The sequence below is a fragment of the Bacillus cereus group sp. Bc031 genome, from assembly GCF_027716265.1.
GTDB classification, from domain to species: Bacteria; Bacillota; Bacilli; order Bacillales; family Bacillaceae_G; genus Bacillus_A; species Bacillus_A paranthracis.
Genome location: NZ_JAQFUL010000032.1, coordinates 1 through 52,513 on the forward strand (window position 1 = coordinate 1; position 52,513 = coordinate 52,513).

A 52,513-nucleotide genomic window follows, 5' to 3' on the forward strand; every position below is an offset into this window, starting at 1 on the left:
TCGAGCTCCGATAGAATATCGAATCTCGATGGCTGCTTAGTCTTTTTAATGCTGTCTACTTGACAGGGATAAGACCATTATATATAAAATATAATTGGGCTTTTAAAAGGTACTAAAAAATATATGATTTCTTTACAATGAATTAATGACTACTTTTACGATATCTATAAATTGTCCTGACCCTAATATAAAGCCAATTGCAAGTAACCCGCAAAGTGTCTTTAGGGAGAACTCGACAGCATCTACATTAGGCTTAGTTAAATTAATAAGTCCGCCTATTCCCATAAACAGTGTAATCAACCCAAGTATAAACTTTGTAATAGGATTTACTCCAGGTATTTCATTTCCTACAAATAGCTGAAAGCAGTAGTACATGCTCCAAATAAAAAATACTATTGTTGGAATTGTGGCTAGAATTTGAATACATCTGTCTTTTAAACTAATTTCAGTCATAAGTATCCTCCTTGAATCCTATATTTATACGTTTCTAATAGTTCTTCGGTAAATATCATAACTATTTTTAAAAATCTGCTTTCTTCTCATTTTTTTTATCGATTTCTTTAATTGCGTTTTCATTTTCTTTAATTAATTCATCAAAGTGTTCTTCCTTATTCTCTTCTATATACTTCATAAGTTTTTTAAATTCCATTAAAATCTCCTCTTGCCTTTGTAATATAGAAAGCACCTATTGAATAGGTACTCTCTAAATATATCTATTATTTATATATCACGCTATAAGAAATGTTTCGTTAGCCATTTCTTTAAGTATTTTTGCAAAGAGGTGATTAGTCTCCTCGGATAGCAACTCCTCTGTTTCTAGCAATCGAGAGAGCCTACTTATAAACTCTGTAGTATATAGGATCTTCGTATTTTCTAATTCATCCGGATTAAATAATTGTTCATTCTTCATAGAATGAATGAACAGCTGTACAAGCATCTTTTTATGTTGTGCTTCTGCCTTTTCATGGTACATCGTCATACCTAACCATTGACGTATAATGCGTTCAGCATCTCTTGCTTCTGTTATATCAAATCTAGATACAACAAAGGTTAGTTTGTTCCATGTAAGCTTTGTAGAATCATTAGAATAATTTGAAGGGAAAAAGAAAAAACTCTGCTGCGTAACTTTCTGTCGTTCCTTCATCCAACGAAATATCTCCTGCTTCCCTAAATGAACATCAATTTCCACGAAAAACACAGGGAATGGAGACGTCGTTTTTTCTTCATTTATTGTACAATCAGGTTTGAACACCAATTCACCAAGACATGCGTGATGTATTGGCTCCAATTCATCTCGATATACGCGAATACCATCTGTGTCATACCAGCCTTGTAGTACTGCCTCAATTTCTTCTTCAGATATAAGACTCGTATTCATTTCTTGTTGAATATAAAGTAGATACTCTAAAAGCATTCTTCTACCTTCTACTGTTAGTCCTCCTGGTGCATAGTCTCCCTTTTCTGTACGATCAAACATAATATAATCATATTCAACATGATTACATATGGAAAACAAGTCTGAATCCCTTTTATTTTCGTTTCTAAGGAGCGTTTGCAGGCTTCGTCTATTCATTACATTCCGATACCGAATATCGTTTCTAATCGAACGTAAGAAGCTTTTCCAGGATTGTAGATAAGCATAGTCCGTATACCCCTCACTTATTAGCTGGGTCAACATTTTATCCTCACCATTCATCATTAGGCAAGTCCAACATCCACTACGTGAGTTTGCAGCTCCACAAGCATTTCCCTGCTGCTTCCCACCTGTTTTTATGCCACATTCAAACATAGCTTGTCCATACTGTATGCTCATTTCTTCCACATCCACACCAAAAGGCAGTATCCCTCTATCTAAAAGTAACATCCATACTTCATCACCGGTTAAAAATTTAACTGGATTAAAGCAGAGGATATTCTTCATATCATTATGACGTGAAAATAAGGAATCATTACTTATCTCATGCTTTTGAATACTATGTCTTCTTCGAGCGCTCTCTTCATTACGAACGGCCAGCATAAGTACACCATCATATTCATCAAAGCATTCTACTGCAGTAGTAGTTTGAGAAGCTATTAAGATTTCTTTCATCTTTCGCTGCATCGGTTTGACCTTGAGAGAGTCAGTACACCATCTCAATCTACTGTTTCCGCTCGGTGGTAAAACGCCTCTGCCTATTACCTTATACCAATATGATTCTTTCATAAGTGGTTTCACACCATGAACGACAAATGGTAGGTTTTGCTCATTTGCATTCTCCTGGATCTTTTGTAATGTCCTTGAGATATAAGCCGTCATAGCAGGTGTTTCTACTCCAACTTCGGAAGTTAAGATATGAATTGGATTTGTACGTTGCTCTAGTGGTAGCTCAGCAATTGCATCCCATAGTAACGTCAACATGGCAGAACTATCTTTCCCCCCACTGTAACCTACAAAACAACAATCGCGAGATAAATAGACTTTTTTCATTTCCTCTTTAATTTCTTTATATATATCCATCATTATATTGTTATCCCCATAGCAAAGTATCATTTCATACTACTATGGAGCATGCCTCCTCTGTTTTTAGATAGAAAAAGAGAGTCCCTATTTAATAGGCACTCTCTTTTGTGTATATCCTCTATTTTTAATCAACTGTGATTTCATGTATATTCAACTTGTTTAACTTTTCCATATAAAAGCTCATTACTTTTTGAGCATGTTGTATAGCGATTAATCCATCTTGAACAGTAAGTGCTTCAAAATACGGATAACGAATGTCTGTAGCATAACCATTTAGCTGCACGCACTGTTCTAAAATCAATGAGAACTCCTCATCTAATTTCCGACACAATTTGTGCAGCATTAAAAGGTTATGAGTTTTAGGGACTGGTCTACCGTTTAGTGCAAGAAACCCTTTTAGAAGTTTTTCCACACATTGTTGACTATGATAACAAATAATTGCAGTAGGGAAAGGTTTCATGTGAGTTAAGTAACCAGCAGAATCTAAATCAGATTTTGCAATAAATACCCACTCTTTTAGATCCTCAGTATTTCTCATATAGGACCTTCCCTTCTAGTGCAATTTTGTGCTCCATGGTTACATTGCGATTAGCACGTTCTTGAAACTCTTCTGGTCCATACACTAAAATATCAACTGGTGTTTCCATTATATCGTAAATACCCCAATTAATACGGTTAATGACTTCCCTTTTTCTTGCTCCTACACCATCCACAACAATACAAAGATCAAAATCGCTATCTTCATTTGGTGTGCCATAAGCATGAGAGCCAAAAAGGATTATTTTTTGGACAGAAGACACGGTTTCACAAATTTTTTGTACTAATAGGTTTAATTCCCTTTGTACTTCTTCGTTAATCCGAATCACCTCTTGGATAATTGAATTATATTGACGTTTGATTATATTATACATACATTTCACTTCTCCCTGCTATTACATATTTATTTTTATATTTTTCTCTTGTTTCCCAACGTTCTGCAATGATTGATAACATTCGTATATCTGCTTGAAATCTTGTAAAAATCCATCGTCAGAGATACTATGAAATCCTTTAAAGTTCTTTCTACACCAATATAAAATGCTAGATTCATCCTTCGCTAAAAAAGAATCCGGATTGAAATGAATCAAAGCCTCTGCTAAACAAGCCAGAAGCAATGGTATCATTTCGGAATCTTGCTTTGATAAATCAAGTACAGATACAACGGTATACTGTTTATATTGGTAGTATTGTAGAACACCATTACACATGTTTGTTGGTGTTAAACTGTGTTGCAATTGAGTGGAATCTAATTGATACACTCTCATCTTGTCCCCTCCTATATCATTACCCCTCAATTGGTGCAGCTTTCATAAAAGCCTTTTGAGCCTGGAAAATGATATAGTGATTCGATACAGTACCTTCATCAAAGAGTTCGTTGACGAATTGAGCAACAGTCATGGCAGCGAACTTATTAGTAATAACGCGCTGTGGTTCTGAAGCAGCTAATTCGGAACAACTTAATTGACTTGGAGCCGTTTCTTTTTTCGTAAAAGCATCCGCAAATAAATCACCAAGCGGTGAAAGAATGACCTCGCCATTCAATTTAACTCCACATACTGCTTGTCCGTTATAACCACTGTTTTTATAATCAGCTATTTGTTGAGGTGTCCAATGTCTTTTATTTACTTCTCTCCAATTATCAGGAACGGTTACAGCTGTATTCCCTACATCGATGTAAAGAAGATTATCCGATTGATGGAAGAATTGATGAAAGACTTCACGAGAAAACATATTATCTACTGCCCCAATTACAATTGGCAGATACAAGTAGTCGTCTTTATGTTGTTTTTTTAATAAATCATATTTATTACCAAACAACTGCTGCATTGTTTCTATGTCTTCTATGTACTGTGACGTAAAGGAAGAGATAGGAACGTTATAGCCAGCTTTATATCGACGAGCGAGTACTTCTGCTTTGTATTTACCAACATCAGGTCGAATAAAGAGTTGATTTCCAAGGTTGTAGAGTAGGAAGCGAGCGCCTTGTCATATTGCTATGATAGGTTTCTCAAAACCCCTCACCGAACCGTACGTACTCCTCTCAGAGTATACGGCTCTCCATCAATTGCTTGTCAAAGTTATTTTTTTCTGTTTTTCGCTATAAGTTCTACTCTCATATCATAGTGAATTTCATTATGGCAATCCTCACATACGGCTAATGTTTTGCGTCTACGGGCAATCATTAATTTTTGCCATTTGGCTTTGCCTTTCTCAACATCTTTCATTTTTCGGACATGGTGCATTACTAAGTTAGAATCGGTTTTACCACAATGTTCACATTTGTTGGCTGACAACCTATCCATAAGACTAGTTGTTGACATATGAACTCTTGAGGCTAACAAGTTGTCGATGTTATTTTCTTGTGTTTTCATCTTAGTTATATCAACCGTTCTAAATCCTTCCCTGTAGAAAGAATGAGAGTGTTGTTTGCCTTTTTTATCTTTGTAATTGACTATGAATACACCGTTTTTGCAATATTTCCCCTTAATTTTTCCGATTGAGCTTTTATATTTATTGGCGAATGTTTTATACATGCTGTATTCTAGAACGTAACTGAATTTTTGGAGTACCGTTGAATTAACTGCATATTTGTAGTAGTTGTACATCCCTCTGATCTGTAATACATAATTATGTAGTATTTCCAAATCATCTAGGTGTGCCATTTCCGGTCTATGCTTTGGTTTCCAAGTTTCTTTCCCATTCACATACTTCATTTCTAAAACATTCAGGGCAAGTAATTTATTTCGCCATGCTTCATGGGGGATTTCAAGTCTTACTTTTAGATTGTGATGTCTTCTTTTTGCACCTTTCACCGAGTATTTGGTAAATAACTCGTTTCTAGTGATATTGACGTTGTATCCAAGAAATGTTGCTTTCTTGCTAGAGTGGGTGATAAGTGTTTTTTCTTCTGATAAAGTTAATTTTAATTCTTCATTGAGAAATTGAGCTATATCAGATTTAATGGCTTTGGCATCATCTTTACTGCCGATTATCATTACAATAAAGTCATCAGCATATCTAACATATTTTAGTGACTTAAATTTATCCGACATTGGATTGTAGTAGGGACGTTGTCCCCTTTCCTTAACCCATTCGTTGACTTGCTCGATTAATTCCTGAGCTTCATTGTGTTTACCTTGTTCTCTTAGTAAGTCTGCTTTCTTACGCCCTCTTTTTATTTTGAGGTGTAAGTATTGATATCTTTTATCAACTTCTCTGTCTTTTGGTTGACCTTTTCCGAACTTTTCAGCGTATTTTTCCATGTATATATCTAGTTCGTTTAGATATATGTTGGCAAGAAGAGGACTGAGAATCCCTCCTTGTGGTGTTCCACTGAATGTTTTGTGGAATTGCCAATCCTCCATGTACCCAGCTCTTAGGAACTTCCATATTAATCCGATGAGTGTTTCGTCATTGATACGTTTTCTTAGTAGGTCAATTAGGATATGGTGGTCGATATTGTCAAAGAAACCTTGAATATCACCTTCAATAAACCATTTAGTTCCATTACCACTCTTTTTAATTTGTTTCAAAGCTGTATGACAACCCCTATTTTTCCTGAATCCATGTGAGTTCTCAGAGAAGTTTGGTTCATAAATTGCTTCTAAGATATACTTTATTACTAATTGGACAAGTTTATCGTCAAATGTCGGTACCCCAAGAGGACGTTTTTTCTTACTCCCTTTTTTATCAATATATACTCGCTTAACAGGAGTAGGTTTATAGTTACCATTTTTAATGTTGTTGATGATTTTAGATACTCTATTTTTTGAGAAGCCATCAACAGTGTTATTTATGGTTCCTCTGGTCATATTACCTGGATTGGCATATATTTCTTGATAACCTTTATAGTAGAATTCTGGATTATAAAGATTTCTATATAATCTTTTGAACTTATAGTTTTCTTTAATAGTATTCTTCGACAAGGTGTTCAATACATAAACTGGATTTCTCATCAGCATCTCGCTTCCTTCCTGTTTATTATCATCATGAACTAATTGACTACCTTCCTTCGCCATCCTGATTTCACAACCATGACCTAACGTAATTTGTCATACGTTAGTGTGATAGGCTTTCCCTATCTCTGACTACTACGAAGGCTCCGTTACCATATGGAATATTCAAGAGCCACATTTCTTGGTTTTTACCTTGAAATCATCCTCTATAGCCATAAATGGCGCTTCCACTTAGGTAATCCCCATTTAGTACCTTGTAAATAGTTTGTAGTAATGTCGGTTGGGACTTTCAATCTTTACTAATGTACTTTAGTTGGTTCTCTAGTGTGAAACACACCTCTCTCCACAAAAAATAGATGAGCTGAACTAGAGACATATCGTTTCAATGTCTATTTCGATATGGTCGTCGATAAGACCCCTTGATTTATCCTTCACGCAGTTTAGCATTCAACCTTGTTTACCACGGTACACCTAGAAATTCAGTCGCACTCATGACATTAGAGTGACTTATCCCGTTGCAGCCATGCTACACTCCCCGTTCACTTTCGATTACGGATAAGGCTACCGGTGTCGGGTTGTTATCTTGTTTCACTTCACCCGCTGATTTACTAAATCAGAGTTTACAAGGCCCTTATGGGCGCACTTTTTCTTCAACCGTGTCTGGATCTGCAACTACAATTTCACCATCCAATTGAAAAATACTCATCATTTGAGCAATATGTTGTAAAATTAATCCTCCGTTTCCTCCAGCACCTACTAATACAATATGTGGTACAATCTTCTTTCCTTCTGCAATATCAATAACAATACTCATTTTTATAGCCCCCTATTTTTCTTTTGATAGTGTATTCTCTAAATTTCGTAGAAATGGAATCGATAAATTTGTAAGCCTATGCACGGTATACAAGTCAAATGAATGCATCACTAGTATCGATGCAGCATAAATGACTCCTACCTCTTGCACAATGCCTACAACATATTGAAGTAAATTCAACTGCACAACAAGCGTGTCTACATATTCTTGATGTGTGTCTAAATCAATATGAGTATTCTTCCTCTGTCCTTCTAATGCTTCATATATGTGATTCATCTCTAACTTGCACATAAATTGAAATAGCTTATAGTCATCATGCGATTCCTCTATTGCTTGTTTATTCTTTGTAAGAACTAACATGTATTGCTTTATCTTTGTAAACATTGAAACGTGAATTGTTTTTAATGTTGTCATAATAAAGAAAGAGACATAAAAATATGTCTCTTTTACGCCCCCTTGTGTATTTATTTTAAAAGTGTGATCCTACTTAAATCGTAATCTTGGCTTATCCCTTTTGTTGCATATTCTCCTGCAAATATAAAGTTAGGATTAATAGAATGAAATTTTCCATCTATACAAGTGCGTACTCGTAGTTCAGGGAAAACATCCTCTATTCTGCCAACAATTGCATAAAGAATAGGAGCCCGTTCACTTTGATCATCTAAATCACTTGGTTCAGCAGAGAAACGATGATGACTGTGTATCTCCATAACTTTCATAGCGATAGACTGCATCTCTATATTCGTTTCTGGGATTACAATTTCAGTTGCTATCTGCTGGCGTGGAAAGTCCATAAAATAACCACGCTCTTTATTGAAATAGACATCGGCATGCACTTCGCAATCACATTTACGAGAAATGGCCTGTGCAATAATAATAAAGTCCATTAATAAAGTTCTTGGAATAAAATCCCCAGGTAAAAAGTGATTCAGCCAAGTACTAAGAAAAGAAAAAGGACAATCTGAAATGGATTGTCCTTCTACAATACTTGCTCCTTTTGCGCCGACAGTTAAAATCGGAAGTAGTGCATTTGTATCCTCATCAAATTTAATGACAGTTAAGCCTTTTACAAATGAGGGATAGCGTTGCTCTAATTTTACGCGAATGTCCTCTGCTTCTATTTTTCTTACATCTGTGGAATCTCCATTTTGAACAGCAATTCCATGTGTAATTTCTTCTTCTGTAAACCAATCTACTAACGGTATATCTCCAAATACTACATGACGAACAACCGTTGTTGTATTGATTTTATCTAGACAATCTGTAGATTTTGAACCAGTAGCTTTCTTACTAGCCTTTGTCTTATTCTTTGCTTTTTCCTTTTTTTCTTCTTTTTTAGCAGCAGCTTGCTCTGAAGCAGCTTTTTTCACTGGTACTGTTGTTTCCTCTACTTGTGTTTCCATATCAAAAAAATCGAATAAGTTTGTCATAATAAAAAATCCTCCTAGTATCTTTGCTTATATATAGTTCTGCTATTTTCAGAAATTCGATGTACTCAATTACTGTCTGCCAGTAACTTATTTTCCATTAAAGTTAATGGCCAAAGTGGTAAATCATTGACTCTTTTGCCATCTGAATTTTGTGTAATACCCTTCTCGTTTAAAAACTTAATAATTCGTTGTCTTTCTCTCTCAATTCTCATTCGTGTTTCATAATCTAAATACACCGTATTTCCTCCTAAGCATGTTGGATCCAATGTTTATAATCTAAACTCCAACAAAATTATTATTCTTAATAAATACTCCCCTGCTTCTAATAAACAATCACTCTAAAGAGCGTGTATTAAAAAGTCATTTCCGATTCCATTAAAATAGAATCATCAAAACTTTGGTTTTCAAATCGTTTAAATAGCTCTCCAACTGGTTCCGTATGAGTATGTGTAAGGTCGTGATTAAAAGAACTTGCAAAAAATAAAACATGAAATGTTTCTAAATCTTTTAAAGTCCGGAATTCAGGTATCACAACTCTACCTGTACATACAGATCCACTAGGATGAACATTAGAATATGGAAATTGATATAATTTCATTCCTTCTTCTAACTCCATATCTTCTTTTACAGCAAAGACAGAGATATTCGTAACTCGTTTTTGGTACACCGTATAACGAAATAATAGACGTGGAAATCCTACTTGTTGAAACGGTCGTTCAAAAAAATGAATATCCCACTGAGCCTTTGGTACTTCAATCCAAACAGCTTGTTTATCTCCACTCTTAGATAACACCTCGTGTTTTATACAACCTTTTGGGAGTACGCCACTAGAGTAATGAGTATTATCTTGTGTACCCTGCTCCATAACTTCTTTTAAAGCTAAATAAAAGTCCTTAAAAGTAACGGCAGTTTCTCCACGTGATAATTCGTTGTTAAATTGCTGAATGGTTACAATTCCTTTTGGCTCTAAAGCATCAAATATTGCTACTGTCTTCATTTGTTATGTCCCCCTGCGTATAGATTGTTTCCACTAAATCTAGTAACATCTCAAATTTATATGGTCCGTATAATGGTTCCTGGCCATAATAGAGATACAGAGATTCTTCATCAATTTGATAAGAATGCTGCACTGGATAACAATCTAGTAATTTAGAAATTTTTTCTTTATGCTTCGGTGATATGCCGTCTATTGTTTCAGCTATAGCACCCCATGTGTCCTCTGCTGCTTCCTTTATTTCCTTTAATGGTATGTCGAATAGTGTAGAGAGCTTTTCATACTCTTCTTCATCAATTGGAAAAGCTTCTAAGCCCATATCTTCGATCATGTCCGTACCCAATTCTATAAATCCTTCTTCATGGTCTAATTCATAGATATTCTCTCGGTCTAAATACGAGGGAGAATACTGTGTTACATCAATCGAAAGCTCATGCATGCTTTTAAAGTAACGTAAGATATGAAATTGACATGAATAAAATTTAGATAGATTTATGTTTAATAGGTTCATGGAAAGTAAGAAGATGACAATCGTATCTGTTGATTCTATGTCCTCCCACCTTATTGTTTGGTTTTCATCTAGAAAGTCCACACAAGTTTGGATTTTACTAATTGTTCCATGAGAGATTTTGTTGAAATCTATTTCTATATCTTTAGAAAGGCTTTCTAATATATATATTTCCTCTTGATATCTTTGTTTAATTTGTTCCCAACTAACGATGCTATAAGTTTTGTTTAACTTAAGTGATAGTAAGTAGTTTGACATCGCTACATTAGATGAATAGCTAAATAATTTCTTCATTTTTTGGCCCTCTGTACTAATTTGCTATATTTTTTGTTAACTGTATCTCTTCAAAGATACGAAGTAACATCTCAATTCGTTTAATTGCTGGAAAATATGTATCATCATCATAGAAAAGGTAAAGTTTTTCCTCATCAGCTTGGTAAAGCATACGTATATCAAACTGATTCTGGATTGACTGAAAGAAACTTTGATTCTCTATCTTGATATTAGAGAGCATTTCACCAATTGGACTCCATGCATTCTCAACAATAAGGTTTATCTCATCCATAGATATATGAAATAAATTCGAATATTGGATTAAGGTATCTTTATCGTCGCTATCTACCTCTTCGTGATGTAATTTCATATCTTGAAGTAAGTCATCACCCCAGCTTTTAAATGAATCCTCACAATCGTATTCTTCGAAATTATCTTGTTCTAAATAAGTTGGGTAATAATCTTTTACAGGAATCCCCAATTTATACATACGTATAAATATCTCCATAAGATAGAATTGCGATGTATAGAAGCAGGAAAGATCAGTATCTAAAGATGTTTCCGCAATCATAATTATTTCAAGTAAGGTTTTCGAATCAATTAAACCAATTGGGAAATTCGAGTCTTCCTCTAAATAAGAAACAGTAGCCATTACTTGTTGAATGGATCGTTCTGAAATCTTACTGAAGTCTATTTCTCTTGAGTGCTCTAAACAATCTAATATATAGATTTCTTCTTCATGCTTCTTATCTGCAAGTAATTCATGCAGTAAGTGAGCATTCTTTTGCATTTTTAACGAAAGTAGATACTTTCTTACTTTCTGGTGATTGTATGTAAATAATAATTTCATACCTGGTTCCCCTTCGTCTTTTCTCGAATCATTGCCGCAAGACGGATTATAATTTCATAATAAGAAAGTACCCATTCATCAAATGAGTACTGTTCATAACCATCCTCTAGAAATTCAATCAAAATATGACTGGGATACGCTTCACTTTGATAGGTGTTAAACGAAAATTCATGTAACACGAATTGAAAATCAGATTGTGTTATATGTTCCGAGCCTATACATAAATAGTAACCAGCTGTATCGAAGTAACATCCTTCCGCAGCCATAGAACTAATATCCGAAGCGAAATTCGAATACATGTCTTCTGAGCTAAATAACGTCCCATCTAACAGGTCTTCTTCAGTTCCAAAGGCAAAGTGACAAAATATACTTGTTTGCTCGTTAAAACGCGCAAACGACTCGAATAATAGTTCACTTGTGATATGCAACTTGTCCCTGTGAAAATCATTGATATTGATTAAGAATGGGATGTTATATTTACGAATTAATTTTTGTATGCGTAGTATCCGTATGTATACTTTCATCTCATTTCCTTGATTAAATAAATATCTCATCTTCTAGCCCCTGCTTTTCCACATCTTCTAGTTGTTCAGTGAAAAGATGTAAATGTAGCATTTCTTTTAATTCACAATCTGGACCATTTATACGAAATGAATTATCACTATAAAACGTGACATAATGTCGTAGCTGCTCAAATTGCTTTTCAAATTCATCTATATGTTCTAATGGTATGTTTTCTAAATCAGGCATTTCGTTCGCAATAAATCCATTTATAATCAATTCAAAGGATTGACGAAGTTCTTGATTATTAGGAAGGACTTCTTTTGACTGTAAAAAGTCAAAGAAGTCACTGTGATTCATACTCATTTGGATGCCCCCTTACACGCGAACCGGTAGAATTAACTGCAGATTAGAGTGAGTTGTATCCTCTGCTCCCACTACCACGATAGGTCTCTGATTACTAATCATTTTTATCGCGATTGTTTCAGAAGTTATCGTTTGTAGTGCTTGTAGCAGATATTCCACATTACAAGCCAATGTAAATGCTTCTACTTGATTACATGGAATTTCTACACTTGCAGTACCTACTTGAGAATTTTGTGGTTTAAGATGGATGCTTTCTTTTCCTTCTGACGTAAGTACGATTAAGGAAGAAAATGCTGAAAGCTGCTCCAACGTATTTTTAAATTCTTCACGTGATAGTTGTATTTCACTTTTAAATTCGTCGGGTACCATACGTGCCGTATCGGGATATGTACCAGCTAGTAATCTAGACTGATAGATAATACTTTCGCCACGGATCAACAGCTGTGTATCACTAATGAGCTTTAATTGTAAATTTGTTTCACGATTAAAGAGCTTAAGAGCTGTTTTAAGAGACTTAATTGGTAACACGACTTCACCATCTTTTGCGATAGTGATCTTTGTACAATCAAAATGTAAACGGGCTAAACGGTGAGCATCAGTTGCTATACTAAAGAACTTATCATCAACTGATTTTAAGTTCACACCTGTTAGAATCTTACGTGTATCCATTGCAGGAATAGCATGTAACGTTCCGTTGGCCATTGATACAAATTGTTCTTGTGAAAGTGAAATCCAATCTTCCCCTGCTTCGATTTTAATTTCAGGATATTCTTCGTGATCCATGGTACAAAAGCTAAATTGTTTCTTCTTACTTTCTACAATCTTTAGCTCATTGTTTTTATGTTCAAGACCGATGAATTCACTTTTGAATTTCTTAATCGTTTTAAGTACCGGAGCAGCTGCAAAAAGCACCTTCCCCGGTTCAGTACAATCCCCACTGTTTACATTAAAGCGAGTTACTAATGTTACTGTTTCTGTACCGTCTGAACCCATTAGAATCATTCCCTTTGAATTACAATCCAATAAAACACCTTGTAATGCCGGCATTGGGTTTTTAACGTCTACAGTAGCACTTGCTTTCTCTAATTTTTCAATAAATAATGTACGGTTAATAGTAAATTTCATAATAAATCCCTCCAAAAAGTAATAAAAAAAGAACAGACCTCATATCCTGTTCATTCGTTTTCCTGCTATAAAACAAAGCTTTACGCGCTTTGTTGTTTTTTTAACTGTTGTATGAGTTGATGAATGGCTTCTGTATGATCATGAAGTAACCATTCTCTAAAGGATGTAACATCACCAGGAATAAGAGCTGATAACCACCGGTTAAGCTGTTTCTCATTTCCAGGACGGATATTCTTCGCTTCGTGAATCAACTGTAAACTAGTTAGAATTCCTTCTAAACCACCAATCGTCGTATCCTCAAATGTTCTTGCTTGCGCATTATAATTGTGATTATAGGCAAGTAGAATTTCCTTGGATGTAATACTTAATGGTTTTGCAAGCTCTTGTATGTTTTGAATTAGTACACCTAGACTTACTTGGCCATTCGATGGTTCCTTCTTTGAACTTCCTTGTTTATGTTTTTGCTGTAACATAGTAGGTGGTATAAAATAATATCCTTTCTTTTGATAAGAAATATAGATACTATTTGGGCCATTACTACATGTAGAAAGTTCTACTTTAGTAGGTTTTACATTATAATACCGATAGGTAAGCCAATTCTTCAGCATTACCTGTTAAGAGTGGCTTTTCCCCCGGTCCACACCGTACGTGAGACTTTCACCTCATACGGCGCTCCATCTAATAATCAAATAGCATGAATTTTGTTCCTGAATCGTTTCAGTTTATTAATTTCCTTATTATTCAAGATGCTGCTCATATCAACTTCATTGTGTATTGCCTTGTGAATTTCCTTATCTACACAGGCTAGATTTGGCAGCTTATTGACTTCTTCTAACGGGAGATTAGGATTAATGTGATGAACATGCAGGTTGTGCTTCCCAAGTGGGACTCCTGTAATTCTACATTTTCCTCTATCTTTGTTGAACGCATATCCTCTATTCATAAAGTACTCAAAATTGTATCGGGGTGAATTCACAAGTTTTTTCCTGACTTTCTCAAGGAGAGAGAGGCTTGTAATTTCATCTAGTCTGACACTGAACTCCTTTGTTCCCTTTCTTCGCTCGATTAATTTACGTCCCGAAGGAGAGTATGGAGTTTCATTTTGAACCTTTTGTTTATATAGGTTTTCGTTCATCTTGGTTAGGTTTAAATGCATAATGCCAATGTAGCCAACTTCGGTTTTAATAGCTAAAGTCTTTTGTGTCCGTTTAGGGTATTTGTCCGCAAGGTTAATACACTTGTTGATAGGATGTAAGACCCCACCACGCCTAGATAGAAGATTAAAAGTCTTTTTTCTTAACTTATAACCTTCTCTATCCATTATGGGAGATTCGGTGGCATATGAATAATAATTTATTAATCCTCTAACCTTTGAGTTATAGGCTAAGATTAGCTGTGCATTACTCAGTTTATCGTGGCTTAATCTTTTGCCGAGAGAAGTGAGTGTGGCTCTGAGTTCTTTTACTTTTCTTTTAATCTTCTTATCAGAAGGAGTTATTTGGCTGATATATCTTGTCTTTTTATCCTTCTTCTTTTTTCCTTTTACACCTTTTAAGACTACCTTGTATTTGAAGCCAAGAAATTCTATTGGCTTATGCCTGATGTTGGTTATTCTTGTTTTCTCTTCGGATAGTTCAAGTTTAAGTTCTTTCTGAAGAAAATTCTTGATAACAGTCTTCCATCTATAAGCATGGGATTTGTTATTAGTGACTAGAACCCAGTCATCAGCATATCTGATTAGATAGCCTGGCTTAAGGTTAGAAGATTTTAAACCTCGTAATTTATGATCGTGTTTCGAATACTCATGTCTGGTTGTAAATTCTTCAAATTGCTTGGCAACCCATTTGTCGAAGGAATGTAAGTATACATTTGCTAAGAGGGGGCTTAATATGCCACCTTGGGGTGTACCATTGTCATTTCTAATGATATTTTTGAAGATTCCAGCTTTGAGGAATTCCGTTATTAGGCACAATATTCGTCTATCTTTGATTCCCATGCTCCATAGTTTTTTTATAAGAATCCTATGGTTTACTTTGTCGAAGAATTGACGAATATCACCTTCTACGATCCAGTGATACCCAGTGTTATGAACAAGGACTTTTACTCTTTCCAACGCATGATAGGTAGTTCTTTCTGGTCGAAACCCAAAGCTGTATTTGAAGAATTGTGCTTCGAGTACAGGCTCTAAGACTTGCTTCATCATTTGTTGAATTATCCGGTCTTCTATGGTTGGAATACCGAGAGGTCGTTGTCCGCCATTAGCCTTTGGAATAAACACACGTTTTATTAGGTGCGCCTTGAAATTTGTGAGTCTACCACGAATTAACTCGATAAGTTTTTCTTCGGATAGTCTGAGGTAGTCTTGGATTGTTTTTCCGTCTACCCCTGGAGTCATGGAGCCTTTATTGCTTTTTAGCGAGTGTATCGCAGTGACAATATTAGGTTTTGACATCGCAATTTCAAGGAGAGATGTGTGTTTGATTCTCGTCTTTTTTTCCATATGCTCTTTTGTTTTTGAGTACAGCTTGTCTAATGTTCTCTTTAATTCTGTTTCTGATTCAAGAGTATTTTCTAGTTTTCGCACCAAATTGCATCACCTCTTTTGCTGAGATTTTGCTCTAAGGTTTAGTCGGTTACTGTTACACATTCCTAGAATAATTTTGCCTTTGCATGATTATTAGACTTGGGCCCTTCCCTCTAGTTATATTACATAACCTTCTTTGGTACTATGACCCTACTGCCATTGGTGTTAAGGAACTTCAGTATTGTATGTGTAATACCTTATATCCACGAACCGATAATTAACCATCGTATGACGTTCTCACCAACTTCAACTGTTCCACATGTTTTAGCCTTACATATAGCCTTAGGACTCACCTTTATGCCGTCAGTTACTAATGAACTAATCGTAATTTGATTCATTAGATGAATAGGGTATAGTCCCTATCCGCAGATTTGATATACCTTATTATCATTTCCACAACTGAAAAGGTATGGTTTTACCTCCTCCATATTTCTAAGGAACGGATAGTATCGACACGTACATTCAGTGATTCGCCAGAATCTATGATTCATTCTATCCATAGCTATTTTATGGCGTCCCGATTACTTTTCTTACCATGTTCCCTGAGGAATTTAGGTTCGATTTTCACCGCCTTCAACGGGCTCATAACAATGATAGGGTTCTCTATTATTGCTATCCGTAGTATTAGACCTTTTCAAGAGTTTACGATGTTCTTGCAAGACTTACTTCCGAGTCTTGATAGTCAAACATGCAGTTAGAACATTTTATAGTTCCCTCGCTTTTATATAGTGTGTTTCCACAACTTTTTGTGCGAGAACAGTTCACACAAGGTATCTTCCTACGCCCCAAAGCACAGCAGCTCTTTTTAAACTATTTGAAAAGCCACCTTTTACAGAACTATAGTCAGATTCTTCACTTCCATCCTCTTTTGATATCCAACGTTCATTCAAAAACACTGATATGGTACATTTCGTTGCTTTCTCACCCCATTTTTCATACGACACCTGCCAGTTATCAATACCAAAGACTTCATCAAATTGGTCCTGAATGGCGCGTGCGTCAACAAATGGAGCTACAAACGCAAAAAAACGACCTTGGCTTTCAAATGTATTTATAATTTTCCATCCTAATTGTTCGACAGGAAATTCAGCTTGTAAACTTTCCATTATATTTGTCATAATAATCCTCCTGTATTACTTGTTATTTCGAATCTGGGTGTTTCCACTCTTTCTTTCGAAATTCATCAATCATTTCACATATAATTCCTCTGTTTTCATGAAGCAGCCAATCCTCATGGGAAGTAATATCTTTCCCTGATTGAATGGATAGACGCTTATTCAAATCCTCTATACTTTTACAACTGATATTCCTTGCTGCATAAATGAGACTTAAACTTACTTTCAAATCTCTTAAATCAGAAATGGTAATATCCTTAAATGTCGTAGCTTTCGTATTGAAGTTTTGATTGTGCGCTTGCAACATTGATAAAGAACTGATCCATAAAGGATTAGCTAGTTCTTTAATTTCTTCAATGATGTCATGTAAATGAGCATCATTTTGTAATTTCCCTTGTGATTTTTCCATGGCTAAATTCATGATGTTTCCCCCTAATTAATAAAATAATTGCCTAAAGTGCTGGCTATACAATAACTCCAAACTTGAAGACAACACAAAAAGGGCTTCTTCAAGTCGATTAAAAATGTGCATAGCAAAATAAGCTATAAATACACTAATCGGCTCAAAGAAGCCCTTTCATAAATGAAACAAGACGCAACTTGCTTCTACAACTCAACCACAACACAAAAAAAGGTGTGGGAATAAACGGAATCAATTAAACAATAAATATATCTGTATATTAAACTATCTTTATTTTTAATGCAAGTAAAAAAGAGTGAAACAACCGTATCACTCTTTCATCCATAGTATATTATTTGCTCCAAAATTCATTATAATACCAAGCTCGATAAGAAATATGTTCTGATACATCCATTATTTTCATACGTCTTCTATGATTTTTAGGGTGAACAGGTATACTATATATCTTCGCATCGTCTGGTTTCATCATATCTTCTACTTCAATTTTTACAACTTTTAGATGGTACGGCATACGACCATTACTAAAAATATCCCCTACACAAATTGTCCAAAGACTTGTTTCTATTTCAGTTACATTATTCATTTTATATTCTCCTCTATAAATTAATAAAAAAGACATTGAACAAATACGTCCAATGTCTTTTTCCCTCTTATATACTAGTTAACTCAAAGTATAATTTTTCTGGTTTTCCATACATGCTAATTTCATTTTGATATACGACAGCTAATGGCTGAGGCATCTCAATGCTTTCCATATAGGATAATGAAGCAGCTGCTTCTATTTTTTCTTTAATCTCATTAGGAATGGCTGAATAAGATAAGCTATCCATTTTACTTCCTAATTTAGTATCTGTAGCAGCTTCATAATAAATTTCGGTAATTATGACCTCATTATCATCTGGATCATACATATATCCTCGGTTAACTGTAATCATATTGTAGTGCTCCTCTCAGGTTTACATTTTCTAATTCCTTGTGCTTTTAGCATTGCAACAAGTACCTTACTTATATATAAATCCCATATTTTCTATAGTTGCATTCCATTCTATAACTACTGTACTATGTCTCTTTTATAAATTGTTCTTAAAAACGGAGAGTTCAGAAATTCTTAACAAAAGTAGGGTATGATAAAGCCCTGGATTTGGTTATAATTTCTTACCGCTTTTAATATTTGAGATTCTCTAAATTTGCTTTTTTACAGTGTAATTGCATAGACCCAGGAGCCTTTTTCAAGCCTGAATGTATCAAGATCTTTATCTATACGATAGAAAACATTCGGTTCATACTCTGAAACTACTGCAAAATACATATAAACTGTCCCTTTACCTAAATATTCAATTCTCTCAATTGACAAAGAGAACATATCCCTCATAAGTTGTTTACAATGTAAAATCTCTTTTAATTCTTTTTCAACATTCATATATATACACCTACTTTATTAAATTTTTGGTAGTAAATTTGCTATAACACATGGTAAATCTTCAATCTTTTGACGATGATAAATTTCTTCTACGGTGTCATAGATTGCTATATGCCCATAATCTACCTTTACTCTCTCACGCAAACCTAATCGATTAATATTAACGTACTCCACTTCTCCATAATCACTCTGCGCTTTCATTAAATAAAACCCTACTGCCTCATATGGACTATTGGCTGCAATAATTTTTATAGCAAGTTCCTCTCCATAACTAACCTTATAAAATTTCATTTGTATTTCCCCTCTCCAAATAGAAAAAAGCACCTTAAAATTGTGCTTTAATCACTCTTATTATTCGTTTAGCCTAAATGCTCTAATACAAGTATTTCCTAACTTAAAGACAACACAAAAAGGGCTTCTTTAAGTCGATTAAAAATGTGTATAGCAAAATAAGCTATATATACACTAATCGGCTCAAAGAAGCCCTTTCACAAATGAAACAAGACGCAACTTGCTTCTACAACTCAACCACAACACAAAAAAGGTGTGGGAATAAACGGAATCACTTAAACAATAAATATAGTTATATATTAATCTATTTTTATATCATATTCAATTGTTTTAAGGAAACAAAAATAAGAAGGGAATTTATATATAGTTGTTTTATGTACCATATAATAATGCCCCTGTTTCAACGTTTATAAATCCCCTCTTATTTCAGTTCTTGTAGCTACACCATGTACTGCATTTCAAAATAAAGTTTTTCTGGTTTTTGATTTTGGTCTAAATGACATAGTATTTCTGGAATGGTTTGTTCTTCTACTTCCATACTTTCCATATAAGACATACTTTCGTTTTCTTGAACTTTTTTAAAAATGGAAGTAGGTAGTTTGTCAGCAGAAAACACACCCATTTTGCTTCCTAACTTTTGTTCGGATGCAGCGTTGTAGAAAATTTCGTTCACAATGACCTCATTATCATCTGGATCATACATGTACCCTCTTTGTATACGTAGCAATTTGTTACTCCTTTCAAATATATTCCTTTACACGGATATTTATATTTGTATATATTGTTTTTCTGTATAAAGGTGTCAAAGAATATTATTTCGTAAAATCCGTAATTTGTATAGAGGGAGATACAGGATAATTCGTTTTCTTAAATTATTTTTAAATATTCCACGCTTTTTTATATAACAAACAAGCCACCCTTTAAAATGAATCAATAGCTTGTAAGGGTGGCTTAGTTTGTTGCGAATAGCTTTGTATTTAATTGTTTAATCTCTCCTTCTGCAAGGGGCTGGTAAAATGCATGTTGTAATCCTTGTATATGCAAGGTTTCTCCTATACATAACAATACTTTACCAGGGAGCAGGTCGAGTAATAGTTCATTATTAATTTGCTTTGCTTGGCTTTCAGTAGAAACATATATAACTAACACTGTAGGGTTGTTTCCTAAATCTTGCATAATAACATCTTTTCCTGATTCTACGAAATCTTTCCATCGAGCAATAATTCGTTTTAAACGATCCTTTTTATCTGTTAGTAGAGTGGAGTATACAACGAAATTAAATATGTGATTTACTCCGCCTTGCACTGCAAAACTTAAAGGAGGGGTAAAAACCCCTTTACTTATAGATGGATGCATAATATGACCTAAAAACGATGGAGCATAACGCAGATGGCAGATTAAATCTATATCGTGCCAATAACGTAGGTGGACATATTTACCGTGATTATCAATTCGTTCTGGAGCAAAGAAGAACATATTTCCCTGCCAGTATTTTAAAAATTTGTAACCATTGTCGGATAACGTATATGTTTCTTCAAAGATCTCCATATCAAAACTCTCTACTTGCCATTTTTCAATTAGACGGTAGTAAAGTAATCCTTGAAGTGCATCATTTATTTTCTTACGGGAATATTTATCCTTAAATAAATATAATAAATGATTAAATCGAACAGATGTATGAACACCAATGAAGGCAAGTACGGTATACTGTTCTTCTGTTAAACGCTGCTTAAACTTAACCAATTCGTCAAAAGAATGGAATACATAGGTTTTATTCAGTTCATGTATTCGATATATTTGAAGTCCCTGTACATCCTCACTTAATAAATGAGGAATAGAAGGGACATAAGTAGGCAATTGTTTCTCTATTGTACGCATAGTCATCCATTAAAATTGGAAAATTGACGAATTAGTTTTTTTACTTTGTCCCTGCGGATAATTTAGGATACGCACTGTACCTTTTCTATTTTTGGCGTCGATATTAAGCAGCTCACATGTAACAATCGTTTGATTTTTCGCATCTTCTACAGTTGGATTGGCAAGATTACGGCTCTTAAGTCCTTTAAACTGAATTCCTGGTGCAACCTCTACGAAAATACCTGCAATAGCGTCTACCCCTACAATTTTACCTACAAAGCGGTCGCGGCGTTTCTTTAGTTCTAACAACTTTTCAATTGGATCTGTTTCTAGTTTCTTTTTATTTCCTCTAAATTCATAGCGGCCATTCTTTTCCCCTACTTTATCGATGATAAGTTCTACAACATCACCAATGACAATATCCTCCGGACGAACGAATGTATAGGACCAGTGTGAGTACCTTACACCTATTGTTACACCGTGTACTTCAACCAAAACAGTTTGTGCAGATGGGATATGTCCTGAAACAGTTCCTGTGTATACCTTGTTGCCCTCTTGCGCTGTCACTTCTTCATATAATTTTTTTTGAAGTGCCAATTCTCCTGCTGTGATAGATACAACAGCAAAGTTGCCCTCCTCCGTTTTCTGGAAGTGTTCAATGATTAAAGGCTTTGTTCTACCAACTAGCCATTGGGGATTCTTCGGAACATTTATACCTGCCTCTGTAATAGGGCAATATGCTGTTGTATGAGTACCAATTTGCATTGTAAGTACTTGTATACGCTCAGACTTTCCGTTTTTAGTTGGGAATAGCTTTTCGGATACGACTGTAATTAAGCCTTTTCCTACAGTACGCTCACGTTTCATACGGGCTAATTCCTCTAGTTCATGATCACGTACTCGCTCAAATTGATTAAATTTTGTTTCTAACACCGTGTCACCTTGTGGATTCTCTGTTTCAAAAGCCATTCCAAGTTCTTCTACAGTTTGAGTGTTTGTCTTATCTTCTGCCATTATATTTTCCTCCTAGAACGTAAAAAAGGACACACCTGTACCGTTGGGATGGTACGTAAGGTGTGTCCTTCACGTAAATTATGGTTTATTTATATAGTTGTTAATATAAATATAATGGTATTTCTACTCAAATGCAAGAATAATTTTAAAATCATAAGTTTGCTATAGGCTCATACCAGGTCTAGAATCACACCAATATTGCCCAGCCGTTTCATTTACTTGGATAATAGCAGTAGAAAATTCATCTTTCTCCACAAAATTTGCCTTCAGTTGTTTTATAGTTTGAATTCGATTATCGCAAACGATAGAAGCTGTATACATGTATGTATCCTGTGCCAAAATTTCATCTGCTGTAAGTATTTTCTCTCCCGCGACTTCATAAAGTAAATCTGAGAAAATGTTCGCATCGTATGATGAAATACCACCAAATACGATGTAGTTTCTAAAGTTAGCGATTAAAGAATGTAAATATTCGGGAGTATATCTCTGAGATATTTCCGATAATGATTCATCAGTAACGGTGATCATTAACTTATATTTTCGAGCTTGTTTCAGAAGTTCGATAAATGGTTCTACAATATAATTTGTAATTCCATCAACAACTAGATGATGGAATGATAAACCTAGTTTCCTTTGGAATACGGACTGCTGCAGACTTAATAAAATAAATTGTCCTAATATATTAGAAAGACTACCAAGTTCATCTTGTGCTGTATTAACTAATAAAACTCCACCGTGTTCTAAATGACTGTTAAAATCAAAGGTAGATTCTTCAAACAAGACACGACGTATTAATTCGTTTGTAGAGAGTTCTTTCACCATGATATACAATTCCTTAACATGTTCTGCTTTATTATCATAGTACATTGGCTGCCCTTGATATTTTCCAGATTTATGAATGACGGTTTTCCCTTCTGAATCTTTCTTTTCTTGAATTGTATGATCAAACCATGCATCAACTTCTTTTGCAAGTTCATATTCTTTAATTCGCTCTTCAGGAGCAGTTTTACTTTTCACCACTTCGCATAATAGGTCTATACGAAACTTTAATATTTTATGCATATAGCGTACGTGTTCTACATCTTCATACATTCTACTAATATCATCAAATGTTGCAGTTCTTTTAGGGCTATGGAGTTTTAACAAATAGACATAATTTTTTATATGGTTAATTTGAGACTGCTGAAAGAACACATCATTAGAATTAGCTATTTCTTTTATAGCCATTGCGAAAACCTCTGCAACTTTATCAACGGGTCCATGTAATATATTTATTCCTTTTGTATTTGGATTAGTTGGATCAATGTAGAAAACTGAGCTTTCCGGGATTTTATGTGCTTGTACTAAATTAAATACTCTGCGACATAAATTATTATCTGGTGAAATAACAGTTATACCGTTTAAGAAATTGCCTGTAATGTTATTGGAATTATGCTCAGTTAATTCCTTTTTGTATTGATTTATGAAGTGAGTTATGTGGTGTAAGTCTTGGTTTATTATAGGAATAGTTAATTGAGCGTGTTTACCAGAGCCAATTGGCCCTAGAATACAACTGCTGAGTATTCTATCATGGCTATTGATGTAAATTGTTTTTCCGCTTGTTTTTTCTGTTCCGAGTTCTACAGGTGGTAAAGTTACTGTTTTCATTTTCTTTCCTCCTAAAACGCAAAAAAGGACACACCTGTACCGTTGGGATGGTACGTAAGGTGTGTCCTTCACGTAAGTTATAGTTTGTTTAATTAATAATTTGAATATACACTTTTAAAAGATTAATTACAAGTGGGTTTTTGAGATTCGTTCATAGTAGTTAAATTAAGCCTGCTCTTCATACACATTAATTAAAATCAATTACGTATGATCAAATAATAATGTACAATTGGATTTCTCAATAACAAAGCATAGTTCTCATAATAGAAACTATGCTTCATTAGAATTTAAATTATGTGGTTGTTAAAAATACACTTTTTAATATCGATATCGGTATTTCAGGAAAAATGTAATAAAACACCGAATCAACAATTAAAAATAAAATGATGAATGAACATATCTTTTTTTCCAAAAAAGTGTATCTGTAAAATAAAAATCCTACTAATAAAGCCAAACACCCTAAAATTAGACTAAACAAAAACAAGTGTCCAATGGCATGAGAAAGTTGGATTTCACTTACGTTTTCGAATACTAGATGAATATCATCTCTTATCTCTTGATTACTTTTTAAGTACACACGTATTAATTTAATTGTAATGATAGAGATAGCAACCATACATATCTTTTTTATAAAGGATTGGATCTTCTGCTTTTGTTCCGTATTCACCTAATCCCCTCCTATTGTATCTTTGATTCTTAATAATCTCTTATACTCTTGTTTTGATTGAACCCTTAAAAGAAAATCTCGAATGCAGTATTACTTAATTTAAGGTTTACAAACTATTAATCAAAGAAATTGTTCAATTCCTTACTCATTACGTTAGATGTTTTGTGCTTTGGTTTCTCATTTTTATTAACCAGCGACTGCGTAGTATTATTCTTATTTTTTTGCTGAGATCTTAAGTACTCTTGGCGTTCTTTGTAGCTCATACGTTTATGTTCTGGTTGCTTCTCATCATTTTTCGAATGCTCTTCTCTATTTTTTTCTAAGTTTTCTTGTACCGTAATACTAATAGATTCGTAAACTTTTGCTACATCTTCATCTAGCTTGTTTTCTTCGATATGATTAAGCGTTTCTTCAATTGGAACCGTGTTGATTTCTACATGTGTTTCTTCTAGCTCTGTTATTGTAACGGGAAGTGAAGTAGATTCTATACTTGTTTCTGCAGTTCCTATCATTGTAACGGGAAGTCCATCAGATGGGAATTCTTCAAACAATGGTTCGGTCTCAACAGGAATCACGGAATGAATAATGGAATCTTTATTCCAATCTTGCTCTAACATAGTAATAGATAATTCTTTGTTTAGTTCTGCTACCTCCATGTTTATTTCATAGCATTCTTCCATAGGAGGTAATGCTATATCTATGGTTTCTTTAATATCTTCTTTCACGGCCGGTTCTTTTATTTCAGAGCTTATACTTTCTACATGTGTTTCTTCTGCTATAACAGGCAGTTCACCATTTCGTTGTAAGGCATCTATTAATCTCGATGCACGTGTATAACTAATTTTAAACGTGTCTTGTAGTACAGATATAGAGATACTTCCCGATTCCTTCACAAAACTTAAAACATCTTCGTATAGAATATCCTTAAAGGAGCTAGTTTCCTCTTGTTCGATTTCTTCGCCTTCAATTGGAATTGCTACTTCCGGTGAAATAGTATTGTCAGGTGAATGAGTAGTAATAACACTTGTTTCTTCTGATGTACTACTATTATTTGAAATTAATACTTTACGAGGACCATCCCCTGTGTAAGAACTTACAACTAGATTTTGTTCTAACTTCTCAATATATTGCATAGATTTCATATAGCTAATCTTGAATTTTCTTTGCAGAAGAGATGGCGAGACTTGTTGTGATTCGATAATAAATTCCTTAATATCTTCATACAACTTATTTTCAACTTCATCATCAACATTCCCCTGCTGGTTCATTGCTGCAGGATCATTAGATAAGGTTTCATTTTGAGACTTTTGTCCCTTATAATCCTCCAATGATACAATGTGTTGATGCTCCTCGTTTGTTTCTATGGAGTTATTCTGTTCAATCTCACCTTCTTGTATAGGTGGTAATGGTTGTATTTTCTTCATGTTTTCTGCATCTACATGCTTCATAGGATTAGCTTTTTCTATAGATTCATTAATAAGGCGAAGACGCTCATTTTCCCAATATTCACCTGTTTTTGTATCTACTTGAATAATTGCTTGGGCAAATTCTTCTTTTGGTACAAAGTTACTTGTGATTTGTTGTACAGGTTGCACATGATTATCTTGTACGATACGAGCAGCACAGATGAATGCCCCTTGTGCCATGATATCTCCTGGTGACATAACAACTTCTTTCGTTTTTTGATAGGTTGATCCTAGTCGACTAACTGGATTCTCTTGCATAGGAGAAATGCCCTGTTCGGATTCTGCCTCTTTAAATTCCTCTTTCTCACCAAACATGTCAGAGAAAATTTTTGCATCATATGGTGTTACATCTCCAAATATCATTTTGTTACGGAATGAACCTAGTAAAGTAAACATGTATTGCTCTGTGAAGTCGAGAGCTAATTGCGATAGTGTTTGGCTAGCGATTGTTAAAATTACTTTATATTTACGAGATTGTGCAGGGAATTCTTTAAACGGCCGCACAACGTAATCCGGAAACTCATCGACAATAATATGATGGTAAGGTGAGACGTTTGGATCTCTACGGAATACTGCATTTTGCATACTTAACAATACAAATTTTCCTAATACGTTTGAAAGGTCTGCTAATTCTCCTTTTGCCGTATTGACTAACAAAATCCCACCCTGCTCTAAATGAACATCGAAATCAAAATCGGATTTTCCAAATAAAACACGTCGTATTAAAACGTTTGAAGCTAAATCTTTTAATATGTTGCGTAAACCTTTTACATATTCTTCTTCTCTGTCATAATGCATCGGTTGTCCGCGGTATTTTCCCGATTTATAAACGGCTGGTTCACCTTGAAAATCCAGCTTTTCACGAATGGTATTATCAAACCATTCGTCTATACCTTTTATAATTTTATATTCATTTTTTTGGTCACGTGAAGCTGCTCCACTTTGAACAAAATCATATAACTTTTCGACCTGTACCTTTAATAGCTTATGCATTCGGTGAACACGTTCTACATCGTCATACATCTCAATCAAATCGTCGAAGGTAACATCTTTTTGTGGGTTGTGAAGCTTTAATAAATAGATATGTTGTTTAAGGTGGTTACGCTGCGCTTGTTCAAAGAATGCATTGTTAGATTCAGACAAACCTTGAATAACCATTGCGAAAACTTCTGCTACTTTATCTACTGGTCCTCGCAGAATGTTTATATTTTTGGTATCAGGATTAGTTGGATCAATGTAGTAAACTGCACATTCAGGTATTTTATGTGCTTGCACTAACTTAAAAACCTTTTGGCATAAATCATTACTCGGTTCGATAACAGTCACACCATTTAAAAATGTTCCTTTTACTTCTTCTGTATGATAATCCTTCTTTTTAAAGACATTTATGAACTTATTGATAAAACGCGCCATCCAATGTAAATCTTGATTAATCATGGGAATAATTAAACTAGATGTTTTACCAGAACCAATAGGACCAATAATAATACAATTTAACGTTCTATCTTTCCCCTTAATACGAACCATCTCTTTATGCTCAATATGCGGTCCAATTTCTACATCAGGATATATTTGTTCTTCTTGGCTATTAAACCATTTTTGTAATTTGTGATTTTTATATTCGTATTTTTGTACCCACTTTAATATCTCTTCTCGGTAGCGAACAATATGCCCACTATACCAAAGTGTAAACAAAATCATAAATACTGTTGGTAAAAATACAAAAATCATAGTGAGTGTGTGAAAATTACCTGTTAAGACATGACCTAAGGCTTCATACTCACCAAAATTAAGATGTTTTGATTTATCCGCTAGATAAGGAATAACCTTTGCATGGATCGGAGCAGTTGCAAACCATAAAAATTGAATATCAACCGCAAAGTGGGAAGCAACCAAGATTATTAGTTTCCCATTATTTATATGTAAAGCTGGAATACGGCTGTAAAACCTAAAGCTAAACTCTCCTAATAGTAAAGAAAAGAACATTAAAATAAGCGGTACATATGTAATTTCTATAGGATAAGACGGTGGTTCAAATGCATAGTAGAGTAACTTGATGTAGTTTACTAAACCGAATCCAAATGAAAGAATAAATCCGCTAATTAAGCCGATTGTAGTAAATAACGGTAATCGTTGTTTAAATGTCTCCATATAGGCTCACCTACTTCTTACAGATATAGTTGAGCTTTATGTTTAAACTGGAATCGATTATTGAATTCTGATTGGAATAGTTCCTTTGATTTTTCGAGAAAGAATTTTGCTGCATCTTCAGTTTGTTTTAAATATAAATCAATACTCTCTCTTTCACAGAGTTGATTGTATTCTTCTTGAGAAAGTACCGCGATATTTACCTCAATCTTTTTATCCGTTGCCGTTTCAATTATGACATCGTACCAATAGAAATTTGGTTTCCCTGGAATTTGGATATCTTGTAGAGAAACACTAAACGTTGCCCCCTCTTCTGTAATATGATTAAGGACTAGTTCCGGGTTTTTAAATGCTTCTCTAGCAGAGAGCACTCCCCCAGTAGTAGTAGTTGCATATTGTAAATCCATTTTGATTTTCCACCTTTCTCCATATAAAAAAAGGCAAGCGACACCCACTGTAAAAACAGCGTGTGTCGCTTGCCTTAATTTCATATGTTCTGATTTGATTGTAGTTTTTTGTGTTTAGTTCAAACGTAATTCTATCACCTTAAATAATAAAAATCAATAAAATTGTATAAAAGTATATAAAAAATTAACGATTAATATAATTCAACAAGCTTGCGTCTTTTCGGATGTATGTTATTTGCAGTACGTGCCATGATCTGTTCATCCGCATCGATAGTAACACCTTCATTTTGGAGGGATAGCAGTAATACGTTGTCATACGTGTCCATTAAAAGTATATCTCTAGCCTTTTTGCGCTTTGGATAAATCACAACAAGCGGCACCCCTTCATCACCTTCTCTTCTTGAAAACACAACATCGTCTAATCTAGCAATCATTCGGTAATCATTTTCATTCCCAAAAATAAAGAAGAAATCTTGCATTACATCTTTATCTCTCTTATACGTTCGTCTAAGACCACCATCTATTTTCTCTTTAAATGTTTGAACTGTTTCAACAAATGCATAGCGCCAATCAGCATCTCCTACTGTACGTTTAGATAAAGGTAAGAGAATATCTTGTTCAAAGTTTTGATTATCATCTATTCCTAGAAGAATATCTGAAATAACATCTCCAGCTTCTTTCAAAGAGCAGATGTGCATATTTAGGTTTGGTAGATTCATTAAATGTTCATGATATTCTCGCATAGAAAATAAGAGATTCTTCATACGTACGTATGGAGGTTCTGCATCTTCTGCAAGGAACATCGACTTGTCATACATAACAAAAACAACAGTTATATTTTTAGTGTTTTTTTGTGCATATTCAATATACTTCCCCACCTTTTCAACTAAGGTAGCATTGGTTTCTTTGCACATATCCATTTCAATGTAAATATTTTTGTCTTTATATGAAATGTGTTCATCAGGAATTAGAAGTAACCCTGCATCTTCAATTTCTGTTTTCTTTTGTTTTTGATGATATGAGCGAATATCTAACTCGCATAATAATTTATTCGTATTGGTCTTTTTCGACACTTCCAAAAGTGTGCGTACTAATATTTCTCTTGAGCAGAGTGTATGTAGTGAGATTGAAGAAGAATATCTACGTTTTGAAGATCCTGCAGGAATCCTTCCTAATTCTTGAAGGTAATCAACCATTCTATCTTTTAAGGAGAATGTCGCACGTCTGGTTATACTATCATCTCTTTTATCAATTTTTTTAGTCAGGATAGCACCGTATTTTGAAAAACGATTAAGTTTCGTAAACACACTATCCTCAGAAAAATCTCTACCCTCAAATGCACTATAAAGCTGAGTAATTTGTCGTGTAGTAAGATACCTTTTGTAATATAAAAATGTAAATACAAATATATCGGCCTCTTTTAAACGAAAAGATTTCTGTGTACCTTTGCTTGTATATTTATACGTTTTACTTTTCATTATATGCAACTCCATAACTCGAATGTATTTTCAATAAATAACAACCATTTCTATATATCTTATTACAGCAAAATTTAGTTGTAAATTATTAAAAGTTTAAGCTGAATTTGCTTTAATCTAGATACTAAAACTTGTACGCTGAAGTTTGGATTACTTCTCTTCCTAAAAATTAGCTAGAAACATTGATTTATATAGTCTTTCAGTTCTTTTAAAATTGTTCGGACGGAAGACATGTTTTAACCGAACAATTTTTTAAAGGTTCAAGTATTGGAATAAAATCGTTAGGACGGCCTAACAATTTATTTAAACAATTACATTATATAAAGACATGTTACACATACAGAAAATATAATAGATTAATCACTTGTGCATTGTAGTTTCTTTTTGCTATTGAAATAGAAAAAGACCGACAAAATTATATTTGTCGGTCTATTGTTTAGAATGATAATTTCTTCTTTGCTGGTTGTGAATCGTCAGCAACTTCTACTTCAGGTTCAGCACCAAAATTTAATTTTTTCTTTTTAGGTTTTTCTTCTTGTACTGAATCATCAAATGCAAAAAGTTTATTTAAAACAGCATTGGATTTCTTTGAATTAGCTTGCTCACGTTCTTCTTTAATTCTCGTAATCTCATCAATAATATCACTAACACGTTTTGGTAATGGAAGTCCTGCAACAACTGAATAGAATTTTACTATATCCTCTTCTTTTTTTGTTGTATGTTTATTAACGTATGGAGCTATAGGACGTTCATCTACATATGGAGTTCTTTCTTTTAAGAAGTTTTCCATTTGATTAAGGAATGAGAAGTTGTATAATCGCCCTGCTCGCAGCGGTGATGTAACGATAGATAGCGCGCTTTTTTTAGCACTTTCTAGCTCTTCTCTTTCTGTATCGTATAAAACGCCTTTTTCTAGTGCGTTACCTAATTGAGTCAAGTAACCTAGCGGGTTTTCAGTGTCTAATTGATTTGATTTTAGTTCTAATTTTGCTAATGATAAAACGCCTGGTGTATTAATTACTTGAGCAAATTCACTCGCATCAAAATGTGTATCTGAAAACGGTGTAAATGATGAAGTAACTAGGTTAATCTCATGTAATGCATCAGCAATATATTTGTTACTATAGCTAGTATATTCGTTTGCTAAAGCACTTGGATTTTCCTCTTCAAATTTTCTATATAGTTTAGCGTTATCTATTAATACAATTGAGCCAAAAGCTTCTTGGTTCATAGCAATACTACGAATGCGTGAAGTTGCGTTTTCTAATACTTTTAAAGCCTCAGCATCACGTGGTAAAGTCAGTAACAATCCAAAATTGTAATCATGTTCATAGAGCATTTCAATAGCCTTTAATAGAGCACCAGTTCCTGTTCCTCCACCTAGACCACACGTAATCCAAATAAAATCACGATCTTCAAATTCCTGTTTTACCGCTTCGAAAATCTTTGTTTCATGCTTTACAAATGCTTCCTCTCCAACCTGTGGATTACGAGCTGCACCTTGTTCATATCCTTCTAACTGTATTTTACGGACGTTCCCTGTGTTTTTAATCTCAATTTTATTAAAATCTTGACTATTTGTATTAACAAGAATCGCACGATATGGGTATTTGTTATTTTTAATTTGTGTTTCTTTATTTGCGCACTCTGCTGCGATTGCACATCCACCCATACCTAGTCCTAAGAATCCAAATTTCAAACTAATATTTCCTTGGCTTTCGATTTCTGAAAAATTGCCTGCCATATGTATATCCTCCTCAAATATATATTTTAGTTGTTTTTCTCAACTCGTTTTTCCAGTTCCTTAATTAAAACATTTCCTAGATCTGTTACGTCATAAATTCGAACACGTCCTATTGCTTTGAAAGATATTAACCCTGCTCCTTCAAGTCTTGCAGTCATAATATCTAAAGCATATCGCGATGGAAGTATTTTTTTACCCTCATAATCTTTTTCATTCTCAATTTGATAGTCTTTATGATATTGGTTGATATAATCCCATAACTTTTCTTTGTTCATTGCGCCCTCGGCGTATAGCACACGTAAAGCCCAAATCCCATCATTTAAATTCTCACAAAGCACATCAATAATTTCACTACTACTCATTGATATATTAGACAATAATTTCACACCACCTTTAATAAATAATAAATTTTATCTATAGGTACAAAAAGACAAGATAATTATACGGAATTTAATACCGTTATAAAAGCCGTAAATACTTCGGTATATATTTCCGAAGTATTGTATGTACTAACTATAATACATCTACGGATGATAATCAAGAATCTTATTAAATCAATACTTTAAATACTTCCGTAATAATTACCGTAATTAATATTTTAATTGTTACGCATTTATTACGGTAATAAACACTGTAATGAATACGTAATGATTATAAAAGATGCATTTTAATAAGTGAAAATCCATGTAAAATTTTTAGTTCAGTTCACAGAATTTTAAGGTGATTTTGTACATAATCAAGTGTTAATCACGCTCACCCGACTAATCACCGCTCGATAACATAGGTATTATTGGTATGCAGCTAAATAAATGAGCAGTGAATGATTGAGTGATCAGGTATAAAAGTCCATGATATTTTATGTAATCTACAAAGGGGTTCTTTTAGTTTCTATAGAATTTTTATATAATGTATTATAGGACAGGCATCATATAGTTAGGTGGTGAGCAAATGATTGATGAACAGTTAAGCGATGGTTATTATCGCGTATCTGAAGTAGCAACCATGCTTGATATTCCTGAAAGTACTCTTCGTAGATGGTTGAATGATTTCGATGAGTACTTGAACATAAAAAAAGAACGCCAACTTAAATATGTTCATGAGGATAGTATTGATACAGTAAAAAAGATTAAACATTATTATTCTGAGTCAAAGAAAAAGCACGAAATTGTTGGGCTTTTAGATATGGATCCGACGGTTATTCGCAATGTTTATGCTGAAGATGTTGACGGTGATGGTGAACCAAAAGAAACATCACTAGTTAAAGCACAACAGGTCAATCCAGACTTTATAGAAGCTTTGACGGAAAAAATTACTGAGGAAGTTACAGCTAAAGTGACTGAAGAATTAACAAAACAAAATATGGAATTCTTCGCTGCGGTGGCTAAACAAAGTCAGGATAATTTCGATAGAATCAATAAGCGATTAGAGGAACGTGACGAAAAGTTAATGAGTACTATACGATTAATTCAAGAACAAAAAAGTGCTAATGCTCAGCGACAAGAGAATACTGAACAAAAAGGCGGCTTTTTCTCTAAGCTTTTTGGAAAAAAATAAAAAGGCTATCATTTGATAGCCTTTTTATTTTGCTTATTCTTAATATCATTTCAAAAGCTTAGTTCATTGATTATCAATATGATTCATTCACAGCTATTGTTTTAAACTTATAATAATCATAGAACTTAGGTTTATTTTGCTATACAAAGAGTTTTCTAATTCTATTTCTTCCAATCTGTGAACTACCCGCCACTTAACGTCCTAATGGACTGTTTGAAGTGGTGGCTTCTCGGTTAGTCGTTACTTTTGATAGCTAACGAATTTGTCCTAAGACAACCGAGCTAACCCCCTCGTTCCAAGGGTTATTTTATTGCTATCTATGCCAACGCTAATAGGCGTATTGCTTCATTTTTGATATTGATAGCTGCGTTATAATCTCTATCAAGATTTACACCACATATACAAGAATATACTCGCTCAGACAATGACATGTTTTTCACATTTCCACAACTGCTACATGTTTTTGTGGAAGGAAACCATTTGTCTATTTTCATAAGTTGTTTGCCTTGTTCGTGTAGTTTATAAGCTAAAAAAGAAGTGAACATACCCCAAGCATTATCAACGACGCTTTTTCCAAAATGAAGTGCTTGCGACATGCCTTTCATATTTAGATCTTCAATAGCTACAACATCAAAATGAGTAGCTAACTCTTTAGACTTATGATGAAGGAAGTTCTTACGTTGGTTCGCTACTTTTTCATGTAACTTAGCTACACGGATACGTTGTTTATTCCAACGAATAGAACCTTTTGTTCTTCTTGATAATACTCGTTGTGCCTTTGCTAATCGGTCTAACATTTCACGATAGAACTTAGGATAATTGGCTCTCTCATCCTCAGAACTAACGTATAATCGATCCATCGCAAAGTCTAATCCAACAACTGTTTCTACTTCATTTTGTACAATCTCTTTTTCGTATTCAGTCAAGATAGACACATAGTATTTACCAGTAGGTGTCATAGAAATCGTACATGACTTGATTACATGGTCTTGTGGTATTTCTCTATGCTGCTTGATACGTACCATTTTCAGTTTTGGCAATTTAATATGACCGTTAAGCAACATAATATTTCCGTTCACTACATTCGTTGTATAAGACTTTCTGTCTTTTTTGCTTTTGAATGTTGGGAAGTCATTTTGACCACGAAAGAAATTCTTATAGGCAGTTTGCAAGTTTAGTTGAGCATTTGCCAGTGCTAATGAATCAACTTCTTTTAACCACTCAAATTCTGCTTTGTATTTCGCAGGAGTGGGAAGCTTTTGTTTCTTTAGTTGTTCCTTATCATCTTTGTGATTTTCATACGCTTCTTTCCGTTCGGCTAACATTCTGTTATACACGAAACGTACACAACCGAAGGTTTTACGCATAAGATGTGCTTGGTCTCCTGTTGGATACAAACGGAATTTATATGCTTTATTCTGCTTTGTCATATCATTTCACCTCACTTTTCACTTTGATTTTCAATATATTTTTTTACTACGTCTATTGATGAACCACCAGTAGTTAGTAAGCAAAAACCTCTTGACCAAAACATCTCTTTCAATAGTTTCATACTACTTAATTAGTAGTATGAAACTATTTTTATATTAATCATAAAAAAAACAGTTTATTCTTATTCAAAACTTACACCTTCACTCGATCACTCAACCATTCGCTAATCATTCATTCTAAAATAGTAATATGATTGACCGATGATTAATTGACTGATTACAATTAGGTTTAATGCAATGAAATCAACCGTTCAATCACCACTCAATCTACATACGAAAATAACAGTATTTACACACGAGTGACTGGTGATTAGTTGGGTGATTTAAGGTGTGGATAATGAAAAATGTGCCATTGATGCGCTTTATCGATGATATTTTGTTAATTGAGCGACAATCAGGCGGTTGATCAGAGGCTGTTTAAGTTGTTCTTACTTATTGTGAATTGACTTTTGATTGAGCGGCGCTCAACGAGGTGTTTGAGTGGTGGTTATTTATACATAGTCATTTAGCAAAGGTCATACTTTTGAAAAAATCACCTTGCAACCATGGGAAAAACTATATATGATGTAGTTACTTTATATTTTTGTATTTTTTTAGATACAAATTTATTAATAATAAAATATTTATATAATAAAAAATAAAATATAAAAAAGCAAAAAAAGGTTCATCAGCCCAATGAAATAGCGCCAACTACTTCATTGTGGTACACCGCACAAAAATCCCAAAAGACATTTTCAATCGACCGCGGTAAACAAAGCCAATAAACCTTTTTATTTTGCATGAAATTATAAGATAATTTTACTGTATCTTATGTATTTGTGCAACTTAAAAAGGGGATTTCTTGCGTAATTTTAGGCATTGTTTACCGTTGTTATACAAGTATTACTCTTTTAAGAGAGTAGTATTTTTGTATCCGTGGTATGACAGTGCCTTTTTCTGCTCTTTCGAAAGGAGTTAGCAACATTATGCATACGCAAATGGCTTTTTCCCAACAGAACTTTAAAGTTCATGGGGTTAAATTTTTTGATGGACTATTAAACATCGTAAAACTAGAAAATGAAAGAAAAGAGTTACCATCTTCAGCTTTAGCTACTTACATCTTGCTTCACTTTGAATGCAATGATATAGGAATGCTACCACGTGAATTTCAAATAATGGATCTTGCTAAGAAAAGTGGGATTCCCTACACAACAATTTATACAGGGTTTCAAGTTTGTTTGGAGCGTAGACTCGTAAAAGAAACACCTGTTGGAAATCGTACTGTATATGAAATTGTAGATTATGCGTTGTATAACCACACTACTGCAGAAACTGCAAAGATGACAGGCATATCGCTATCGTATTTCCGTATTCCATTTCACCTAATTCAAACAACGATAATGAGTAGTCTAGTAAAGGCTCGTGATAATAGAGGGATTATATTCCTTTTAGATTTAATCAATACTTTTTCAAGAAAAGTAGGTATGGAACATTATAAACATAAAATTGAGGAGTTTCAGATTACAAGAAAGATGTCTTCCTTAAAAAGGAGATTAAATCGTAATGCAAAGAAAGTAAGACACTACATAGAAATTATTAACCCCATCGTGCAATTTACTGCAATCGATTCTAAAGAGAAGAAATCTAATGAAACAAGAATTACTAGTGCAAGGAAACAGGTAAAACAAATCATCATTGAGAAGTTCAACGTTGTATTTTCTTCAAACTGCGTAATTGAGAATGATAAAAAAGAATTACATAGACCAGTAGCGAAGTGCAGAAAAGAAGCGGTGTCTCGTTTGAAACATATGGGACAGGCGTTACGTAAAAAAGATAAAGAAAATATAATGACTGCATTTAGACAAGAAATTGTTGATATCGCAATCTATTTACCGACGAAACAAAAACAAAGTGAATTATTAATTTACGCAATGACTTATGCATTAGATCAAGTGGAAAGTTGTTTGAAAGAGCAAGAAATATTCTCTATTCCAGCATTTATGCGTGTAAAGTTTAGAGAGTCCTGGATAGGTTTTAAGGAAAAAAACTTGTCTACAGGGAAAAAACACGATGCAATGATAAATTATCATAAGAAGAATGGTGTTTATCCGGAATTTATGTGATTTTAAAAAAATATATATGGAAACCCTTGTTAAAAAGTTACTTAAAAGCAAGGGTTATTTGGCATGTTCTTTAATTTGAAGACATGCTTTTTTATTTAGGAAAATATATCTATTAGCATTTTTACGGAAGCATATAATTGATTTACGTTATGTTTGGTTACGACTCGGTATGTTCATAATTCGATTCAATACTTGTGGTTATCTTAGTAATATGATTCTAACCTTGTGAATTCTTAGTAATATGGTATTTAACTTCTTAATTTGTGATTTCTATGATGTAGAGCTTGTATGTAATGGGGATATTACGATAGTGAATTTAGCTTAATATCCAGGAACGTATGTAATACAAGGCTTTAGAGGTGTTTGCTGAATCTCTTTATAATTAATGATTGAGTTTAGTTATATATATTTCTTGTTGTTTTTATATAAAATACTTGGATTATTTATATTTAATTACTTGTATTTTTTTAAATTAAATACATAGAAAAATAGAAAAAAGGAATAAATATAAGTATCCAAGGGTGTAATTAATCTATTGACTTTTAAAATTCATAGAGGTATTCTTATACGTGAACAACAATTAACTAAGAGAAATATACAAATTAATAGATTTAATTTCTAGCTAAACGGACACACCGAAGGCACATAACCTGCCATCGGTGTGTCTTTTTTTGTATAAATAACAATAAAAAGGGAGAATTTGAAGCTATGAACGAAATTGTGAACATGAGTAAAGAACGATTTACAAAGTATTGTGAGGACAATGCAGCATTTGAAGAGGATATTAGTCGCATTATTAATCACTACTTTTTATTACTAGGGAATAAGGCAAATATCTTACAGGAAAGAGAATTTAATAACGAAATTGAAGAAAAAACGTTTAAAAATAATGTAAAACGTTTTGAAACTCTATTCCCTGCAGCTGTTAAAAATGCATTTTTAAAAGGATATCAATTATGCCTTGAGTTTATAAATCATCCTGAAACGCAAATTCCTGAGAATCTATATACTGATCCGAATTTTATAAAAGATATTCCTTTTGCCTTAGCAAATGCATCTGAATATGAATTGTACGAAATCATTCGTACAGATGAAACACAGGAATTTAGTGTATTTGCTATACGAACATATGAAGGGATTCGTCCATTGTTAGAACAAGTATTTTGCGAAGTTGCATTCACTGGTGCTGAATATGCTTTTGAACATGAGCGAATGGAAAAAGGACTTGAATTAAAGAAAGGTAATAGTACCTCGTTAACCAAAGTTCCTGTAGATCGTCTTTTCGCTATTACGCCTTCTGTTAATGGAGTTGTTGTACATGCGGAAGAACATTGCGAGATTTGGAATTTAAATTGGAATAGCAAAGTAACAATTAATGATCCTTTTATTGAGCTTGCAGAGGTTACATTTATTCATCAAACAAAGGATATGATTCAAAAAAATATTGAAGATGGTGTTTTATACTACAGCATTCTTTATCTTGGTACACCTTTACATGAGATACAAGATCGATTAGAAATACGAGTAAAACTAAATTCTGATTTTGGAGCTCCACGTCCAATGGAACAAGTTGAAATTGAGTATATTCTGAATGAGATTATTGGGAAGATTCATCTTGAGGCACAAATTCCAATTGAAAACATGATTTTAATCCAACGTTAGAGTTTGTAGGAGGTTAACTATGGTGAAAAAAATCGTTTTAGCTATTAGTGATACTGTATATACAGCATATTTACGTGAGGATTTTATTGGTGCGGGATTTGAAGTAGCTGATAGTGATGTGATGCATATCAAGTATCTAGATGAAATTCTAGATACAGAAAAGCCCGATATTCTATGTATTAATGACAAACGATTAAATATTGATGCGGGACATGAAGAGAAACGTGAATTGATTATCTTACAGAAACTAAGAGATATTCGCTTTAATCGAGATATTCGTATTGTGGTATTTACAGAGCGTGAAAATGATGATGAGTTTTTGGCGAAACTGATATATCTAGGTATCTATGACATTTTTAACTCTCGTAAAATTGATATTGATAATAAAGTTATCCCGCAGCTGCTACAGGAGTCGGATATTAAAAATGTAGCGGAAATTGTAGGAGCAAGTCAGGCGCCACAACAAACAAAGTTGCCCGAAGTTCCTGTGGGTGAGGAAGAAGAGGAAGTATCAAGTGAATTAGAGGAAGGTGGCAACAATGAACCTTCCTCTAACTCCAAAAAACTATTTAAAAACAAACAAAAGCGTAAGTCTGTTTCAGATGAGACGCCAAAAGCACCTATCATAAAAAAACAATATAAATTGGCTTTTGAGCCGGTATATGAAAAACAAATAGGTATTGCTATTCCGAGAAGAACAATTGTTGTGGCCAGCATGAACAGAAGAAGTGGTGCAACTTTTGTTTCTCATCTTTTATCTGCTTATTTAAATGAACTACAGATTGATGTGAATTATATAGAGAATCTATATGATGATGGCTATACGTATCCGTTATTAAAGGGATATACAGAAGCACCAGAAAACTATCGTAGTGAATTTATGTTGCTGCGATATAAGGAGATGCTGCAGAAGGAATCTGATATATTATCAATTCCAAAATGGAAGCAAGGCAAAATAAATTATATTGTAAAGAATCCTATAGTAGACCAAGAGCTGAAAAACGAAACAGAGCAGGACTTCGACCATTTTATTAAGGTTTTATTGGCCAACCAAGAAGCACCTATATCTATTATTGATGCAGGGAGCGATTGGGATAAAGGTTTATACCATGAGATTTGTGAAATGGCAGATTACATATTCTTTGTAGCCGAACCAGATCTGCATCAATTGCTAAAGATTGCGCATCCTCTTACACAAAAAGAGAGAAAGCTCGTTTCTTACTTAGATTTAGAGAAAACGAGAATCATTGGGAATAAGTTTTCTTCTGCACTTTTAAAGCATGAAGTAATAGAAGAATGTTTTGGAGATAAGGTAATAACTGCTTTACCACCATATGAGATAGAAGATGTATTTGAATCTCAATTAAATAGTAGTACGTTACTATCTAGTCGGAACTATTATAAAGAGTTAGAAGGAATTATGAAGGAAATAGCAGAGTTATTGCTACCAAACCAATTGTTGAACCAAAAGAAAAGTTCCATTTTAAGTGGATTTCGATTTCGAAAGTCTGAAAGTTAAGGGAGTGTGAAGAGGAATGCAAAAGTTTATTATTGCAGCAAGTATGTTGCTGTTATTTGTAGGTTGTCTATTCTTTGTAACTGATATGGTAATTGGAGATACAACCCATACTGATAATAAATCGTCTTTAGAAAGGGGAGGCGAGATAGCTGTGGCTAAGTCTGTAAAAGTAGGTACTCTGCGTGCAGAAGAAGAAATAGCTATTGATCCAGAAAAAGCGAAAAAAGAGTTTGAAAAAGCGTATAACGGTAATGCGGATTTTAAAGATCCTGCTTCAAAACGTAACTTTACTGTCCATGATGTACAGGAGAAACCGGCAATGATTGCTGTCGAAGGTGATGCAGAAGCTGCTAGTTACTTAAAGCAATTTGATGAAAAAAAAGAAACAATAAAGAGTAAAGCAAGAAGTATTATTATTTATGATGCAAATGCAAAAGAAAAACAATTAGGTGGAAACGTAAAATAAAGAAAAAGAGTAGGTGCATTAAGAATGCAAAATACAGTAACTACAGCTCTATTCCTTACACTTTCTTTATTATTAATCAGCCTTTTACCCGAAGGTGTTTTGTATGGAATACAGTTAGTGAAAGCACATAACTTTGCTTCTGATATGGTTGAAATCGCAGAGAATAAGGGTGGATTTCAATATGATTACAATGGAAAAAGGGTGGATTTAGTCCCCGGGATAGAGAAAAGAATGAAAGAAGAAAAGATGGATGGCTGGAAGTATGAGTATACAAAGGGACGCATTGATCATAGTCAACCTCTTTCTTTTAAGGTGAAAGCAGAACACCATTTCTTCATATTTAAGCTGATTGGGGTAGATGGCATAAAGGCTCCGATATGGGCGAGTAAAGATGGATTGGGACAAGTGTATTTTAAGTGATAAAAATTCAAAGATTTTCACTATAAAAAACTATGCTGAAAAGTATGGTTTTTTTGCTAGAAAAATATATTTATAAATAAATATATAAAAATACTTTACAAGCCTATTTTTATATGGTAATATTTTCCATATAGAACAGCGGTTATAAAAAAACGCTAATTAATAAATTAATATGTTAAAGTATCTGGATTTTATGTTTAAATTCGGTACAATAAAAGAATCTATGAAAAAACTAATATATTTGGAGGAACAAACAATGGCAAACAAATTTTTAAAAACAGCAACAGCACTAACAATTATGGGAACATCTTTATTAGGAGCAGGAGCATTTACTGCTAAGGCTGATAACACAGATTCACTAAAATTCAGTGATGTTCCAGCAAATCACTGGTCTACGAAAGCAATTTATGATTTAACAAATCGTAAAGTAGTACAAGGGTACGGAAATAAAATCTTTGGTTTTGGTGACAATGTAACTCGTGGGCAAGTTGCTCGTATGATTTATATGTACGTTAAACCCGCAGATGCAGATGCTAGCTTCAAAAATCCTTTTACTGATATTAAAGGGCATTTGTTTGAAAAAGAAATCTTAGCACTTGCTAAAGCGGGACTTGTAAATGGATTTGGTGATGGAAAATATGGTCCAGATGATATTTTAACTCGTGAACAAATGGCACAAGTGCTTACAAATGCTTTTAAATTTAAGGCAACGAAAACAACAAAATTTGCAGATGTTGATAAAAATTCTTGGTCTTACGGTGCAATTAGTGCATTAGAAGAAAATGGAGTTACAATTGGTACAGGAGATAATATGTATTCTCCAAAAATGTTTGTAACACGTGAAGCGTATAGTCAGTTCTTATATAACTCTATTAATGCAGTTGAAAAAGAAACAAAACCAGAAGTGAAGCCAGATCCAAAGCCTGAAACAAAACCAGAGGAAAAACCAGAAGTGAAGCCAGACCCAAAACCTGAAACAAAACCAGAGGAAAAACCAGAAGTAAAACCAGACCCAAAACCTGAAACAAAACCAGAGGAAAAACCAGAAGTGAAACCAGATCCAAAACCTGAAACAAAACCAGAGGAAAAACCAGAAGTGAAGCCAGATCCAAAACCTGAAACAAAACCAGAGGAAAAACCAGAAGTGAAGCCAGACCAGCCTAAAGTCCCTGAAGGATTAGATGCGAATATTGTATCAGACGATTTCGAATATTTCCCTGAATCATTAGAAAATCCTGCTGTAAAAAAACAAATATCATCAGAAGCTCAAAATATTCTAAAAGGTATTAACAATAAGTACCACACTAACCTAAAATATGACAATCTATTAGGTGGCGTATATGTGTTAGATAAAAACATGTATTTACCAGAAGGTACAATTGGAGCACAATTTGTTGTATTAGGTAATGCAAATGATTTTAAAATTCTATTCCTTGATAACAATGAAGCTACTGTGGAATTAACAAAAAAATGGGTAACTTTCATGAACGGTTTAAATTTAGATAAAGAAATTCAAGAAACAGTTGAAGCGAAAACAATTAATACTTATGAAAAAGGTAATTATAAAATTCGTATTGGACAGTCAACAGCTGAACATACAATGTATGTAGAAGTAGAACCTAAATAACGAGTAAGTATTTACAAGTATTATCCCATATTGTATAATTGTTTAAAGTCAATATAATGATTATTAGTAAATTACGTGAAGGACAAACCTTACGTACCTCCTAGGGTACAGGTTTGTCCTTTTTTGTATTTAAGGAGGGAAATTTGTGAAGTTACGAAAAAGAGTATTGTTAACTTGCACATCATTAATGTTAGCATTGCCATCGGTTGCGAGTGCGGCGAATAATAACATACCATTTTTCGATGGTAGCGAAAATTCGTTATTAAAATCAGACGAATTACAATTAAAAGGTAAATTGCTTAGACCAGGAAGTGGTTACAAATCAAAAGAGTTCGATTATAAAGCTGATTTACATTTTCCTGCTGTTTACAATGGTTCATTCAATTGGGGAAATCCATGGGAAAATCTAGTCCAAAATGAAGATACATCAGATCCTTATGTTCGAATCTCAAATGATGGTTACATTAACAGTGCAGTTGTTGTTGGGGATCGAATGGTAACAGAAGTTGAACAAGTTACAAAAACTGTTGTTAAAGATAAATATTGGGGTCAGCCAGATTTTGTTTTAACAAATATGGCAAAACATAAAATCATAAAATTCAAAGGATCAAATGATTCTTTAGGAAGTTTCTACTGGATTAGAGACATTGCCTATCTTTCTGGTGGATACGCAGGTGCTGGTGGTGTAAATGGTGTGAATAGGTATAGTTTGTGGTATGTACGCACAAGTAAACCTCAAATAAAAGATTTTAAAGCTACGAGTGGGAAAAAAGATATACCCGTAAAATTTACATTTAACGGTTTTGAATATGTAAGTAAAAATAAAGGATACAATGACCGAGATCCCAATGGAACAACAATAAACCCTTATCAAAAAGCTGCTGGAGAACGGAACCGAGTTAAATGGATGCTAGATATTACAAAAGATGGCGAAACCGTGTATCATCAAGAAAATTATCTACGTTCAACTCCGCAAAAAGATAATCAAAAACCAAATGAAGGTGATGCAGGGCAATTTAAGTCAGAAGAACTAAAGTGGCAGCCGCAAATGTGTGGTCGATATACTGCGAAAATTAAAGTCCTTGATGCTGTTCAAAGGGAGTCGAACGAGAAAAAAGTTGATTTCACCATTGATGGTAACTGTGGCACAGAAGTAACACCTAATCCAAATCCAGGTGATGAAGATGATTTTAAATATAAAATTGATTTCTCTGCTGATCGAATTGAAGGAGAAACAGCAAGAGAAGGAAAGAATATTAAAACAAGAGTAGATGTATCACGTGATAATTTTAAACCAGAGCGTGATCAATATAGAGCAAAGGTAAACAACAATATTAACAAGTCTCAACAAGAAGTAAATAGCTCTGAATCGGAAAGAGATAGCGCTCAATCTAGTCTAAGTTATTGTCGCCGTAATCCAATTCATGAAGTAGATGCCGAGGGAAGGGATCACTATTATGATAGAGACTGCTCTTGGGAAGAAAATAAACTAGATAGTGCGGCAAGTAAGCTAGATAATGCAAGACAAAAGTTTGAAAAAGAGAAGAATAAACTTAAAAAATTAGATGTATTAGAAGAAAAATATACGAACCCTGAAACAGTAGTTGTGTTAAAACATAATGGACAACAAGTATCATCACAAAAGGTAAGATTAACTGAGGGAGAAAAGAAAACCTTGAACCTTGACTGGCAACATAAAGGTAAAGGAACAATTCAAGCAGAAATTAACCCTGCGAGTAATCGCATAGACATAGAGGAAACTACGTATAAAAATAATCCTATTAAAACAGCAATCTATGAGCCTTCAAAAGAAAAGGCAATGTGTGGTGTAACGAGTGTAAAAGGTGTAGTAGAAACAGTAAGTGAACGTGTATCAAAAGAAGATATAGTTGGGAAAATGTATTATGAAACTTTGACAGGGAGTATTGATAATTTAGCTCCTTCTAAGCTGCATTCTGGTTATGGATTTTCGTATGAAGTAAACGGTAAGTACAAAAATGAGTGGAATGCAAATTACCCGGGTATATTTACTGCTGCTAAGGCACAATACCCATTTGCAGACGAAGGATTAAAGTCTACTCAAGATTTAGAGAAGAACGAACTTAAAGATAATACAGCGAAATTCTTACCTAAAAATATGTATTTATCTGAATCAACGGGACATGTTTTTGATAGTAAAAGACCAACTAAGTCTTTATATTGGGATGGACAAGAGAAAATCATTGATGGTGGCCAAAAATGGTATTCACCACTGAAGACAAAAGATGGTGTATACACTTTTAATGTAGAAACAGCTCCAGCAGGTATCAATGAAATGAGTTTATGTTTAACTGAGCAAGTAGAGATTAAGGGTGTTGCGTACGATGATTTCATAAAAAGAAGAGTATTTCCTGATGATCCATTCCCTGGAGGTAGTGGAGTAGGATGGAACTGGGTAGGGAATGAAGAACTACTTCATAAACTGACTGATTGGTATTACATGAAGAATGGGAAATAAACATAAAATATAGTATAATTAGATGAGTCGACACAATAATATATCCATCTTAAACGAGTAGCTGAATGGATAAACCAAAGGCACATCCCTTAATTGGGATGTGTCTTTTTTTGTAGAAAGGGGAATTTCCGAATGGATAAAAAGAAAAAACAGCGTATGAGAAGAACAATTTTTTTGGGAGTTATCGTAATGATTATCTCATTATATATTGGAAGTGAATTTCAGGATCGGAATGGGAAAAGCTATGCTCCTGCAAAGTATTTTGAAACAGGAACGAAATTGATTTCGTACTAAAAGTATTTTGTTTTATTTAACTAGCTATAGTGGATGAATATACATGACAGGTACTATAGTTGGTGTTATAATATGTGTAGAAGTATTACAAAGATAGTTTTTGCATAAACTAATAAAGACGAAGTGCTGGTAACACTTCGTCTTATGTAACTGCTACCGCAAGGTGGATGGTTGCTAAAAAAGAGTTTATTTTTTCTTAGAATCACCCTTCAAACGCTTGCCGGCATTGTGGGTGGTTCTTTTCGTTTTTCGTCGCTTTTTTTGTATTTGCTTCCAAGACGTTGATAGGTATTTACCTACTCGTTTTGCAAAAAATACAGCGACTTCTCTAGCAATTACTTTCAGTATCTCAATTGCTATCGTGAAAAGTATATCCATTCGATCACCTCCTTTCTCCATAAAATGAAAGAGAAAGGATAGCAACCGACCACCCTGAAATATTCAGTTACGTTATATTCATTATACCATATTTGAGGGTGGGTTAATAGCTTGAAAACCTTGATATGACAACGTTTTTAAGGGTTTTTTAAGTTTTGGGATCAGAGATTTGAAATGGTAAAAATAATATTTTTTTTAGAAATGATTGACATGAAACTCTATATATCATAATATTGAAATTGTAATATTAAAGAAACCAAATCCAACATTTTCATATAGACTTTAGATTAGCTAAAAGGACACACCTAAGGCGCATTATGCCATAGGTGTGTCCTTTTTTTGCGTTTAAAGGCTACATAAGGAGGAATACAAACATTGAAGCCATCTAAGTTTCAAAAGAAGCAGATTGCTGCGGTAGGTTTAGCTGCTGCAACAGTAGCGGGGATCTATGGATACAATCATTTCGCGGTAGAAAATGCTGTAAAACCAACAAAGATTGTTGTAGCCGCAAAGGATATACCTGCGCATACAGAAATTAAAGAAGACATGCTAGTGGAACGAACATTACCTGGTGATGCCATTCCACCCAATGCATTACGTGTAAACAAAAAAGATGTTGTAGGAAAGTGGACAAATGATGGGCAGCCCATTACAGAAAATAGCTATCTCTTTAAAAACAAGGTAGTAAAGAAAGAGGAGTTACCTGACTCTGCCATTTTAAATTTGAAAGATGGAGAAGTTGCTTTTCCGTTACTCGTTGATTTGGAAACAAGTTCAGGGAATAGTATTATTCCGAACACGTATGTGGACTTGTATTTCAAACAGGTTGTAAAAGAAGGGGACAATGAGAAGGTTGTATTCGGTGGTCTATTCCAACGTGTACGTGTGACTGCTGCAAAAGATAGCAATACAGAAGATGCATTTGTATTAGAAAAGAAAGAATCAAAAGAGGAACAAGAAGGAAAACAAAAGCCAAAGGTAACGCGATTATATACACTGGCTGTTTCACCTGAACAACTTCAATATCTAAACCGTGCGAAAACACTTGGAGATGTAATTCCTGTTGCAGTTGGACAAAAGGTAGAACAAACAGGGAAAGAATTAGAACCAGCTGAAGGATTCTCGCAAATATCGGATCAAAAGAACATTTTAGACTATGTAGAGAAGCATTCGACCAATCCAATTTCTAAAAATGTAAAAGAGTATGTATCGCAGTATCTGAGCGAATCTAAGTAAGAAAGGAGTTTTTAAGATGGATCGGCAAGTAAGAATCATTGCCTTTTATGCCACAAATGAAAACGTAGGAAAAAGCTCGTTAAGTATTACGATGGCGAATGAATTGGCTCATTTAGGGAAAAAAGTGCTTTATGTAGAAGCGGACCAAGTAAGACCAAGCTTTGCGGTTACAACTGGTCTTAGCCATGAGAGTAAGAACATGCTAGAGCTTGTAAGAAAAGAGAATGAATACAATCTCTTGCAGTATATTTGTACCAAGCAAGATTTACTAGAGAAAAAAGTAAATCCAAGGTTGATACAAAAATTACACGATAAGATGGATTTTCTGGTATTTCCATCAGGCTATAACCTAGCTCAATTCCCTGAGATTCAAAACAAAGAATTGTTTGTAACGGCATTTATAGAATCACTTGTAGACACAGAATATGATTATATCATTCTATCAGTGCCAACTGAATTATCGGAGGTGTTGAGTTATCCAATCCTATATCAATCAGACCTTGTTGTTCATGTGCTAAATGGAAATCCTCGTGGTGCATTAGCTATCAAACGTGAATTACAACTAATAGAAGATGCAAAGTTAACATTACCTCGAATGATTCATGTGCTAAATATGGCAGATGAGAATTATGTAGAAGATATTGAAAAGCTTTCTTCCCAACATATTGCGGTGACAATTCCGTATGACAGGGATCGTACGAGTTACGAATGGGGAATGCAATTTGGTTCCCCGCAAATTAATACAAAGGTCCATCACATTATGGAAGCAGCTGGTCTTAATATTCCATCCCAGCAATCCTCTATGAAAAAGGGTCTCTTTGGTTTACGAAGTTAAAAGGGGGACAAGGAGTATGTGGGGCTATTTACAGGAAAAACAAGTCGCCTTAAAGCGAAATCGAGTGGATTTATATCATTTTGGTTATAGGATTCGTGCCAAAACAGCTCGAAAGTTAGGTACAACTACAGCTCAACAAATCAAAGATATTACAGATGAAATTCGCGCATTTTTAGTAAAAGACCATCGTGATATTTTAAGTGAATCCTTTATGAATAAAGAAAAGAGAGCAACTGTAGAACAAATTATTAAAAGCTTTCTATTAAGCAATCAAGTTGTCATTTCAGAGGTACCTTCTGAACAGTTACTAAATATGGTGTGTGACGATATTGTGGGGTTTGGGATTATAGAACCTTTAAAAGAAGATAAGGATGTAACCGATATTTATATCAATGGCACAAAAGAAATTATTTACGAAAAAATTGGAGAGGGAGAATGTACATTTCCTTACCGATTTGAGACGGAAGAAGAAGTGAAAGCTCTAGCTTATAAGATGGTAAACAGTACATCAGAGTCATTAAATACAGCAAAGCCTTATGTGGACTGCGTGTTTCCGTATATCCGTATCAATATTGCGTTAGATGAACTTGGGGGACTCGGAACAACAATAACGATTCGTAAGAATGCAGATCACCTTCGTGCCTCTGAAGAACGTATGTTATCTACCAATCAAGCATCGAAAGAAATGCTGAACTTTTTGGCTGCAGCTGTGAAAGCCAAAATGAATATTCTAGTTGCTGGAGCTACAGGTACCGGAAAATCAGAGTTTATGAAATATCTTGCCTCTCACATTCCGAAAGGAAAGAAAAAAGAACGTACTCTTGTAGTAGAAGATAACCCTGAATTATATTTGCATCGCATTTTTCCGGAACATCATTTTGTTCCGATGCAGTGTAGGGCATCCGAAGTTGAGGAAAATGCAATCGATTTTGATAGGTTGTTAACAAATGCTTTACGTCAAGGACCAAAACGTTTAATCGTAGGGGAATCGAGGGGTAAAGAAGCATTGAAAATGATTAACTTCTTCCAAACAGGACATCCTGGCTTTACCTCTGTCCATGCAAGAAGTGCGAAAGAAGCAGTTAGACGTTTAATGCTTATGTGCCTGCAAAGTGGTGCGAATATCGATGCTCAGTATTTATATGAATTAATTTCACAGACATTTGATGTGATTGTCTTTTTAGAAAAGAAAGATGATGGGAATCGCTATATTACAGAGATGATTGAATTGTTGGATTATCAAGATGATATACAGTTCAATCAGCTTTCTCAATTTATTCCTTCGGGTGAGGAATATGATGAAATGAATGAAAGAGTAGGAAAGATTCATGGAGATCATATCATTACAGCAAAAATTTCAGCTGAAATGGAGAAGAAATTCCGTTCTTCTACTGTAAATCCAGCTCTTTATGCGCCATTCCTTTCACAACAGGAGGTGCAGTATGCATAGTTTGTTAGCCTATGGATGTATATTTTTAATCTTTATTAGTGTAGGATTGCTCGTTTTACTTTTTGCAAAATCGAAGGGTTCTGCTCTTTCTCAATTTGTACAAGAAACTGAGAAGGAAGAAAGACGCTTGGAATTAAGGAATATTAAAGGGATACGATTGTATCTACCGCAATCCGTTATCCAAGAAGCTCAAAAGTACGAATGGAAATTGACAAAGAGTATGTACTGGATATATACGATTCTTTCTGGGATGAGTATTGCAGCAGTGTTCTATTTTTCATTTGGACAAGATCCTTATACACTGATTACCATTTTATGTGGTTTTTTAGTTCCAAGGTTTCTTCTCTATCGAAGAAAAAAACGTTACTACTTGGTTGTCATTGACCGCCTCTCTATTTATATGAAGGCAGTTGCGAATGCACTTCAAATTAGTAATAATGCCAAACGCGTGTTAGTACAAGTAAAGCCAATGATGCATGAAAGCATTCAAGAAGAAATAGAAAAAGTTTCTCTTCTATTAGAAGGTGGTACCACAATGCATCGTGCGTTTAGAGGATTCAATGAAACGTTTAATTTTAGAGAATTGGTATTCTTCCATGAAATGTTGGAAGTGTGTAGCCGAGAAGGTGGAGCGAATTCAGTGCAAGTCTTACTGGATATTGCAGAAGATTTCGAAAAACAAAAGTTGTACTTGGCAAGATTGCGTTCTAGTTTATCACAAGCACAACGTGCCTTTGTACAGAACTGCTTAATCGTTATCGCCATGCCGATTTTGATTATGCTGATGTCAAAAGAAGCATATGGATTTTTAGCAGGTTCTATGATGGGGAAAATCGCATTAGCGGTGAATATGTTCATTGTCTTTTTCTTAGCAACCCGTGTAGAAAAGATTGCAAACTATAACCCAACAGAAAGAGGGGAATAAGGTGGCTACGATTTTAGCTGTAGTAGTATTCGTTGTCATGTACTGGGTATTCTCTACCTTTCTACAAAGTAAAAAAGATAGCGGTAGCTTACTTACGAACTATGTAGAAAATGCAAAACGAATTGAAAAGAAGAATTTAAATCAAATGATGCTCGCGCCCTTCCAGTCGTTATCACATAAGTATCTGACAGAAGAAAAGAAAGAGCAGATTCAGAAAAAATTAGAAGAAGCTGGCTTGGATACGAAACCAGAAGAATATTTAAAAATGAAGGTAGCATATCCCATCATTTTCACCTCTGTTTTCTTGATATGTACGGTGTTCCATGATTACTACTTATTTAAAGTGGGTGTTTTAATTTCCCCGCTGCTTTATTTCTATCCTGATTATCTATTAAAGAGAAGAATCAAGCAGGCGATAGAAGCTAGGAAGTTCGAATTACCAGAGTATCTAATTCCTATGCTGCAGTTGTTAAAAACACATACAACATTAGAAGCAGTAAAAAAGGCGCAAATATATGCCGGAAGACATCTTAGTCCGTATGTATCTACACTTACTGCGGAATTAGAAATGTATGCAGGATCGGATCAACCATTTCGAAACTTTGCTGCTGCTTTAAATAGTCCAGAAGTAAATACCTTTACGATTGCATTGCAACAAGCACAAAAAACGGACAAGGTACAGAGTCTTCGTATTATGGACGCACAGATTAAAATGATGCGTGAGTTAAAACATGAGAACTATAACCGTCTCATTCAAAATAAACCAATGGAAATGAATAAATTTAATGTCGCAGTTATTGGATGTATTGTGATTTATCCAATGGTGATTGTTATTCAATCTTTAATGCAAGGATTTGCAAGTTTATAGAAGATATTATCAAAAATGGAATAGGTAAAGGAGCAAGATATATGTTAACGAAAATGAAGAATTGGTTAAAAAATGAAGACTCACAATTATCATCAGAAAATGGTATGTTAATCGCCTTGGCGGTCATTATCGTATTAGTAATTGGCCCGTTTGTATGGAAAGCAATCCAAGGTGGTTATGATACGATTCTAGCTCGATTCACAAAAGCATCAAATAATGCCGATGTAAATTCTTGGAATAAGTAATAAAGGTTTTAGATTAATGATGTTTGTAACGTATAGCTCAAATAAATAGATAAGGGGAATTTAAATATGTTAGCAAAAATGAAAAATTGGTTAAAAAATGAGGATTCACAACTATCATCAGAAAACGGTATGTTAATTGCTTTGGCGGTGATTATCGTATTAGTAATTGGGCCATTTGTATGGAAAGCGATCCAAGGTGGTTATGATACGATCCTGGCACGATTCACAAAAGCATCAAGCAATGCAGACGTAAATTCATGGAATAAGTAATTAAAGATTTAAATAGATAAGTTCTAATTTTAGTAGATTCTTAAAATCGATATATAAAGGAGACGAAATGAAATGTTAGCAAAAATGAAAAGTTGGTTAAAAAATGAAGACTCACAATTATCATCAGAAAACGGTATGTTAATCGCGTTAGCGGTGATTATCGTATTAGTAATTGGCCCATTTGTATGGAAGGCAATCCAAGGTGGCTATGATACGATCCTGGCACGATTCACAAAAGCATCAAGCAATGCAGATGTTGATTCTTGGAACAAAAAATAAATATAAAAATAAAAGAGGGGGCTACTCTAAAAGTGGTTCCCTTTTTTACACAGAATTTTTTTTGAAATTAAGAGGGGAGTAAAGAAAATGGGTCTGTATATTGTGGGATTATTACTAAGTTACATGTTCCTAAATGTATTTACTGATTTGAAATATAGAAAAACAAAGAATATGTGGCATCTACTATTCTTAATATTGGGGATAGGAATCACGTATTTTGCTGGAATAAGAACAGGGAAAGAGATTGCAATTGTACTAGTCATGGCCTTAGCGTGTGGTTTATTGCTAGAGACATTTAAATTTTCTTCACCTGGTGATACCAAAATGCTTGTGGTGGTAGCCTTATATGTTAGCAATGTAGTAGAAGAATCGGCTATGCTTACCGCCATTACATTAACAGCTTTCCATTTACTATTCTTTTGGATTGCTAGTGTTTATCGATTAATTAAAATTTTAGGGTTTGTAGGAGCGATTAAAGACCAATTGGAGCATGCTGCTTCTATATTTGGGGCAAAACTACCAAAAAAAGAAATCAAGCTGATACAGAGCTTTCCAGGGGCTTGTTCTATTTTATTAGGAGCAATTGTGTATGTTGCGTTCACTATCTATCAAAACGGAGGTATGTTAGCTTGAATAGTAGAATCATTCATCAAAGAGAAACATATATTTATTTCACGATATTCGCACTAGTAGGGGTGCTTATTCATGCCCATCAACTTAAGAACGAAAACAAAATGAACTTTCGTTCAAACAAACTAAAAAACACGTAATGTACTTTTGG

Annotated in this window: 54 protein-coding genes and 3 pseudogenes; 18 read left to right on the plus strand and 39 right to left on the minus strand. The window is 34.2% G+C overall.

Annotated elements, in window-relative coordinates; translation table 11 throughout:
• Positions 1-132 precede the first annotated feature (132 nt).
• The 36 genes and pseudogenes from PDQ33_RS14190 to PDQ33_RS14365 all read right to left on the minus strand — a co-directional run bounded on the left by PDQ33_RS14190 (position 133) and on the right by PDQ33_RS14365 (position 31,977).
• Positions 133-453: a hypothetical protein gene (locus PDQ33_RS14190; RefSeq protein WP_061531286.1), complete on the minus strand. Its 321-nt coding sequence runs from the start codon at positions 451-453 to the stop codon at positions 133-135.
• Between the two features lie 67 nt (positions 454-520).
• Entirely contained in the window at positions 521-649 is a 129-nt protein-coding gene (locus PDQ33_RS14195) for a hypothetical protein (RefSeq protein WP_256943800.1), read from the minus strand.
• A 78-nt stretch (positions 650-727) separates the two neighbouring features.
• On the minus strand, positions 728-2,500 hold the full coding sequence (locus tag PDQ33_RS14200; RefSeq protein WP_061531290.1) for a phosphoadenosine phosphosulfate reductase domain-containing protein: 1,773 nt from the start codon (positions 2,498-2,500) through the stop codon (positions 728-730).
• Positions 2,501-2,624: 124 nt separating this feature from the next.
• Complete coding sequence (locus tag PDQ33_RS14205) at positions 2,625-3,038, minus strand: HEPN domain-containing protein (RefSeq protein ID WP_200730789.1); 414 nt, start codon at positions 3,036-3,038, stop codon at positions 2,625-2,627.
• Positions 3,025-3,411, minus strand: a complete 387-nt coding sequence (locus tag PDQ33_RS14210; RefSeq protein WP_000282335.1) for a nucleotidyltransferase domain-containing protein — start codon at positions 3,409-3,411, stop codon at positions 3,025-3,027. The genes PDQ33_RS14205 and PDQ33_RS14210 overlap by 14 nt, the downstream gene beginning before the upstream one ends.
• 21 nt (positions 3,412-3,432) lie before the next feature.
• Positions 3,433-3,804 (minus strand): hypothetical protein, encoded by a 372-nt coding sequence (locus tag PDQ33_RS14215; protein ID WP_001267127.1) that lies wholly within the window; start codon positions 3,802-3,804, stop codon positions 3,433-3,435.
• 19 nt (positions 3,805-3,823) lie between these two features.
• Positions 3,824-4,501, minus strand: a pseudogene (locus PDQ33_RS14220) (ThiF family adenylyltransferase); the annotation flags it as partial.
• Between the two features lie 116 nt (positions 4,502-4,617).
• Positions 4,618-6,495, minus strand: coding sequence for a reverse transcriptase domain-containing protein (locus PDQ33_RS14225; protein ID WP_033656444.1), 1,878 nt, complete (start codon positions 6,493-6,495; stop codon positions 4,618-4,620).
• Positions 6,496-7,126: 631 nt separating this feature from the next.
• Positions 7,127-7,309, minus strand: a complete 183-nt coding sequence (locus PDQ33_RS14230) for a hypothetical protein (protein WP_000029266.1) — start codon at positions 7,307-7,309, stop codon at positions 7,127-7,129.
• Positions 7,310-7,321: 12 nt separating this feature from the next.
• Positions 7,322-7,723: a hypothetical protein gene (locus tag PDQ33_RS14235; protein WP_061531289.1), complete on the minus strand. Its 402-nt coding sequence runs from the start codon at positions 7,721-7,723 to the stop codon at positions 7,322-7,324.
• Between the two features lie 50 nt (positions 7,724-7,773).
• Complete coding sequence (locus PDQ33_RS14240; RefSeq protein ID WP_046199363.1) at positions 7,774-8,739, minus strand: hypothetical protein; 966 nt, start codon at positions 8,737-8,739, stop codon at positions 7,774-7,776.
• 65 nt (positions 8,740-8,804) lie between these two features.
• Positions 8,805-8,975 carry a hypothetical protein gene (locus tag PDQ33_RS14245; RefSeq protein WP_000280379.1) on the minus strand — a complete coding sequence of 57 codons (171 nt, stop codon included), beginning with the start codon at positions 8,973-8,975 and terminating at the stop codon, positions 8,805-8,807.
• Between the two features lie 116 nt (positions 8,976-9,091).
• On the minus strand, positions 9,092-9,736 hold the full coding sequence (locus PDQ33_RS14250; protein ID WP_000859312.1) for a hypothetical protein: 645 nt from the start codon (positions 9,734-9,736) through the stop codon (positions 9,092-9,094).
• Positions 9,714-10,535 (minus strand): hypothetical protein, encoded by an 822-nt coding sequence (locus PDQ33_RS14255; RefSeq protein WP_000732880.1) that lies wholly within the window; start codon positions 10,533-10,535, stop codon positions 9,714-9,716. Before PDQ33_RS14255 ends, PDQ33_RS14250 begins: the two co-directional genes overlap by 23 nt.
• Before the next feature lie 16 nt (positions 10,536-10,551).
• Positions 10,552-11,364, minus strand: coding sequence for a hypothetical protein (locus PDQ33_RS14260; RefSeq protein ID WP_000770659.1), 813 nt, complete (start codon positions 11,362-11,364; stop codon positions 10,552-10,554).
• On the minus strand, positions 11,361-11,918 hold the full coding sequence (locus PDQ33_RS14265) for a hypothetical protein (RefSeq protein WP_001269722.1): 558 nt from the start codon (positions 11,916-11,918) through the stop codon (positions 11,361-11,363). Before PDQ33_RS14265 ends, PDQ33_RS14260 begins: the two co-directional genes overlap by 4 nt.
• A complete protein-coding gene (locus PDQ33_RS14270) occupies positions 11,902-12,231 on the minus strand; it encodes a hypothetical protein (RefSeq protein ID WP_000062335.1) in 330 nt (109 codons plus the stop codon). The genes PDQ33_RS14265 and PDQ33_RS14270 overlap by 17 nt, the downstream gene beginning before the upstream one ends.
• A 12-nt stretch (positions 12,232-12,243) precedes the next feature.
• Positions 12,244-13,356: a DNA polymerase III subunit beta gene (gene dnaN / locus PDQ33_RS14275; RefSeq protein ID WP_000673198.1), complete on the minus strand. Its 1,113-nt coding sequence runs from the start codon at positions 13,354-13,356 to the stop codon at positions 12,244-12,246.
• 80 nt (positions 13,357-13,436) lie between these two features.
• Entirely contained in the window at positions 13,437-13,964 is a 528-nt protein-coding gene (locus PDQ33_RS14280; RefSeq protein ID WP_000917103.1) for a hypothetical protein, read from the minus strand.
• A 77-nt stretch (positions 13,965-14,041) separates the two neighbouring features.
• On the minus strand, positions 14,042-15,940 hold the full coding sequence (ltrA, locus tag PDQ33_RS14285) for a group II intron reverse transcriptase/maturase (RefSeq protein WP_200730788.1): 1,899 nt from the start codon (positions 15,938-15,940) through the stop codon (positions 14,042-14,044).
• A gap of 767 nt (positions 15,941-16,707) precedes the next feature.
• Positions 16,708-17,058, minus strand: a pseudogene (locus PDQ33_RS14290) (Rad52/Rad22 family DNA repair protein); the annotation flags it as partial.
• Positions 17,059-17,080: 22 nt separating this feature from the next.
• Positions 17,081-17,476, minus strand: coding sequence for a hypothetical protein (locus tag PDQ33_RS14295; protein WP_200730786.1), 396 nt, complete (start codon positions 17,474-17,476; stop codon positions 17,081-17,083).
• Positions 17,477-17,807: 331 nt separating this feature from the next.
• Positions 17,808-18,059, minus strand: coding sequence for a hypothetical protein (locus tag PDQ33_RS14300; protein ID WP_001067122.1), 252 nt, complete (start codon positions 18,057-18,059; stop codon positions 17,808-17,810).
• 67 nt (positions 18,060-18,126) lie between these two features.
• Positions 18,127-18,411 carry a hypothetical protein gene (locus tag PDQ33_RS14305; protein WP_200730785.1) on the minus strand — a complete coding sequence of 95 codons (285 nt, stop codon included), beginning with the start codon at positions 18,409-18,411 and terminating at the stop codon, positions 18,127-18,129.
• A 260-nt stretch (positions 18,412-18,671) separates the two neighbouring features.
• Positions 18,672-18,896, minus strand: coding sequence for a hypothetical protein (locus tag PDQ33_RS14310; RefSeq protein WP_048534070.1), 225 nt, complete (start codon positions 18,894-18,896; stop codon positions 18,672-18,674).
• Between the two features lie 18 nt (positions 18,897-18,914).
• A complete protein-coding gene (locus PDQ33_RS14315; protein ID WP_200730784.1) occupies positions 18,915-19,187 on the minus strand; it encodes a hypothetical protein in 273 nt (90 codons plus the stop codon).
• A gap of 439 nt (positions 19,188-19,626) precedes the next feature.
• Positions 19,627-19,890: a hypothetical protein gene (locus PDQ33_RS14320; RefSeq protein ID WP_002020034.1), complete on the minus strand. Its 264-nt coding sequence runs from the start codon at positions 19,888-19,890 to the stop codon at positions 19,627-19,629.
• 248 nt (positions 19,891-20,138) lie between these two features.
• Positions 20,139-21,065 carry a hypothetical protein gene (locus PDQ33_RS14325; protein ID WP_200730790.1) on the minus strand — a complete coding sequence of 309 codons (927 nt, stop codon included), beginning with the start codon at positions 21,063-21,065 and terminating at the stop codon, positions 20,139-20,141.
• A 9-nt stretch (positions 21,066-21,074) separates the two neighbouring features.
• Positions 21,075-22,058 (minus strand): RNA-binding protein, encoded by a 984-nt coding sequence (locus PDQ33_RS14330; protein ID WP_200730783.1) that lies wholly within the window; start codon positions 22,056-22,058, stop codon positions 21,075-21,077.
• Positions 22,059-22,220: 162 nt separating this feature from the next.
• Positions 22,221-23,705: a conjugal transfer protein TraG gene (locus PDQ33_RS14335; protein WP_200730782.1), complete on the minus strand. Its 1,485-nt coding sequence runs from the start codon at positions 23,703-23,705 to the stop codon at positions 22,221-22,223.
• Positions 23,706-23,997: 292 nt separating this feature from the next.
• A complete protein-coding gene (locus tag PDQ33_RS14340) occupies positions 23,998-24,372 on the minus strand; it encodes a hypothetical protein (protein ID WP_076855988.1) in 375 nt (124 codons plus the stop codon).
• A 116-nt stretch (positions 24,373-24,488) separates the two neighbouring features.
• On the minus strand, positions 24,489-27,989 hold the full coding sequence (locus tag PDQ33_RS14345; protein WP_270755977.1) for a DNA translocase FtsK: 3,501 nt from the start codon (positions 27,987-27,989) through the stop codon (positions 24,489-24,491).
• A 17-nt stretch (positions 27,990-28,006) separates the two neighbouring features.
• On the minus strand, positions 28,007-28,393 hold the full coding sequence (locus PDQ33_RS14350) for a hypothetical protein (RefSeq protein ID WP_080500599.1): 387 nt from the start codon (positions 28,391-28,393) through the stop codon (positions 28,007-28,009).
• A gap of 191 nt (positions 28,394-28,584) precedes the next feature.
• On the minus strand, positions 28,585-29,871 hold the full coding sequence (locus tag PDQ33_RS14355) for a replication-relaxation family protein (RefSeq protein WP_000837871.1): 1,287 nt from the start codon (positions 29,869-29,871) through the stop codon (positions 28,585-28,587).
• 436 nt (positions 29,872-30,307) lie between these two features.
• Positions 30,308-31,615, minus strand: a complete 1,308-nt coding sequence (gene repX / locus PDQ33_RS14360) for a plasmid replication protein RepX (protein WP_000918313.1) — start codon at positions 31,613-31,615, stop codon at positions 30,308-30,310.
• A 26-nt stretch (positions 31,616-31,641) separates the two neighbouring features.
• Positions 31,642-31,977: a hypothetical protein gene (locus PDQ33_RS14365; RefSeq protein WP_000098927.1), complete on the minus strand. Its 336-nt coding sequence runs from the start codon at positions 31,975-31,977 to the stop codon at positions 31,642-31,644.
• Between the two features lie 586 nt (positions 31,978-32,563).
• Here PDQ33_RS14365 and PDQ33_RS14370 point away from each other — a divergent pair.
• Positions 32,564-33,169, plus strand: coding sequence for a DUF3967 domain-containing protein (locus tag PDQ33_RS14370; protein WP_000564666.1), 606 nt, complete (start codon positions 32,564-32,566; stop codon positions 33,167-33,169).
• Between the two features lie 317 nt (positions 33,170-33,486).
• Here PDQ33_RS14370 and PDQ33_RS14375 read toward each other — a convergent pair whose 3' ends face one another.
• Complete coding sequence (locus PDQ33_RS14375; protein WP_270755976.1) at positions 33,487-34,599, minus strand: RNA-guided endonuclease TnpB family protein; 1,113 nt, start codon at positions 34,597-34,599, stop codon at positions 33,487-33,489.
• An 11-nt stretch (positions 34,600-34,610) separates the two neighbouring features.
• Positions 34,611-34,718, minus strand: a pseudogene (locus PDQ33_RS14380) (transposase); the annotation flags it as partial.
• Between the two features lie 906 nt (positions 34,719-35,624).
• On the opposite strand from PDQ33_RS14380, the gene PDQ33_RS14385 reads away from it, so the two are divergent.
• The 8 genes from PDQ33_RS14385 to PDQ33_RS14420 all read left to right on the plus strand — a co-directional run bounded on the left by PDQ33_RS14385 (position 35,625) and on the right by PDQ33_RS14420 (position 45,246).
• Positions 35,625-36,761, plus strand: coding sequence for a hypothetical protein (locus PDQ33_RS14385; protein ID WP_000557422.1), 1,137 nt, complete (start codon positions 35,625-35,627; stop codon positions 36,759-36,761).
• A 708-nt stretch (positions 36,762-37,469) separates the two neighbouring features.
• Complete coding sequence (locus PDQ33_RS14390) at positions 37,470-38,423, plus strand: hypothetical protein (RefSeq protein ID WP_221839796.1); 954 nt, start codon at positions 37,470-37,472, stop codon at positions 38,421-38,423.
• Positions 38,424-38,442: 19 nt separating this feature from the next.
• Entirely contained in the window at positions 38,443-39,942 is a 1,500-nt protein-coding gene (locus tag PDQ33_RS14395) for a hypothetical protein (protein WP_270755975.1), read from the plus strand.
• A gap of 16 nt (positions 39,943-39,958) precedes the next feature.
• Positions 39,959-40,408, plus strand: a complete 450-nt coding sequence (locus PDQ33_RS14400) for a hypothetical protein (RefSeq protein WP_270755974.1) — start codon at positions 39,959-39,961, stop codon at positions 40,406-40,408.
• A 24-nt stretch (positions 40,409-40,432) separates the two neighbouring features.
• Positions 40,433-40,828: a DUF4320 family protein gene (locus PDQ33_RS14405; RefSeq protein WP_044798381.1), complete on the plus strand. Its 396-nt coding sequence runs from the start codon at positions 40,433-40,435 to the stop codon at positions 40,826-40,828.
• A gap of 193 nt (positions 40,829-41,021) precedes the next feature.
• Complete coding sequence (locus tag PDQ33_RS14410; RefSeq protein WP_270755973.1) at positions 41,022-42,455, plus strand: S-layer homology domain-containing protein; 1,434 nt, start codon at positions 41,022-41,024, stop codon at positions 42,453-42,455.
• 145 nt (positions 42,456-42,600) lie between these two features.
• The gene (locus PDQ33_RS14415) at positions 42,601-44,952 is read left to right on the plus strand and encodes a hypothetical protein (RefSeq protein ID WP_270755972.1); all 2,352 of its coding nucleotides are present in this window, start codon (positions 42,601-42,603) and stop codon (positions 44,950-44,952) included.
• A gap of 132 nt (positions 44,953-45,084) precedes the next feature.
• Positions 45,085-45,246: a hypothetical protein gene (locus PDQ33_RS14420; RefSeq protein WP_000358418.1), complete on the plus strand. Its 162-nt coding sequence runs from the start codon at positions 45,085-45,087 to the stop codon at positions 45,244-45,246.
• A gap of 186 nt (positions 45,247-45,432) precedes the next feature.
• Here the strand turns inward: PDQ33_RS14420 and PDQ33_RS14425 are convergent, their stop codons facing one another.
• Positions 45,433-45,624 carry a hypothetical protein gene (locus PDQ33_RS14425; RefSeq protein ID WP_000353181.1) on the minus strand — a complete coding sequence of 64 codons (192 nt, stop codon included), beginning with the start codon at positions 45,622-45,624 and terminating at the stop codon, positions 45,433-45,435.
• 375 nt (positions 45,625-45,999) lie between these two features.
• Between PDQ33_RS14425 and cpaB the strand changes: the two genes are divergently transcribed.
• The 9 genes from cpaB to PDQ33_RS14470 all read left to right on the plus strand — a co-directional run bounded on the left by cpaB (position 46,000) and on the right by PDQ33_RS14470 (position 52,365).
• Positions 46,000-46,860, plus strand: coding sequence for a Flp pilus assembly protein CpaB (gene cpaB, locus PDQ33_RS14430; protein ID WP_098341194.1), 861 nt, complete (start codon positions 46,000-46,002; stop codon positions 46,858-46,860).
• A gap of 16 nt (positions 46,861-46,876) precedes the next feature.
• Positions 46,877-47,695, plus strand: a complete 819-nt coding sequence (locus tag PDQ33_RS14435) for an AAA family ATPase (protein WP_252597924.1) — start codon at positions 46,877-46,879, stop codon at positions 47,693-47,695.
• Between the two features lie 16 nt (positions 47,696-47,711).
• Positions 47,712-49,145, plus strand: coding sequence for a CpaF family protein (locus tag PDQ33_RS14440; RefSeq protein WP_270755967.1), 1,434 nt, complete (start codon positions 47,712-47,714; stop codon positions 49,143-49,145).
• A complete protein-coding gene (locus PDQ33_RS14445; RefSeq protein ID WP_270755964.1) occupies positions 49,138-50,070 on the plus strand; it encodes a type II secretion system F family protein in 933 nt (310 codons plus the stop codon). Before PDQ33_RS14440 ends, PDQ33_RS14445 begins: the two co-directional genes overlap by 8 nt.
• 1 nt (position 50,071) lies before the next feature.
• Positions 50,072-50,938, plus strand: coding sequence for a hypothetical protein (locus PDQ33_RS14450; protein ID WP_270755962.1), 867 nt, complete (start codon positions 50,072-50,074; stop codon positions 50,936-50,938).
• Between the two features lie 41 nt (positions 50,939-50,979).
• Entirely contained in the window at positions 50,980-51,183 is a 204-nt protein-coding gene (locus PDQ33_RS14455; RefSeq protein WP_000956352.1) for a hypothetical protein, read from the plus strand.
• Between the two features lie 66 nt (positions 51,184-51,249).
• Entirely contained in the window at positions 51,250-51,453 is a 204-nt protein-coding gene (locus tag PDQ33_RS14460; RefSeq protein WP_000879955.1) for a hypothetical protein, read from the plus strand.
• A 72-nt stretch (positions 51,454-51,525) separates the two neighbouring features.
• Entirely contained in the window at positions 51,526-51,732 is a 207-nt protein-coding gene (locus PDQ33_RS14465; protein WP_000879960.1) for a hypothetical protein, read from the plus strand.
• Positions 51,733-51,819: 87 nt separating this feature from the next.
• Positions 51,820-52,365 (plus strand): hypothetical protein, encoded by a 546-nt coding sequence (locus tag PDQ33_RS14470; protein WP_000525020.1) that lies wholly within the window; start codon positions 51,820-51,822, stop codon positions 52,363-52,365.
• Positions 52,366-52,513 lie beyond the last annotated feature (148 nt).

Coding starts and splice junctions, on each gene's coding strand:
- PDQ33_RS14370 (WP_000564666.1), top strand. CDS start 32,564: ATGATTGATGAACAGTTAAGCGATGGTTATTATCGCGTATCTGAAGTA.
- PDQ33_RS14365 (WP_000098927.1), bottom strand. CDS start 31,977: ATGAGTAGTAGTGAAATTATTGATGTGCTTTGTGAGAATTTAAATGAT.
- PDQ33_RS14410 (WP_270755973.1), top strand. CDS start 41,022: ATGTTTAAATTCGGTACAATAAAAGAATCTATGAAAAAACTAATATAT.
- PDQ33_RS14315 (WP_200730784.1), bottom strand. CDS start 19,187: ATGAAATTTTATAAGGTTAGTTATGGAGAGGAACTTGCTATAAAAATT.
- PDQ33_RS14240 (WP_046199363.1), bottom strand. CDS start 8,739: ATGACAAACTTATTCGATTTTTTTGATATGGAAACACAAGTAGAGGAA.
- PDQ33_RS14305 (WP_200730785.1), bottom strand. CDS start 18,411: ATGATTACAGTTAACCGAGGATATATGTATGATCCAGATGATAATGAG.
- PDQ33_RS14205 (WP_200730789.1), bottom strand. CDS start 3,038: ATGAGAAATACTGAGGATCTAAAAGAGTGGGTATTTATTGCAAAATCT.
- PDQ33_RS14455 (WP_000956352.1), top strand. CDS start 50,980: ATGTTAACGAAAATGAAGAATTGGTTAAAAAATGAAGACTCACAATTA.
- PDQ33_RS14215 (WP_001267127.1), bottom strand. CDS start 3,804: ATGAGAGTGTATCAATTAGATTCCACTCAATTGCAACACAGTTTAACA.
- PDQ33_RS14460 (WP_000879955.1), top strand. CDS start 51,250: ATGTTAGCAAAAATGAAAAATTGGTTAAAAAATGAGGATTCACAACTA.
- PDQ33_RS14260 (WP_000770659.1), bottom strand. CDS start 11,364: ATGAAATTATTATTTACATACAATCACCAGAAAGTAAGAAAGTATCTA.
- PDQ33_RS14230 (WP_000029266.1), bottom strand. CDS start 7,309: ATGAGTATTGTTATTGATATTGCAGAAGGAAAGAAGATTGTACCACAT.
- PDQ33_RS14395 (WP_270755975.1), top strand. CDS start 38,443: ATGGTGAAAAAAATCGTTTTAGCTATTAGTGATACTGTATATACAGCA.
- PDQ33_RS14375 (WP_270755976.1), bottom strand. CDS start 34,599: ATGACAAAGCAGAATAAAGCATATAAATTCCGTTTGTATCCAACAGGA.
- PDQ33_RS14200 (WP_061531290.1), bottom strand. CDS start 2,500: ATGATGGATATATATAAAGAAATTAAAGAGGAAATGAAAAAAGTCTAT.
- repX (WP_000918313.1), bottom strand. CDS start 31,615: ATGGCAGGCAATTTTTCAGAAATCGAAAGCCAAGGAAATATTAGTTTG.
- PDQ33_RS14435 (WP_252597924.1), top strand. CDS start 46,877: ATGGATCGGCAAGTAAGAATCATTGCCTTTTATGCCACAAATGAAAAC.
- PDQ33_RS14355 (WP_000837871.1), bottom strand. CDS start 29,871: ATGAAAAGTAAAACGTATAAATATACAAGCAAAGGTACACAGAAATCT.
- PDQ33_RS14390 (WP_221839796.1), top strand. CDS start 37,470: ATGAACGAAATTGTGAACATGAGTAAAGAACGATTTACAAAGTATTGT.
- PDQ33_RS14345 (WP_270755977.1), bottom strand. CDS start 27,989: ATGGAGACATTTAAACAACGATTACCGTTATTTACTACAATCGGCTTA.
- PDQ33_RS14320 (WP_002020034.1), bottom strand. CDS start 19,890: ATGTATGATCCAGATGATAATGAGGTCATTGTGAACGAAATTTTCTAC.
- PDQ33_RS14470 (WP_000525020.1), top strand. CDS start 51,820: ATGGGTCTGTATATTGTGGGATTATTACTAAGTTACATGTTCCTAAAT.
- PDQ33_RS14400 (WP_270755974.1), top strand. CDS start 39,959: ATGCAAAAGTTTATTATTGCAGCAAGTATGTTGCTGTTATTTGTAGGT.
- PDQ33_RS14425 (WP_000353181.1), bottom strand. CDS start 45,624: ATGGATATACTTTTCACGATAGCAATTGAGATACTGAAAGTAATTGCT.
- PDQ33_RS14295 (WP_200730786.1), bottom strand. CDS start 17,476: ATGAATTTAGCCATGGAAAAATCACAAGGGAAATTACAAAATGATGCT.
- PDQ33_RS14235 (WP_061531289.1), bottom strand. CDS start 7,723: ATGACAACATTAAAAACAATTCACGTTTCAATGTTTACAAAGATAAAG.
- PDQ33_RS14190 (WP_061531286.1), bottom strand. CDS start 453: ATGACTGAAATTAGTTTAAAAGACAGATGTATTCAAATTCTAGCCACA.
- dnaN (WP_000673198.1), bottom strand. CDS start 13,356: ATGAAATTTACTATTAACCGTACATTATTTATTGAAAAATTAGAGAAA.
- PDQ33_RS14335 (WP_200730782.1), bottom strand. CDS start 23,705: ATGAAAACAGTAACTTTACCACCTGTAGAACTCGGAACAGAAAAAACA.
- PDQ33_RS14300 (WP_001067122.1), bottom strand. CDS start 18,059: ATGAATAATGTAACTGAAATAGAAACAAGTCTTTGGACAATTTGTGTA.
- PDQ33_RS14195 (WP_256943800.1), bottom strand. CDS start 649: ATGGAATTTAAAAAACTTATGAAGTATATAGAAGAGAATAAGGAAGAA.
- PDQ33_RS14420 (WP_000358418.1), top strand. CDS start 45,085: ATGGATAAAAAGAAAAAACAGCGTATGAGAAGAACAATTTTTTTGGGA.
- PDQ33_RS14350 (WP_080500599.1), bottom strand. CDS start 28,393: ATGGATTTACAATATGCAACTACTACTACTGGGGGAGTGCTCTCTGCT.
- PDQ33_RS14405 (WP_044798381.1), top strand. CDS start 40,433: ATGCAAAATACAGTAACTACAGCTCTATTCCTTACACTTTCTTTATTA.
- PDQ33_RS14250 (WP_000859312.1), bottom strand. CDS start 9,736: ATGAAGACAGTAGCAATATTTGATGCTTTAGAGCCAAAAGGAATTGTA.
- PDQ33_RS14280 (WP_000917103.1), bottom strand. CDS start 13,964: ATGCTGAAGAATTGGCTTACCTATCGGTATTATAATGTAAAACCTACT.
- PDQ33_RS14465 (WP_000879960.1), top strand. CDS start 51,526: ATGTTAGCAAAAATGAAAAGTTGGTTAAAAAATGAAGACTCACAATTA.
- PDQ33_RS14325 (WP_200730790.1), bottom strand. CDS start 21,065: ATGCGTACAATAGAGAAACAATTGCCTACTTATGTCCCTTCTATTCCT.
- PDQ33_RS14270 (WP_000062335.1), bottom strand. CDS start 12,231: ATGAGTATGAATCACAGTGACTTCTTTGACTTTTTACAGTCAAAAGAA.
- PDQ33_RS14225 (WP_033656444.1), bottom strand. CDS start 6,495: ATGAGAAATCCAGTTTATGTATTGAACACCTTGTCGAAGAATACTATT.
- PDQ33_RS14265 (WP_001269722.1), bottom strand. CDS start 11,918: ATGAGATATTTATTTAATCAAGGAAATGAGATGAAAGTATACATACGG.
- PDQ33_RS14330 (WP_200730783.1), bottom strand. CDS start 22,058: ATGGCAGAAGATAAGACAAACACTCAAACTGTAGAAGAACTTGGAATG.
- PDQ33_RS14445 (WP_270755964.1), top strand. CDS start 49,138: ATGCATAGTTTGTTAGCCTATGGATGTATATTTTTAATCTTTATTAGT.
- PDQ33_RS14255 (WP_000732880.1), bottom strand. CDS start 10,535: ATGAAGAAATTATTTAGCTATTCATCTAATGTAGCGATGTCAAACTAC.
- PDQ33_RS14385 (WP_000557422.1), top strand. CDS start 35,625: ATGCATACGCAAATGGCTTTTTCCCAACAGAACTTTAAAGTTCATGGG.
- PDQ33_RS14310 (WP_048534070.1), bottom strand. CDS start 18,896: ATGAATGTTGAAAAAGAATTAAAAGAGATTTTACATTGTAAACAACTT.
- PDQ33_RS14440 (WP_270755967.1), top strand. CDS start 47,712: ATGTGGGGCTATTTACAGGAAAAACAAGTCGCCTTAAAGCGAAATCGA.
- PDQ33_RS14210 (WP_000282335.1), bottom strand. CDS start 3,411: ATGTATAATATAATCAAACGTCAATATAATTCAATTATCCAAGAGGTG.